Origin of the sequence: Mycolicibacterium chubuense (assembly GCF_001044255.1) — a bacterium.
Classification (GTDB): domain Bacteria; phylum Actinomycetota; class Actinomycetes; order Mycobacteriales; family Mycobacteriaceae; genus Mycobacterium; species Mycobacterium chubuense.
In genome coordinates this window covers 115343-173013 of sequence record NZ_JYNX01000025.1, presented here as the reverse complement: position 1 = coordinate 173013, position 57671 = coordinate 115343, and the positions used below count along the sequence as shown (strand labels likewise).

Genomic DNA, 57671 nt, shown 5'->3' with positions numbered 1-57671 from the left:
ACGGGCGGCGGTCCCGTCGGCGCTGTTTGGGCAGGTCAGCCGGGGGAGTCACGGACGCGTTCGCCGAGCAGGAATCGGCCGGCGGCACTAGGCTCCCCGGCGGTGAGCAGCTGCAACCGCTGTAACAGTGGTCACAGCTCGCCCGATGAATCACAGACACCGGCTTCGACCGAAGGAGATGCCGTGGGCGCAGTGCTGGGGTTGTCGTTGACCGGGACCGAGATCGTCTGGGCGCTGGTGGACGAGGCAGCGCGCACCGTCGCCGATCACGACGCGGTCGAGTGGGACACCGACCCCGCCACCGCCGCGGCCGCCGCACGTGGCGCGCATGCCCTGGCCCGGGCCTGCGGTCTCGACGTCGAGCGGGTGCGTCTGGTCTGGACCCCCGACGCCCAGGCACACGGCCGGCAACTGCTTTCACATCTGGGCTCGCTCGGCATCGACGCCGAGGCGGTCCCGCTGACGTGTGCGACCCGCGTGCTCGTCGACCCCGGGCAGTGCGACATGCCCCCGCTGGTGGCCCTCGCCTACGGCGCCGCGCTGGCCGAGGTGGATCCGGCCGAGGCGATCACCGTCGCGCTGCCGCGGCAGACCCCTGCCCGGCGCCCGCGCCGACCCGCCCGCGTGCTGGCGGCCGCACTCGGGGTGGCCGCGGCCGCCGCGGTGGGTGCGGTGTTCCTGACCGCGGGTTCGGTACCGCAGGTCGAGCCGGCTGCGAGTGCGGTCGTCCCGCCCGCCGGCGCCGACCCCGGCTGGGTGAGTGTCACCGCGCCGGCGGACGGCACGACGAAGCAGCAGCGCAAGGTCGTCACCGAATCCAGCGAGCCTGCGACCGGATACGTGCAGTACGCCGCGCCGGTCAAGGCCGCCCCGGTCTCCGCCCCGATTCCCGAGGCGATCCCGGCGGCCGCCCCGGCGCCGGTGGCGGTGCCGGCACCCGAGGCCGTGCCCGTTCCCGTTCCCGAGGCCGTTCCCGTTCCTGAGACTGTTCCCGTTCCTGAGACTGTTCCCGTTCCCGTTCCCGAAGCCGCCGCCGAGGCGCATCTGCCGGCCACCGACCAGCAGCACCTCCCGGGCGCGGAGCCGGTGGTCGCGCCGCTGCCCGGCCCGGACGCCGAGACGCCCCCACTGCTGCCTGACACCCAGATGACAGTTCCGGTGAATCTGTTCACTGCGCTGTCCTGACCCGCTACCGTCGAGGCCGTGACAGCGGTCCCGCAGTTGGCTCGTGATCAGGTGGTCGGACTGGCCCGCGACATGCGCGATGTGGTGCGCGCGAGCGCCGCCGAGTCCGAGGCTCTTCGCACCCTGGCCCCCGGCATCGTCGACGCGATGTGGTCGACAGGCCTGATGTCGTCCTTCAACCCCGCTCCTGCGGGCGGCGCGGAACCGTCCTTCGCCGAGATGATCGACACCTGGATCGAAATGGCTTGGCAGGACGGCTCTTTCGGCTGGATCGGGATCGCCAATATGCCGTCCTCGTTCGCGGCCGCCACCTACCTGCCAGACGACGGCTTCGACGAGGTCTTCACCGCGCACGACAACCACGTCACGATGGGCGGACAGTTCTTCCCCAACGGGCAGGGTGTCGCCGTCGAAGGCGGCTACCGGCTCACCGGATCGTGGAGCTTCGGGTCGGGCACGGGGCACGCCGAGTACGTCGCGGCGGGATTCCTGCCGATGGTCGACGGGGAGATGCAGTGGGTCAGCGAGGGCGTGCCCGACATGCAGGTCGCGATCGTGCCCCGCGCCGACGTCGAGTTCCTCGACGGCTGGCACGTGCAGGGCCTCAGGGGCACCGGCTCCTACGACTATGCGATCCATGACGTGTTCGTCCCGCACCGGCGCACGTTCGCGCTGTTCACCCGCGAGCCGCGGCGGGGGAGCTCGCCCGCGACCCGGATGGGCATGATGCCGGTGACCGCGGCGGGTCATGCCGCGTGGGCGCTCGGGGTGGCCAAGAGCATGCTCGACGACGTCGCCGAGCTCGCCGCGACCAAGTTCCGGATGAGCGACATGGCCGCGCTGGCCTCCCGGCCCACCTTCCAGAAGGGCCTCGCTCACCATGTCGCGGCATGGCGGGCGGCACGGCTGCTGGTGCTCGACGCCTTCGGCTCGGCGGAGGCCGCCGTCGCCGCCGGCGATGACCTGACCCCGACGATGCGGGCCGACATGCGGGTCGCGGCGGTCTTCGCCACCGATACCGCCCGCACGTGCGCCGAATGGGCGCATCTGGCGGCGGGCACCACGTCGATCCGCGAGGGCAGCCGGCTCGAGCGCGCTTTCCGCGACATCTACACCGGCACCCAGCACGCCTTCATCAGCGAGAAGGTGGCGATCGACGCTGCCCAGGTCTGGCTGGGCATCGTCGACGACCAATTCGGGCTCTAGCCTTCGCCTTTCACCCTCACCGGGTGGGCGGTGGCTCGAACGGCTGATACCACCACCACTGAGCGCGTTCCCCGGTCGGGCCGGAGCACGGAGGGACATCGGGTGGGGGTTGCGTGGGTGGGCGGGCCAGGGATGCCGACGTCATGGGTCGGCCGGCGAGGTCGGTGACGACGAGGTGGTCGGCGGGCCCACTGATCGTGATGAGCCCGCGGTGGTGCGCCCGATGGTGATACGGGCAGACCAGCGCGAGGTTGGCGAGTTCGGTCAGCCCGCCGTCCTCCCAGTGCTGCAGATGATGGGCGTGCAGCCCGCGGGTCGCCCCACAGCCGGGCACCACGCAGGTCCGGTCTCGATGCTCCAGCGCCCGGCGCAGCCGCCGATTGACCGTGCGGGTGGACCGGCCCGCTCCGATGGTGCGGCCCTCGCGCTCGAACCACACCTCGCACGTCGCGTCACAGGTCAGGTAGCGCCGGTCCGCGTCGGTGAGCAGCGGGCCCAGGTGCAGCGAAGTGATCCGATCCTTGACGTCGACGTGCACGACCACGGTGGTGCGTTGCCCGTGCGGGCGCGCCGCGGCGTCGGCGTCCCATCCGGCGTTGATCAGCCGCAGGAACGCGTCTCCGGTGGTCGGCATCGGTGGGCGGGCCGTCGTAGGGTCGAGCGTTTTCCACTCGGAGATCAAGGCGTCTTTGTGCGACTGCAGCGCCGCCTCGAACGCCGCGGCCTCGACGTGGGGGAGCCGGATATGCCAGAAGGTGTACTGCTCGTCGCAGGTGTGGCTGATCGTGCACACCGGCTCCGGCTCGGGCACCACCTCAGCCTCGGACTCGGTTTCGGGTTCGGGTTCGGGTTTTGGTTTCGGTGCCAGCTTGAGCGCGGTGCGCAGCTGGGCGACCGTCGCACTGGCCGCCATCTGGGCGTAATGCTCGTCCGAGCCGTCGGCCGCCCGCTCGGCGATGACACCGACCTGATCCAGCGACAGCCGTCCCTCCCGCAACCCGGCCACACACTGCGGGAACTGCTCGAGCCGATTCGCTACCGCGGCAATGGTTTCCGCGCGAGACGGGGATACCCCGGTCTTCCATGCCACCAGATGCGCCAGAGACCTCGCGCCGGTGGCGGGCCACAGTTCGTCGCGGTCGATCTCGGCGACGATCGCCACGATCTGCCCGTCGATGGCGTTGCGCTGCCCGGTCAGTTCCGCCAACTGCGCGAACAACACCGACAGCCGCTCATCCTGCGCCAGAGAACTCGTCGGAGCCATGACTCCACCTTCACCGAGCGGTCCGACAGAACAGGCACACGTCGCGCGCGCCTGGGGATGGATCCGGCTTTGGGGATGAATCAGGCTGTGGGGGTGGGTTTCACGCCGATCGTGATGAGGTCGGACAGCACCTGCGTCCACAGCGGACGCCGCACCCGGTGCTGATCTTCGACGGTGAAGCCGGCGTCGGTGAACATCGCGCGCATCGTTGCCGGGGACGGGGCGTCGTAGGCCGGCAACCGCACTGCCGCCAGCATCTGCTCGGGCACGTACCGGCGCGGGCTCAGCGTCGCCACCGCGGCGATGCCCCCGGGCGCCAGCACGCGGTGGAACTCGCGCAGCGCCGCGGGCTGGTTGAACCAGTGGAACGCCGACGTGCTGACCACCGCGTCGAGGCTGCCGTCGTCGAACGGCAGCGCCTCGGCTGGCGCGGTCAACCACGTCACCGTCGCCGACCGCTGCGCGGCCTGCGCCAGCATCCCCTCGGACAGGTCGACCCCGTACACCGCGTCGGGGTGCACCTCGCGGGCGATCCGGTCAGCGAGAATGCCTGTGCCGCAACCGATGTCGGCGACGCGCCGAGATCCGTGCGCGGTGAGTGCGGCGATCACCTCGTCCTGGGCCGGGCGGTACACCCAGCGCTGGACGACAGCGGTGTCGTAGACCGGAGCCGCGAGGCTCCAGAATCCGGTGACCGCCTCGTTGAACCGCCTTCGGGTGGCGGACGGCACGGTCAGCCGGCCGGGCGGTCGGCCGCCGCGTCGAGGATCGGCAGCTTCTCGGGGCAGTAGGTGCGCAGACCGGCGGCGACGAACTGGTACGCCTGGTCGGTCGTGGTGTCCTTCTCCAGCTGGTTGTGCACGAACCGCGCGGTCGCGAACACGTCTGGGTCCACCCCGGTGTACACGCGCTTGCACATGATCTTGCCGATCCAGGCGTTGTAGTCCTTCTGCCCGTAGATCCCGTAGGTGTGCAGCTCGTTGGCGAAGTCGGTGTCCGGGTCGGCCACCGCGGGCGCGGCGGTGCCCAGCGCCCCCACCGTCAAGGCCGCCGCGGCGATCCCCATCAGAATCCGCTTCATGCTCTCACTCCCTCTGCCGGATCGGACTGTAGACCACCGGGCCGCGGCCACGGCTCCGGAATGGGCCGCCTGCGCACCCGTTGCGGCCACCAGAACCACGGACCCATCAGCGCGGCGATCGACGGTGTCATGAACGCACGGATCACGAGCGTGTCGAACAGCAGACCCAGACCGATCGTCGTACCGACCTGCCCGATCACGGTCAGCTCGCTGACCGCCATCGACATCATCGTAAGCGCGAACACCAGACCTGCGGCCGTGACGACCGAACCGCTGCCGCCCATGGCCCGGATGATGCCGGTGCCGATGCCGGCGTGGATCTCCTCCTTGAGGCGCGACACCAGCAGCAGGTTGTAGTCCGCGCCGACCGCCAGCAGGATGATCACCGCCATCGCGAGCACCATCCAGTGCAGCGGCTGGCCCAGGATGTGCTGCCAGAACAGCACCGACAGTCCGAACGAGGCGCCCAGCGACATCACCACCGTGCCGACGATGACGGCCGACGCCACCACGGCCCGGGTGAGGATCAGCATGATGATGAAGATCAGCGCGAGCGCGGCGATGCCGGCGATCAGCAGGTCGTAGTTGTTGCCGTCCTTCATGTCCTTGAACGTCGCCGCGGTGCCGCCGAGGTAGACCTTCGAGCCCTCCAAGGGGGTGCCCTTGATCGCCTCCTTGGCCGCGTTCTTGATCTTGTCGATCCGGGCGATGCCGTCGGCGGTCAGCGGGTCGCCCTCGTGGGCGATGATGAACCGCACGGACTTGCCGTCGGGGGAGAGGAACTGCTCGAGCCCGCGCTGAAAGTCCTTGTTGTCGAAGATCTCCGGCGGCAGATAGAACGAGTCGTCGTTCATCGAGTTGTCGAACGCGTCCCCCATGGCGTCCGAGTCCTCTTGCATGGCCGCCATCTGATCCTGCTGACCCTTCTGGGTCTGATACATCGTCAGCATCATGGTCTTCATGACCTTCATCGTGGAGATCATCTCGGGCATGAGTGCCACCATCTGCGGCATCAGGCTGTCCAGCCGCTTCATCTCCGGGATGATCTCTTTGAAGTCGTCGGTCATCACGTTGATGCCGTCGAGGGTGTCGAACACCGACCGGATCGCCCAGCAGACCGGGATGTCGTAGCAGTGCGGTTCCCAGTAGAAGTAGTTGCGGATGGGCCGGAAGAAGTCGTCGAAGTTGGCGATGCTGTCGCGCAGCGCCTCGATGTCGACGACCATGGCGTCCATCTTCGTGACCATCGCGTGGGTGATCTCCGACATCTGCTTGGTCAGGCCGGCCATCTTCTCCATCGTGGCGATGGTCTTGTCCATCTCACCGGCCTGCACCAGCATGTCGGCCATCCGGTCCTGCATGTACTTCTCGTTGAGCCGCTGGGTGGTGCCCTGCATGCTCATCTGGAACGGGATCGACGTGTGCTTGATCGGCTTGCCGTCCGGACGGGTGATGGCCTGTACGCGCGCGATGCCCTCGACCCGGAACAAGGCCTTGGCGATCTTGTCGATCACCAGGAAGTCCGCCGAGTTGCGCATGTCATGGTCGCTCTCGACCATCAGCAGTTCCGGGTTCATCCGGGCCTGCGAGAAGTGCCGGTCGGCGACGGCGTAACCCTCGTTGGCCGGCAGGTCGGCCGGCAGGTAGTTCCGGTCGTTGTAGTTGGTCTGGTAACCGGGCAGCGTCAGCAGGCCGACCAGCGACAGCGCGATGGTGCCCACCAGGATCGGCCCGGGCCAGCGGACGATCGCGGCGCCGATCTTGCGCCACCCGCGAATCCGCATCGCGCGCTTGGGTTCCAACAGTCCGAAGCGGGTGGCCAGCGAGATGATCGCCACCATCAGCACGACGCCGGCCAGCACCACCACGACCATGCCGATGGCCAGCGGCACACCGAGGGTCTGGAAGTACGGCAGCCGGGTGAAGCTCAGGCAGAACGTCGCACCCGCGATCGTCAGACCCGAACCCAGCACGACGTGCGCGGTGCCGTGGAACATCGTGTAGAACGCGGCCTCTTTGTCCTCGCCGAGACTGCGCGCCTCTTGATAGCGGCCGATCAGGAAGATCGCGTAGTCGGTCGCCGCGGCGATGGCCAACGTCACCAGCAGGTTCGTGGCGAACGTCGAGAGCCCGATGATCTCGTGGTAGCCCAGGAACGCGACGAGCCCGCGCGCGGTGGCCAGCGACAGCACCACCATGACGAGCGTGATCAACACCGTGACGATCGAGCGGTAGACCAGCAGCAGCATGATGATGATGACCGTGAACGTCGCCGCCTCGATGAGCGTCATGCTGCGGTCGCTGGCGATGTGCTGGTCGGCGGCCAGCGCGGCCGGACCGGTGACGTAGGCCTTCACGCCCGGCGGCGGCGGCACCTCGGCGACGAGCTTCTGGACGGCCTCCACCGACTCGTTGGCCAGGGTTTCGCCCTGGTTTCCGGCGAGCTTCACCTGGACGTAGGCGGCCTTGCCGTCGTTGCTGGTGGAGCCGGCCGCGGTGAGCGGGTCGCTCCAGAAGTCCTGCACCGACTGCACGTGCTTGTCATCGGTCTCGAGCTTTGTGACCAGCTGGTCGTACCAGGCGTGCGCGTCGTCGCCGAGGGGTTTGTCACCCTCGAAGACGATCATCACCGAGCTGTCGGAGTCACCCTCCCGGAAGGCCTCACCGACCTTCTTCATCGAGATCAGCGACGGCGCGTCATCCGGGCTCATCGACACCGCGCGCATCTGGCCCACGGTCTCCAACTGCGGGACCACCGTGTTGAGGATGACGATCACCGCGATCCAGCCCAGCACGATCGGCAGCGCCAGCGTGCGGATCAGCCGGGGGATCATCGGCCGGGGCGGGCGAGGGGGCGGGGAAGCGTCAGGGGCAGCGTCTCGGACCGGCGTGCTCATGCCGACTTCACGAAGCAGAAGGTCTGGGCATTGAGCCCGTCGGTCGTGCGCTCGTCCTTGAGCTCGTCGTCGACGAGGATCCGGCAGGTGATCGAGCTGCCGTCACCCTGGGCGACGATGTTCGGGGCCGCGGACGGCTCGGTGGTGCTCAGCGTCAGGGACCACGGAAGCGCGGCGTTGTCGACGCGCTGCGGCTTGGCGTCCAGGTCGAGATAGTTGATGTTGGCGTAGCTGCCGGTGCCGGTGATCTCGTAGCGGACCACCTTCGGATCGAACGGCTCGGGCAGATCGGCGAAGTTGCGCGGCGTCTCGATGATGCCCTCGGAACCGAAGAAGGTCCGGATCCGCGAAACGGTCAGCCCGGCGACCACCACGACGAACACGATGAGCAGCGGCAGCCACACCTTCCTGGCGACTTTGATCACGACGCGTGTCTCCCCACGTGCCCTCGACGTTTGCCGCGCAATCTGACCCCTGGCCTCGTGTCCGTTGTTTGGGTGATCTTAACTTAGCCCGTATAAGTTCTCACTCGGCGACAGATTAGCTCAAGTGAATGTGGTGCTGCTCACCGCTTTCCCGGCGGTGCGGGCCACGTCACGTCAATGGCCGGGGTGACGATGGGCGCCGGAGCGTCTACTCGTTGGTCGTGCCCTGGCCCGATTCGGTGCTGGTTTGGCCGGCGTCGAGCACGCTGACCGCGATGCCGTAGGGCAGGAACCGGACGCGGCGTGTGGGGTCCGTGTTGTTCTTGTTCGCGCGCAGCGCGTCCAGCTCGGTGGGGAACACCTGCTCGATGTGCGCGCCGCCGGACTCGTCGACGGTGTAGATCGTCCACACCCCGTCGCCGGTCTCCCCGGTGGTCTCCGGGCGGCGCGGCCGGCCACCGCGGGCCAGGTCGTCGAAGAGCACCGACCACCCGGCGCGCTCGCCCGAGGTCGTCATGAACTTGCCGAGGGCGTCGCGCAATCCCTCCCCGGCTTCACGCACCACACGGTCGAAATCCTCGGGATCGAAGCCAAAAGGCCCGTTACCGCTCATGGCGTTCCTCCTTGCGAAGCCGTGCCCGCAGCACAGCGGATGACACCAGTGTGCCCGCGGCGGCGGGTGCAGTCGACTCCCCGCCGCCCGAGGTGGTAGGCAACCGTATGCCCTTCACGCGCGCCGACGTGCTCTCGGCCGCCCGGCGCTCCCTCGCCGCGGCATCCGCACACGACCGCGACGGGTGGGTCGGGCTGTTCACCGTCGACGGGCGGGTGGAGGATCCGGTCGGTTCCGCACCCCACCGGGGGCACGTGGCCATCGGTCATTTCTTCGACACCTTCATCGGGCCCCGGGAGATCGGCCACCGTTCCGAGGCGGACATCGTCGTCGGCGCCACCGTGATTCGGGACCTCACCCTTGAGATCCGGATGGCCGCGGCGCTGACGATGGAGGTGCCCACCTTCATCCGCTACGACGTGAAGGACACTGCGGAGGGCCTCCGGATCGCGGCGCTGTCGGCGTACTGGGAACTGCCGGCGATGATCCGTCGCTTCCTGCGCGGCGGCGTCGCCGCGGCGCCCGCCGGGCTGGCGCTGGGCCGCGCGATGGTCACCCATCAGGGCGTCGCCGGCAGCCTGGGCTTCCTGCGCGGGTTCGCCGGCACCGGCACCGGCGCCGCCGGGGTGTTCGCCCGGCTTCTCGACGACGTGTGCGGGGGCGACGAGGTCGGTGTCCGGCGGCTCACCGGCGACGTGCCGATCACCGCCGGCGACGACGAGCCCCGCAGCGCCTCGGATCTGCTGCGGCTGCTCGGGGGTGGGCAGTGGGACAAGCTGATCCGCTCCGGACGGTCGGTCGCCGCGAGGGTCCAGCGCGACGAGGGGCGCTGTGTCGTGATCGGCGAGGTCGGCCGGCGTGGTGAGACCCGCGCCGCGCTGACGCGGCTGCGGGTCTTCGGGGAGATCGCTTAGCTGCCGGGACGGCCGGGTTGTCGCGCCCGGCACCGGGAACGTGAGAACGTAGCAGGACCATGAACACCACTGGCCGCGCTCCGGACGCATACATGAGCTACGAAGAGTTCGGCCGGCGGTTCTTCGAGGTCGCGGTGACCGAGGAGCGGGTGGGCGATGCGATCGGTCAGATCGCCGGCGATGCGTTCGAGATCGGTCCGATCGCCCAGGGGCCAGGCAAGCTGGCCAAGGTGACGGCCAAGGTCCAGATCATGCCGCCGCGGGTGAACCGGCGGGTGGCCGACGAGATCACGTTCGGGATCCGGATCCCGCTGGAGATCGACATGGTCGTCGACCTGAGGATCGACAAACCGAAGTTCATGGTGTTCGGCGAGATCTCGTTGCGCGCGGTGGCCCGGGCCGCCGAACCGCTGCTACTGATCATCGACGTCGAGAAGCCGCGGGCCGCCGACATCGCGATCCACGTGACGTCGAAGTCGCTTCGCGCCGAGGTCGTGCGCATCATCGGCGGCGTGGACGCCGAGATCAAGCGGTTCATCGCCGCGCATGTCGCCGGGGAGATCGACAGCCCGGCGTCGCAGAAGGCCAAGGTCATCGACGTCGCGACGGAACTCGACGCGACGTGGACGGGCATCTGAGCGGATCAGCCCGCCAGGTCGGTGAGCACCGGCCGGCGCGGCGCCCGCGCGTCACCCACCGACCGCCCGCGCAGGTGATCCCACAGCCACGGCATCAGCATGTTCTGCGTCCACAGCAGCTGCGAGTAGGTCCGCGAGCGCAGCGACGGCGGCCGCGCCTGCGGGTCCGCAGTGGCCCAGGCGTGGCTGCTGCCCGGCAGGCCGAGCGCTTCGGCCGCGGCCTCGGCGAACAACGCGTGCCCCCGCGGCGAACCGTGCACCCGGTCCGGGCTCCAGGTGTCCGGCTGCGTCATCGACGGCGCCGTGTAGAGGTCCACCAGCGCAAAGCCGTTCCGCCGGGCGGCGGACCGGATCTCCTCGTTGATCGCGAGCACCCGCCGGCCCAGCACCCGCCCGATCGGCAGGATCCGGGCCAGGTCGGGGAACGTCGTGGTCACCACCGTGGCCCCGGAATCCGCCAGCCGGGAATGCAGCTCGTCGAGCTGGCCGAGCGCCTGCTCGAAACCGCGGCCGGGCCGGGTCATGTCGTTCATGCCGATGCACACGGTGATCAGGTCCGCACCCATCGCGAGCGCGTGAGGCAGCTGCGCGTCGAGGACATCGCGGATCTGGTTCCCGCGCACGGCCAGGTTGGCGTACTGCAGCCCGGGGGACAGCGCGTCCAGCCTCTCGGCGAGACGGTCGGCGAAACCCCGCAGACCGGAGGTGTCGTCGCCGTCCCACAGGCCCTCGGTCTGGCTGTCGCCGAGCGCGACGTAGCGGGCGTAGGAAGCCACGCAGGGGACTCTAACGCGAACGGCCCAGCCTGGTCAGGTTGAGCGCCACGCCGACGCTGAGCTGGGTGATGATGTCCTCCAAGCGTTTCCGGTCCAGCTCGGTGCGCCACTGCGGCAGCGTGCCGGACACCCGCACCACCCCCGGCGCGAACTCCACCCGGGTCAGGGTCAGGCCGTGCGCCAACTCGGGCAGCCGCACCGGGTAGGCCGGGGTGCGGGTCGGCAGCCGCCAGCGGGTGGTCCCGACGGCCACCGTGTGGGCCTGCAGCCACAGCGTCGACCCGTCGACGCGGGCGTCGATCTCGAGGTGCCCCAGCCGCGGGCGCCGGGCGAACCGGATGCGCGCCACCCCGTCGGCCCCGACGTCGCCGGCCAGCCGCGGCGCGGCGCGGCCGAACAGCTCGTCGAGCACCGGCGTCGGCACCTCCAGCGTGAGCTCCACCGGAGCGGCCACCAGCACCGGGGGCGCTCCGGGCCGGACGTGGACGTTGTGCAGCACCACCGTGGCGGTATCGAAAACACTTGTTCGCCAACGAATGTCACCGGCCACCAGGCGGACGTCGTTGAGCTGGCCGACCGACAGGCCCCGCACGTCGAGACGGGAATCGAACCGGGCCACCGTCAACGTCAGATCGCCGTCGTCCAGGCGCACGGTCAGGCGCCTGCCGATCACCAGGCGGCGCACGGTCACGAACAGCGCCCGGTAGGCAGCCGCGGCACTGCTGTTGACCGGCACCATCGCGGTGGCCGACCACAGCGAGGTGAGCATGTCGAGCGGCCGGAACGGGTCGAACCGGCGCACGGACCGCGCGGGACGGGTCATCGCCGTCCATCCTCGCACGGGTTATCGTCGCGCATGCCCACGCTCAGCGCCGGCCTGCTGCTCTACCGCGGCGACGGCCCCGGTCTGGAAGTCCTGATCGGACATCCCGGCGGTCCGTTCTGGGCGCGCAAAGACGAAGGCGCCTGGTCGATTCCGAAAGGCGAGTACGCCGAGGGGGAGGACCCGTGGGAGGCGGCGCGGCGGGAGTTCACCGAGGAGATCGGCACCCCGCCGCCCGAGGGTCCGCGCATCGACCTCGCGCCGCTGCGCCAACCAAGTGGCAAGATCATCACCGCGTTCGCCGTGCGCGGTGACCTCGACGTCTCCGGCGCCGTCAGCAACACGTTCACGATGGAGTGGCCGCCGCGGTCGGGCCGGCTCAGGGAGTTTCCGGAGATCGACCGGGTGGCGTGGTTCGACCTGGAGGCGGCTCGCGCCAAGCTGCTGAAGGGCCAGCGCCCGCTGCTGGACCGCCTGGAGCTCGCAGTCGGCGGATCGGACGGGTCTCGATCGCGTTGACGGTCAGCGCGCGGCCGTTGATGCGCCACCCGGACCGGGTCCTCAGATACTCGTCGTCGTAGCGCAGATGCCACACCACGTCGGTGTCACCCGTCCAGTGGTGGGCGATGCACGTGATCCGGCCGAGCGCGTGGTCGGGATGCCGCCCGGGGGCGTACACCTCGCCGACGATCGCATGCTCGGTCCGGGTGACCGCGGCCAGCGCCGCCAACGCGGTGCGCACACCGTCGTGACCGTGGTGCACATGCACCGGCTCGAGGATGTCCGGCGGTGCCGGCAGGTGGAATTCGGCTGTCGCGGTGAACAATTCGGGCACGCCATCGAACCGGCGGTCATCCACCGCCGATGCGTAGAGATGCACGAGGTCGGTGAGCGCGAGCCGGTCGGCCACTGCGAGGGTCATGGCAGTGATGTCGCACCCGGAGCCAACGGCATGGGCGGATCCTACCGACGTGGCTACAGATCCAGAGTCAGACGTGAGGTGCCGGCGGCCCGGGAGACGCAGGTCAGCATCTGGCCGGCGGCGCGTTCGGGATCGGTGAGCAGCGTGTCGCGGTGCTCGACCGCACCGTCGAGCACCCGGATACGGCACGTCCCGCAGAACCCCTGCCGGCACGAGTACGGCGCCGGCACCCCGGCCCGCCGCAGCGCGGCCAGCAGCGTCTCGTCGGCGGCCACGGCGACCGGCGCGCCGGTCGAGGCCACGGTCACTTCGAACGCCCGGCCGTCGACCACCGGCGGCGCGGCGAAGCGCTCGAAGTGCAGTTCGACGTCGTCGCGCTCGACCAGCGCCGCCCGCACCGCGCTCAGCATCGGCGCCGGACCGCACGCATACACCGCGGTGTCCGACGGGCAGTCGCCGAGAAGAGTTGCCGCACTGGGTAACCCGAACTCGTCATCGGTGCGGATCTGGACGGCGGAGCCGTGCGCGGCCACCTCGTCGAGGTACGGCAGGCTGTCGCGGCTGCGGCCGGAGTAGATCATCGACCAGTCCACACCGAGGCGGCGGGCGGCCCGCAGCATCGGCAGGACCGGGGTGATCCCGATGCCGCCGGCGATGAAGCGGAACCGCCGCGTCGGGGATCCGTGACCGGGCACGGTCAGCGGGAACGCGTTGCGTGGGCCGTGGGTGTGCACGACGGCGCCCTCGGTGAGCGCGTCGTGCACCTCGACCGATCCGCCGCCGCCGGCGGGGATGCGCCGCACCGCGATCCGGTAGACGTCGGCGTCCGAGGGATCACCGCACAGCGAGTACTGCCGGACCAGACCGCTGGGCAGGTGCAGGTCCAGGTGAGCACCCGGATACCAGCGGGGCAGCGATCCGCCGCCGGCCGCGGTCAGCGTCAGCTCCACGACGTCCTGGTCGCGGGCCACGACGCGGCGCCGCAGCACGCTCAGCGCGATGGTGTCGTCGCGGCGCGCGGGCGGGGAGATCCGGCGGCGCGCCGAGGCGGCGAACAGCCCGGAGATGCCGGCGCCGGCCAGCGCCAGCACCGGGTCGTGCCGGGTACGTCCCGACGCGCTCGGCGGGGTCTGCCGGTAGTACGGCAGCAGCCGCATCACAGGTGCGCGGCGCGCGCCGCGGGCGAGGTGGCCAGATAGGCCACCGCCTGGGCGGTGGAGCCGAACTGCTCGGGGGAGTACCGCGGTCGGAAGTAGGTCAGCGTGCCCGACCCGAACAGCTGGCGGTAGCGCGGCAGCAGGCCCAGCTTCGAGTCGCGCATCCGCATCCGGTTGAACTCCCACCAGCCGACGTCGACTGCCGGATCGTTCTTGACCAGGTACCAGGCGGTGCGCTGGAAGAACACGAACAGCATCGTGGCCGACAACGTCATCGCGCGGATCCTCGCGAGGTAGCTGTCGTGGAAGTACGCGGCGACGTCGTGGGCGACGCTGCGGTGCTCGACCTCCTCGCTGCCGTGCCAGCGGAACAGGTCGGTCAGCGTGGGGTCGGCGCCGTGCTCGTCCCACGAGCAGTTCAGCGCGAAGTCGCCCATCACCGCGGTGTAGTGCTCGATCGCGGCGATCAGCCACAGCCGGTCGCACAGGTGGTTCATCCGCCGGGTGGGGTCGGAGGAGTCCAGCGGCGCCAGCACCCGGGAGAAGACGTGCTCCACCTGGGCGAGTATCGGGGCCGGATCGACGCCGCGCTCAACCATGAAGTCGTGCAGGATCGCGTCGTGCACATCGGCGTGGGTGGCCTCCTGGCCGATGAACCCGCGGATGTCGTCGGCCAGCTTCGGATCCTGCACCATCGGCAGCGCCTCGTTGAATGTCTGCACGAACCAGCGTTCGCCGGCGGGCAGCACGAGGTTCAGCACACTGACGACGTGCGAGGCGACCGGGTGGTCGGGAATCCAGTGCAACGGCACATCGGTGACGTCGAAGGCCACCTTGCGGGCCTGGATCTGCACGGGGCCCGGATCGATCTCGTCGGCGAAACGGCGCGGTCGCAGCATGACGGGAGTCTACGACGCCCGACCCGGTTAGTGGGAACGCTGGTCCCGGATAGCTGAGGGTGTCAGCCGGCGGGGAGCGGCTGCCCGGGGATCGCCGGTCCGCCGGCGATCTGCGGCGGCGCGCCGGCGATCGGCGCGCCCGCGCCCGGGGCGCCGGCGATCGGCACGACCGGCGTGGGGGTGACCGTGGTGATCCCGTTGGCGCCGACGGTGGGTCCACCGGTGGGGCCCTGGGCCTTGATCTGGTCGGCGGCGGCCTGCGTGCAGTCCAGCGAGAGCAGCATGCGTCCGCCGCTGGTCATCTTCTGCTGGTCGACCAGGCAGGACGACTGCGACAGCACGCTGCCGCGGGAGCCGCCGAAGTACGCCTTGATGCCCTGGCTCTTCAGGATCGCGAGCGCGCGGCCGTACTGCTCGCCGGTCACGTTGTACGGGCTGGGCGCCCCGGCCGGCTGGGACAGCGCAGCACCGGCCCCGACCAGGGCGATTGTCCCGGCGGCCACCAGGCCACCGCTGAACACGACGAGCTTTCTCACGACAACTCTCTCCTCGGGTCGGCGACGCGGTGCGAACATATCGCAGCGGTGACGAATGTGAAACCGCTGCGCAGCCCCGCGGCGTTACAGGGACGGTTGCGACTCAGCCCGCCGCGGGCCTGACCGCCGCGCGCATCACCTCGCACAGCGCGGCCGCCCGGGGGTCGTCGAACACGTCGTCGAGCAGCACCGGCCGCCCGTCGGGACCGGCCAGCGGAACCCGCCAGTTGGGGTACTCGTCGGTGGTTCCCGGCTGGTTCTGGGTGCGCGTCTCCCCGACGGCGTCGGCCAGCGACATCGCCAGCAGGCGCGACGGCGTGCGGCCCAGATACCGGTGCAGGGCCACCACGACGTCTTCGGGGTCGGGGTCGGAGTCGCTGTCGGGCAGCAGCCCGGCGCGGCGCAACTCGGACATCCAGGCCCGCTGATGGGCACGGTCGGTGGCCAGTTCCTCGGCGGCGGGCCGGGCCAGCAGACCCAGCTCCTCGCGCAGCCGGACGTGTTCCCCGGCCAGATAGCCCGCGGTCGGCGGCAGATCGTGGGTGGTGACCGCTGACAGGGCGGTCTCCCGCCACCGCTCGGCGGGCAGCGGCGCACCGTCGTGGTCAGCTTCGAACCACAGGATCGACGTGCCGAACAGACCGCGCTCGTGCAGATAGTCACGTACCCAGCGCTCGACGGTCCCGAGATCCTCGCCGACGACCAGCGCCCCGGCCCGGTGTGCCTCCAGCGCGACGATGCCGATCATCGCCTCGTGGTCGTAGCGGACGTAGGTGCCCTCGGTCGGCGATGCGCCCCTCGGGATCCACCACAGCCGGAACAACCCGATGATGTGGTCGATGCGCACACCGCCCGCGTGCCGCACCGCCGCCTGCACGAGCGCCCGGAAGGGTTCGTAGGCGGTCTCGGCGAGGCGGTCGGGCCGCCACGGCGGCTGCGACCAGTCCTGACCGAGCTGGTTGAACTCGTCGGGCGGGGCGCCGGCGGTGACCCCGAGCGCCAACGTGTCCTGCAGCGCCCAGGCGTCCGCGCCGTCCGGATCCACCCCGACCGCGAGATCGGCCATGATGCCGAGCTCCATGCCCGCCGACAGGGCGGTGGCCTGCGCCGCGGTCAGCTGCTCGTCGAGCAGCCACTGCAGCCAGCGGTGGAAATCCACCTCGGCGGCGTGGGCGGCGGCGAACTCGGCGACCGCCGGACTGCGCGGGTGCGCCAGCTCGGCCGGCCACCCGTGCCAGTCGGCGCCGTGCTGCTCGGCGAGTGCACACCACGTCGCGAAGTCGTCGAGGCTGCGGCCCTCGCGGCGGCAGTACGCCTGGTAGGCGATCTCACGGCCGGCCGAGAACTCGACCAGGTAAAGGCTCTCCAGCGCTGCGCGTTTGGCCTTCCACACCCCGTCGCGGTCGATGCGCTTCGAGCGCGCGGCCTTCGCCTGCACCTGAGCGCGGGCCTTGCGGATCCGCCCGCGGTGGCGCAGGTAGGCGTACTCGGGCACCGCCTCGACCCGCAGATAGAGCGGGTTGACGAAGCGCCGCGAGGTCGGCAGGTAGGGCGAGGGCTCCATCGGGGCGGTGGGAGCCGCCGCGTGCAGCGGGTTGACCAGCACGAACCCGGCGCCGTGCCGGGCCGCAGACCACACCGCCAGATCGGTCAGATCCGCCAGATCGCCCACGCCCCAGGACTTCTGCGATCGCACGCTGTAGAGCTGCGTGGACAGTCCCCATGCCCGGCTCTGGCCCAGCCGCGCGGGCGGCGCGATCCGCGCCGGGGACACGATCACCGTCGTCGCCGCGTCGAACGAGCCGACCTGCAGGTGCAGCCGGTGATAGCCGACCGGCAGATCGGCGGGCAGCTCGAAGGTCGCCTCGCCGATCAGCCGGCCGTCCAGATCGTAAGGGGGACGGTTGTTCTCGAGCTGACGCAGCCCGGTGCGCACGCTGCCGTCCTCCAGTCGCAGCCACAGGCCCACCGGGTCACCGTGCGTCACGTGGACCCAGAACGGGGTGGCGGCCCCGGTGCGGGCGACGATCGACGCCGGCAGGGAGCGCTCCCAGTGGGCGCGTTCGTGCGCGGTGAGCGCGTCGGCACGCTGCTCCTCCGTCGCCGCGGGCACGCCGAGCGCGGCCAGGACCGCAATCAGCGTGGCGGCAGGCACCGTGACCCGCCGGCCGGTCCAGTCGTCGTACTCGGTGGCCACGCCGTACCGCGCGGCGAGATCGATCAGCGACGCGGTGCGCTCCTGCTCGGACATGGCGCAATCTTGCCCTCACCGCCGGTGCCGCGTCGCGTCGACGGTGCCGGCGGCCCGGTAGGGTCGGTGCACCATGCCGCCACACCCGCTCGACGGCGGCGAGGCGCGCGACCGGCGGGCCCGCGTCGCGATCGGCGCCGTCTTCCTCACCAACGGTGCGCTGTTCGCCAACCTGCTGCCCCGGCTGCCGGAGATCAAGACCGACCTGGGTCTGTCCAACGCGATGCTCGGCGGTGCGGTCGCGTCGTTCTCCGCGGGCGCGCTGATCGCCGGGCCGGCGGCCGCGGCGCTGATCCGGCGGTTCGACTCCGCGCGGGTGTCGCTGGCCACCACCGTGGTGCTCGCCCTGTTCATCGTGATCGCCGCGTCGGCTCCGGCGCCGCTGATCCTCGGTGCCGCGCTGTTCCTCGCCGGCGCCGCGGACGCCATCACCGACGTCGCCCAGAACGTCAACGCCCTACGGCTGCAACGACAGTACGGCCGGTCGATCATCAACTCGCTGCACGCGGTGTGGGCGGTGGGCGCCGTGACGGGCGGTCTGATGGCGGCCGCCGCCATCGCCGCGCACGTGCCGCGAGCGATTCACCTCGGCGGCTCCGCGGTGCTGTTCTGTGGCGTCGCCGCCGCGGCCTACCCGTTCCTGCTGCACGGGCCCGCCACACGTCGAGCACCCGGGGCCAGTTCGCCGGGTCGTCGGGATCGGTGACCGCGAGATGNGGCGTGGACTACCTCGCCGTCGGGGCGCTCACCCACTCGGTGCGGGTCCTCGACCTGGGGCTGTATCTGCGGGACAGCCTCGGCGCGCCCGGGCCGGTCGCCGCGCTGGGCTACGTCGCGCTGGTGGGGTGCATGTGCGTGGGGCGGCTCATCGGGGACCGGCTCGTCGACCGGTTCGGTGAGCGGGCCGTGGCGCGTGCCGGCGGCGTCGTCACCGCGGCCGGAATGGGTGCGGCGCTGGCGTTTCCGTCGGTGCCCGGCAGCATCGCGGGCTTCGCCGCGGCCGGTCTGGGGGTGGCCACCGCGGTGCCCGCCGCGATGCGTGCCGCCGACGAACTGCCGGGCCTGCGTGCCGGTACCGGGCTGACGATCCTGACCTGGCTGATGCGGGTCGGCTTCCTCGGGGCGCCGCTGATCGTGGGGGTGGTGGCCGACGCGGCGAGTCTGCGGGTGGGGCTGCTCAGCGTGGTGATCGCCGGGGTGAGCCTGATCGCGTTGGGCGGGGTGCTGGCCGGCCGGCGCCGGTAGGGGTCAGTACACCAGCCCGAGCCGCGGGGGCCGGGTGCCGTGCAGCGTGTGGTTGCCCAGGTGCACGTATTTCCACCGGGCCGGGTCGTGCAGCGAGTGCACCCGCACGTTGCGCCAGTGCCGGTCCAGGTTGACCGCGCCGTCGGTGGCCGAGGTGCCCGCCAACTCGAAGATGCCCCCGGCGATCTCGACGCCGTCCTGCTGGGCCAGCGCCTTGGCCGCCGCGACGGTCAGAGACGCCTCGGCGGCGGCGTCGCGGGTGACCTCCGGCGCGGCGAGCGCCTCGTCGATCAGGGCGGTGCCCCGCGCCAGCAGCGCCTCCAGCGCGTAGAGCCGCGCGGTGAACTCGCCGAACCGCCGCACGATGTGCGGCTCCTCGTCGGCGCGGTCGATGCCGGCGTCGAGCGCCTCCTTCCACGGCCGTGAGCGGGTGCGGACGAACTCCGCGCCGTCCTCGAGGGCGGCCCGCGCGATGCCGATGTCGATCGCGGCGTGCAGCGCCTGATCGAAGGCGCCCGCCACGCTGGGCGGCGCGTCGACCGGGTGCGGCGGCGGCCCCTCGTCGATCACCAGGTCGGCGGGGACGGTCACGTCGCGCAGCGTCACCCGGCCGCTGCGGGTGCCGCGCTGCCCGAACGCCGACCACTCGTCCAGATTCAGCGTGACGCCGGTCTGGTCGGGCCGCACGAACAGCGTGGCGCTGTCTCCCGAATCCCGGTCGGCGATCCGCGCCGACACCGCGATCCACGCCGCGCCGAGCGCGCCCGTCGCGTAGTACTTGGTGCCGTTGGCCACCCAGCCGCCGTCGCGGCGCGTCACCGTGGTGCGGCGGTCCAGCGCGTGGGCGGTGCCCCGCTCGGCGGTCGCGTTGCCGAGCTGGGCGCCGGCGAGCAGATCGGCGAAGATCCGCGGCGCCGGCTGCCGGTCGCCCAGCCCGGCGATGTTGTGGGCGATGACATAGTGCGCCAGCAGCAGCTGCCCGACGGCTCCGTCGGCGCGCGAGAGCCGGCGCAGCACCTCGACGACCGTGGACGCCGGCAGCCCGGGACCGCCGTGCTCCGCCGGAACGGAGATGCCGAGCAGCCCGGCGTCGGCCACCAGGCGCAGCTGCGGGATCAGCACGGCGTCGGCGCGCTCACGGTCGGCGCTGCCCGGTGCGATCGCGGCGGCGACCCGGTCGGCGGCGGCCAGGGCGTCGCGCGGCGTGGACAGCACCGGCGGTGTGGTGTCGGTCGACCCGCCGGGGGTCGCGGCGAGGATGTCGGCGGTCATGGCGGCACCGTAGGGAGGGGGCGGCGCGGCGCGGGAGAGTTGTGAGCAGCGAGAATCTTTGTCGTGCCGCGCCGTCGGGGCGATCTCGGCGGAGCACGCCGCTGGTACAGTTACGTACCGGCTGTCGATCGAAGGAGACCAGCGATGACCGCTGAGGCGACGACCCGCAGCAATGCGGGTGGACGGCCGATTGTGGACACCACCTACGGACCCGTCCGCGGCGTGGACGACGGGGTGGTCGCCTCGTGGAAGGCGATCCGCTACGCCGCCGCACCTGTCGGTGACCTGCGCTGGCGGGCGCCGCAGCCGCCGTTGCCGTGGACCGAACCGTTCGACGCCACCCGCGTCGGCCCGGTCTGCCCCCAGCCCACCGATCCCCGTATCCCGATCGACCTGGGCGCCCCGCAGGGCGAGGACTTCCTGCGTCTCAACGTCTGGGCGCCGTCGGGCACCGAAGCCGGTGCCGGCAAGCCGGTGATGGTGTGGGTGCACGGCGGCGCCTACATCCTCGGTTCGGCCAGCCAGCCGCTCTACCACGGCCGCCGGCTGGCCGCCGACGGCGACGTCATCGTGGTGACGGTCAACTACCGGCTCGGCGCGCTGGGCTTCCTCGAGCTGGCCACCCTGGGCGCGGACTCCGAACGGTTCGCGACCAACGTCGGCCTGCGTGACGTGCTCGCCGCGCTGGAGTGGGTGCGCGACAACATCGCCGCCTTCGGCGGTGACCCCGGGCAGGTCACGCTCTTCGGTGAATCGGCCGGCGCCGGCGTGGTGACCACGTTGCTCGGCAGTCCCGCGGCGAAGGGCCTTTTCCACGCCGCGATCGCGCAGAGCTCCCCGGTCACCTCGTCCTACGACGCGGAGCCGGCCAGCCGGATCGCCGCGCGCTTCCTCGACGCCGTCGGGGTGGGCCGCGACGAGCTGTCCCGGCTGGCGGACCTGCCCATCGAGGCGATCGTGACCGCGTCCCGCACCGTGTTCGACGAGGTGCCGGTGCAGACCCCGGGCCGGCTGGCCTTCGCGCCGATCGTCGACCGCGACATCATCCCCGACTACCCGGTGCGGTTGGCGCGCGCCGGCCAGACGCATCCGGTGCCGCTGATCATCGGCACCAACCGCAACGAGGCGGCCCTGTTCCGCTACATGAAGTCGCCGCTGATGCCGATCAAACCGGAGTCCATCCGGGCGATGTTCGCCGAGATCGCGGCCGAACAGCCGGAGCTCTCGCTGCCCGCCCAGCGCGAGCTCGAGGGGATCTACCGCGGCCGACGCAAGGGCAAGGGACTGGGCCTGGCAGGCGACCTGGGCTTCCGGATGCCGTCCATCTGGTTCGCCGACGGTCACCGCACCTCCGCGCCGGTCTATCTCTACCGCTTCGACTTCGCCACCCCGATGCTGCGGCTGCTGCGCCTGCACGCCGCGCACGCCACCGAGTTGCCGTTCGTCTGGGGCAATCTGGGCGCGGTGCGCCGGGACCCGATGTTCGCCCTCGGCGGCCGCGCGGCCGGCGAGCAGGTGTCGCGCCGGGTGCGCGCACGCTGGACGAACTTCGCGCGCGACGGCGTGCCGACGGGGCCTGCCGGCGAGCCCCAGTGGCGCCCCTACGGCGCCGACGACCGCGCCACGCTGGTCATCGACCGGCAGGACTCCGTGGTCGACGACCTCGACGGGCCGGTGCGGCGCGCCTGGGGCGACGACATCCTGAGCTTCCGGTAGGAACGGGGGAGCGACGTGGACTTCTTGGACGTGCTGCCCCCGCAGATGCGCGACCCGGTGCTGTTCGCGATCCCGTTCTTCCTGCTGCTGCTCATCCTCGAGTGGACCGCGGCCCGCAAGCTCGAACACGTTGTGGCGCAAGGACAGTCACCGGAACCGGGGCGGCCCGCCGCCGGCGCGTATCTGACGCGTGACTCCTGGGCCAGCATCTCGATGGGGCTGGTGTCGGTCGCGACGATGGGCGCGTGGAAGTTGCTGGCGCTGCTGGGCTACGCGGCGATCTACACCTATCTGGCGCCGTGGCACCTGTCGGCCACCCAGTGGTACACGTGGGTGATCGCGCTCGTCGGGGTGGACCTGCTGTTCTACTGCTACCACCGCATCGCCCACCGCGTCCGGCTGATCTGGGCCACCCACCAGGCCCACCATTCCAGCCAGTACTTCAACTTCGCGACCGCGCTGCGCCAGAAATGGAACAACAGCGGCGAGATCCTGATGTGGATCCCGTTGCCGCTGTTGGGCGTTCCGCCGTGGATGGTGTTCTTCAGCTTCTCGGTCAGCCTCGTCTACCAGTTCTGGATCCACACCGAGCGCATCGGCACGCTGCCGCGGCCCGTCGAGTTCGTGTTCAACACCCCCTCGCATCACCGGGTGCACCACGGCATGGACCAGATCTACCTCGACAAGAACTACGGCGGCATCCTGATCATCTGGGACCGGATGTTCGGCACCTTCCAGCCCGAGGTGTTCCGGCCGCACTACGGGCTGACCAAACCGGTGAACACGTTCAACATCTGGCGCCTGCAGACGCGCGAGTACGTCGCGATCGGCCGCGACGTGCGCGCCGCGCGGCGGTTCCGGGACAAACTCGGCTACATCTTCGGCCCGCCCGGCTGGGAACCCGCGAGTGTGGCCGGGAGCGAGACCACAGCGCATGTCACGCCGTAGTCTGCGCGGTGTGGAGACCGTCTTCGATGCCCCCGTCGACCCCGCGCTGATCGACCGGTCACTGTCCGGCAGCACGCTGGGCTCGGTCTGGCTGGACACGCCCCGGCCGGACTACCCGCCGCCGTCGGGTCCCGTCACCGCCGACCTGCTGGTCATCGGCGGCGGCTACACCGGGCTGTGGAGTGCGCTGCACGCCGCACGCCGCCACCCCGACCGGCGGGTGATCCTGATCGAGGCCGACCGCATCGGCTGGGCCGCGTCCGGGCGCAACGGCGGATTCGTCGACGCCAGCCTGACCCACGGCTACGACAACGGGAAATCCCGCTGGCCCGACGAGATGGACACCCTCGAAGCGCTGGGCATGGAGAACCTCGACGGCATGGCCGCCGAGATCGCCGAGCTCGGCCTCGACGTCGAATGGCAGCGCACCGGCATGCTGACCGTGGCCACCGAGCAGCATCAGGTGACCTGGCTGGCCGAGGCCGCCGCCGACAAGCACGGCGAGTTCTTCGACACCGCGCGGGTGCGCGAGGAGGTGCACTCGCCGACCTATCTGGCCGGGCTGTTCAGCGCCGATGACTGCGCGATCGTCAACCCGGCGAAGCTGGCGCTCGAGCTCGCCCGGGCCTGCCGGGAGGCGGGCGTGGAGATCTTCGAGCACACGACGGCGCGCGGGATCGACTCGGGCGGCGCGTCGATCCGGGTGCACACCGACGGCCCGACGCTGACCTGCCGGCAGATCGTGTTGGCCACCAACGTGTTTCCCAGCCTGCTGCGCCGCAATCGGCTCTACACGGTGCCGGTCTACGACTACGTCCTGGCCACCGAACCGCTGACCGACGCCCAGCTCGACCGCATCGGGTGGCGCAACCGGCAGGGCGTCGGCGACTCCGCCAACCAGTTCCACTACTACCGGCTGTCGATGGACAACCGGATCGTGTGGGGCGGGTACGACGCGGTGTACCACTTCGGCCGACGGGTCAAGTCCTCCTACGAGGACCGCGCCGCGAGCTACCGGCGGCTGGCCGCCCACTTCTTCCTGACCTTCCCCGCCCTCGACGACGTGCGCTTCACCCACCGCTGGGCCGGCCCGATCGACACCAACACCCGGTTCTGCGCGCACTGGGGGCTGGCGCGGGAAGGCCGCGTCGCCTACGTCAACGGGTTCACCGGCCTGGGCGTCGGCGCCACCCGGTTCGCCGCCGACGTCTGCCTGGATCTGCTGGACGGCGTCTCCACCCCGCGCACCCGGCTGGAGATGGTGCGCCGCAAGCCGCTGCCGTTCCCGCCCGAGCCGCTGGCCAGCGCCGGGATCCAGGCCACCCGGTGGTCGCTGGACCGGGCCGACCACAACGCGGGGCGCCGCAACCTGCTGCTGCGCGCCCTCGACGCCGCGGGGCTGGGCTTCGATTCTTGACCCGCCCGTGCCCTGAGCCGGTGTAACGCCCCGTTATCGGCCCGCGATGAGCCGGTTACACCGTCGGAGCACGCGGGTATCACCCCGATGTCCCGGCGGTCGCCGAGAACTCATCCGGGGAGAGTGGAGGGGCTGTGTCGAATCGACCGCCGTCGCGAGGACCGAAGATGCTGCCCGCGCTGCTGGCCTGCCTGGCCGCACTGCTGGTGCCGTCGGCCCCGGCCAACGCCCAACCCGACGTGCTCGTCCACCCGGGCATGGAGATCCACCAGGACTCGGTGCTGTGCACGCTGGGCTACGTCGACCCGCAGACCCGCATCGCGTTCACGGCGGGTCACTGCCGGGCTTCGGGCACCGTCACCGACAAGGGCGGCACCGTGATCGGCACCCAGGTCTCGTTCCGGGACAACACCCCCGACGGCACCACGATCGACACCAACCATCAGATCGCCGACTGGCAGGTGATCCAGCTTCTGCCGACCACCGCGGTCAACAACGTGCTGCCCAGCGGCAAGGTGCTGGTCACCGATCCGGCCGTGCTCCCCGTGGCGGGCATGCCGGTGTGCCACTTCGGCGTGGTGACCGGGGAGAGCTGCGGCACCGTCGACGCGGTCAACAACGGCTGGTTCACGATGGCCAACGGGGTGGTGAGCCGCAAGGGCGACTCCGGCGGACCGGTCTACACCACCACACCCGACGGCCGCACCGTGCTCATCGGCGTCTTCAACAGCACCTGGGGCACGTTCCCGGCGGCGGTGTCGTGGCAGACGGCCAGCCAGGAGGCTCACGCGGACACCATCTCCGCCGCGTCCGCGACGATCACGCCGGTCGCAGCGCAGCCCTAACCCGTCAGCTCGAACACCGGGATCGAGGCGGCGACCCCCCGGATCTGCCCGTCGCTCGACGCCGGTGTCAGCCCGCCGGTGTGGCCCTTGACCTGCCAGTACCACCGGTCCAGGTACCGCCGCAGCAGCGCCGGTTTCGCGTCGTCGGGCACCTCGACGACACCGCGGCGCCGGAGGCGGTCACGCGGCCCGGTCTCGACTTCGCCGGCGGCCCGCACGTTGCGGGCCCACTGGGTATTGCCGCGCGGCGACACGAGGTAGTCGCGGCCGTCGACGGTGAGCAGGTTGACCACCACTGAGCGGACCTCCCCACTGGTGCGACCCCGCACGCGCACCGCGGTGCTGCCCTGGACACTGACTCCCCGCTCGGCCAGTCGCCGGATCAGGCCGTTGAAAAGGCGGGTGGCCCGCCCCGGAACGTCGTAGCGCTCGGACATGGTGGTTTCCTTCCGGTCTGAATTCCGAGAGCACTGCTCTCATTTCCAGCGTGACACGACTTCACCAGGAATTCAAGAGCACTGCTCTCGGACATGTCACACTGGCGGCGTGGGCACCCGACAGGACAGCCGTGACCGGATCGAGCGCCGCATCGTCGAGCTGGGCCGGCGCCACCTGATCACCGACGGTGCGGCCGGACTGTCCCTGCGGGCGATCGCCCGCGACCTCGGCATGGTGTCCTCGGCGGTCTACCGGTACGTGGCCAGCCGCGACGACCTGCTGACCCTGCTGCTCGTCGACGCCTACACCGAGCTGGCCGACGCCGTCGACGACGCGCGGGGGGCCGCCGGCGACGATTGGCGCGCCCAGCTGGCGGCCGTCGCCCGTGCCGCCCGGCGGTGGGCCGTCGACCAGCCGGCGAGCTGGGCGCTGCTCTACGGCAGCCCGGTGCCCGGCTACCACGCCCCTCGCGACCGGACCGTCGGCCCCGGCACCCGCGTCGTCGGCGCCCTGTTCGCGGTCGTCGCCGCCGGGGCAGCCGCCGGCGAGATTCCGGCGGCGAAAAGCCCGGCGCCGCAACCACTCTCCTCGGACTACGAGAGCCTACGGGCCGAGTTCGCGGTCGCCGTCGACGATGCGACGCTCACCAAATGCCTGGTGCTGTGGGCGGCGCTGGTCGGCGCGATCAGCCTGGAGGTGTTCGGGCAGTACGGATCCGACACCCTCACCGACCCCGCGCTCGCGTTCGACACGCAGGTCGCGCTGCTGACCGGGATGCTCGCTCAGTAGGTCCAGCTGCCGGCGGGGGCGAGGACGAATCCGTGCTCGCCGTAATGCCGGTCGGGCGGGTCCGGGGTATCGGCCGGCCAGGAGTCGGGTTTGGCGGCGCGGCAGGCCAGCGTGTCCGCGGTCGGCACGGCGCAGACCACGCCGTTGCCCGCCGCGAACCGTGAACCCGTCGGCAGCAGGGGATAGGACCCCTCGTCGGTTCCCACGTCGTCGTGCCCGATCTCGCCGGCGTGCGTCAGCGACACCGACGCCATCGAGACCCCGGACGAGGAGCCGGGCAGCGGACCCCGACAGTAGATCCCGAGATCCGGGATCAGGCTGTCCTGGCAGCGCAGGCCCGCGGGGGTGCTGAACACCCAGCCCGACGTGCTCGGGTGCGCCCCGAAGATCTGGTAACCCGCCGGATCGACCGCGGGATACGCGTCGAGGTCGGGGAAACCGGGCGGGGTCGCCGCCGCCGGTGCGGCGCCGGCCAGTAGCCCGGTCACCACGATGACGAGTGCACGCATGACCGGACTATCGGGTCCCGCCGACCCCGCGTTAGCGACCAAAAGTAGAACACGTTCTAGCCTGGGCGAGCAGCTGGCGATATTCTCGAACCGATGCTTGACCAGACACCTGTCCAGATCGCGTGGGTGACCCGCGATCTGGCGGCCACCGAGGCGGCGCTGAGCGCACTGCTCGGCGCCAAGACCTGGGTGCGCATGCCCGGCGTGCACTTCGGCCCGCAGACGTGCACCTACCGCGGCCGGCCCGCCGACCACGTCGCCGACATCGCGCTGAGTTACGCCGGGGACACCCAGCTCGAGGTGATCGCCCCGGTGCGCGGGGACAGCGTCTACACCGAGTTCCTGGACCGCAGCGGACCCGGACTGCACCACGTGTGCCGGGCCGCCCCCGATGCCGACGCGTTCGACACCGCGGTGCGCGACGCACAGCGCGACGGCGCCGAGGTCACCATGGCGGGAACGATGCCCGGCGGCATGCGCTTCGCCTACCTCTCGGCCGCCGACGCCGGTGTGCCCTACCTCGAAATCGCCTACATCCCAGCTGAATTCGCTGCATTCTTCGACCACATCAAACAGGAGCAGAAGTGAGCATGCACATCCCCGACACCGTCCGCTCGGCCGACGTCACGTCGTGGTCCGACGAGGTGGACGTCGTCGTCCTCGGATTCGGCATCGCCGGCGGGTGCGCGGCGGTCAGTGCGGCCGCCGCCGGCGCGCGTGTGCTGGTGCTCGAGAAGGCGGCCGCCGCGGGCGGCACCACGTCGATGGCCGGCGGGCACTTCTACCTGGGCGGGGGCACCGCCGTCCAACAGGCCACCGGGCACGACGATTCGCCCGAGGAGATGTACAAGTACCTTGTGTCGCAATCACGCGACCCTGAACACGACAAGATCCGCGCCTACTGCGAGGGCAGCGTCGAACACTTCGACTGGCTCGAGGACCTCGGATTCCAGTTCGAGCGCAGCTACTACCCGGGCAAGGTGGTCGTGCCGCCCGGCACCGAGGGCCTGTCCTACACCGGCAACGAGAAGGTCTGGCCGTTCTGCGAGCAGGCCGTGCCCGCCCCGCGCGGCCATTCCGTGCCGGTGCCCGGGGAACTGGGCGGCGCCTCGATGGTGATCGAGCTGCTGGTGAAGCGGGCCGCCGACCTGGGCGTGCAGTTCCGCTACGAGACCGGAGCGACGGCGCTGGTGGTCGACGACGACGGTGCCGTGGTGGGGGTGCGCTGGAAGCACTTCGGCGAGACCGGCGACGTGTCGGCCGGCGCGGTGGTGATCGCCGCCGGCGGGTTCGCGATGAACGCCGCGATGGTCGCCGAGTACACCCCGGCACTCGGGGCCGAACGCAAGACCAAGCACCACGGCACCGTGGCGCCCTACATCCTCGGCAACCCGAACGACGACGGACTCGGCATCGGGCTGGGCGTCTCGGCCGGCGGCGTCGCGACGAACATGGACGAACTGTTCATCACCGCCGCGGCCTATCCGCCCGAGATCCTGCTCACCGGGGTGATCGTGAACGCGGAAGGCAAGCGGTTCGTCGCCGAGGACTCCTACCACGCGCGGACATCGGCGTTCGTGCTCGAACAACCCGATCAGGTCGCCTACCTGATCGTCGACGAGGCGCACATGCAGATGCCCGCGATGCCGCTGATCAAGTTCATCGACGGCTGGGAGACGGTCGCGGAGATGGAGCAGGCGCTGGGCATCCCGGCCGGGAATCTGGCGGCCACGCTGGAGCGCTACAACGCCAACGCCGCCCAGGGCTCCGACCCCGACTTCCACAAGCAGCCCGAATACGTTGCCGCACAGGACAAGGGCCCGTGGGCGGCGTTCGACCTGTCACTGGGCCGGGCCATGTACTCGGGATTCACAATGGGCGGGCTGAAGGTGTCCATCGACGGCGAGGTGCTGCGCGAGGACGGCAGCCCGATCACCGGGCTGTACGCGGCGGGTGCGTGCGCGTCGAACATCGCCCAGGACGGCAAGGGCTACGCCAGCGGCACCCAGTTGGGCGAAGGCTCGTTCTTCGGCCGGCGGGCGGGCGAGCACGCTGCGCGGCGGGCGGCGGCGCCCGCCACGCAGCAGGCCTAGACCCGGGCGGCGGGCTTAGACACAGGCGCCCCACCCCTGAACGTTCTGCACGAAGTCACTCGAACATCGTGTGCACAACGTGAATCTCTGTTGCTGCTGAGGCCGGCGGTCCCGCGCAGGTGCGCCAGGCCTAGACCCGGGCGGGCTCCCCGCCGATCACGCCGAGTTCCCACGCGCCCTCGCCGAGCAACTTCAGCTCGCGGGTGTGGTGCCGCTGCAGCGAGCTGCGGTGGCTGACGCTGACCAGGATGGTGTCGGGCAGTTCGGTGCGCACCAGGTCGTACATCGTCAGCTCGAGGCCCTCGTCGAGCGCTGAGGTGGACTCGTCGAGGAACACGGCCTTCGGCCGGGTCAGCAGGATCCGCGCGAACGCGATGCGCTGCTGCTCGCCGGGGGAGAGCACCTTGGCCCAGTCCTGGATCTCGTCGAGGCGGTCGACGAGATGCGGTAGCGCGACCTTCTGCAGCGCCGTCCGCAGCCGGTCGTCCTCGATGTCGCCGGTCTTGCTCGGGTAGGACACCACGGCCCGCAGATCGCCGAGCGGAACGTAGGGCATCTGCGACAGGAACAGCGTCTCGTTCTCGTCGATCGGATAGGTCAGCCGTCCCGACGTGAACGGCCACAGCTGCGCGAGGCTGCGCAGCAGCGTGGTCTTGCCGGTGCCGGACTTGCCGGTGATCATCAGGCATTCGCCCGGCTCCAGGCGCAGGTTCACCGGGTCGAGCAGCACCGTGCCGTCCGGGGTGCGGACCTCGACGTTCTCGAGCGTGACGTTCTGGCCGGTGCAGCCCGCCACGTCGAGCGCGGGCAGCGCGCGGCCCTGCTCGTCGGCGGTGACCAGCCCGTCGAGACGGATGATCGCCGCGCGGTAGCCGGCGAACAGGTCGTAGGCGTTACGGAAGAACGACAACCCGGACTGGATCGCGCCGAACGCCGACGCCGACTGGTTGAGCGCGCCGAGCGGGATCTCCCCGGCGGCGAACCGCGGGAACTGCACCAGATAGGGCAGCGGCACGATGACCTGGCCCATCGACCAGTTCCAGCCGTTGAACAGAAGTGACCGTTTCACGTAGCGGCGGTAGTTGGTGACGACCGGCGCGAACAGCCGCCGCAGCCCGGTGCGCTCGGCGATCTCGCCGCGGTAGAAGGCCACCGCCTCCGAGGCATCGCGCAGCCGCACCAGCGCGTAGCGGAACGCGGCGTTGTACTTCTCGTTGAGGAACGACAGGTTGATGATCGGGCGGCCGATCCAGAACGCGACGATCGACGCGAAGATCACGTAGACGATGCCGATGAAGAAGATCGCGTGCGGGAGTGTCACGCCGAACATGGTGAGCGGGCCGGAGAGATCCCACAGGATCTTGCCGAACGAGGCCACCGACACCACCGCCGAGATCGCGCCGAACAGAAGCGAACTCGACGAACCGTAGTACGGCACGTTGGGCAGCGGGCCGTTGGTCGCCGTGAAGATGTCGATGTCGGACTGGATGCGCTGGTCCGGATTGTCGATGGTCTCGTCGATGAACCGGGCGCGGTAGTAGGCCCGCCCGTCGAGCCAGTCCCCGGTCATCCGGTCGGTCAGCCAGGCGCGCCACCGTAGGCAGAACCGCTGGAACAGGTACATGTCCAGCAGCAGCTGGGTGATGGAGAGCACGGCCAGGATCGAGAAGATCCCGATCGTCGACCAGAAGCCGTCGATACCGGACTGCCGGACGGCGTCGTTGTCCGAGGTCAGGCCCGACACCACCACCTGGAAGCTGGTCAGCAGATCGTTGCTCTGATAGGTGAACAGCACGTCGAGCCGGACGTTGATCATCACCGACAACAGCAAGATCGCCAGGAACAGCCACACCTTGACGCTCTCGCGCCCGGTGAAGTACGCGCCGGAGATGCGCCAGAACTGCTTGCCCCACGTGGTGAACCGGCCGATCAGCGCCAGCACGATCAGCGTCGCCACCGCCGTGTAGAGCCAGCCCTTGGCGATCCACCAAAGTGAGATCCACAGCTCGCTGCCCCAGTCCAGCGTCGGGGCGAACATTTCTTGCATGCGGGCAAGGTACCGCGACAACCTGGTCGCGGCGTGGCGGAGGCGTCAACCCGCCCGCGCGAGTCTCTCCAGCCGCCACCGTCCGTCGCCGATCAGGGAGAGCCGGCGGTCGTGCAGCAGGTGCACGCTGGCGCGGTGGCTCACGCTGACGATGATCATGTCGGGCAGCCGCTCACGCAGCAGGCCGTAGAGCATCTGCTCGAGACCCTCGTCCATCGCCGAGGTCGACTCGTCGAGGAACACCGCGCTGGGCGCCCCGAGTAGCACCCGGGCGAACGCGATGCGCTGCTGCTCACCGACCGAGAGCGCCTTCGCCCAGTCCTGGCTGTCGGCGAGCCGGATCATCAAGTGCGGCAACGCCACATCGAGTAGCGCCCGCTGGATGGCGGTGTCGTCGACGTCGCCGGGCGGGTGCGGATAGGTGACCGCGGCGCGCAGATCGCCCAGCGGCAGGTAGGGCAGCTGGGGCACGAACATCACCGCGTCGCGCCCGCGCGGCAGTCGCACCCGGCCCGTCGCGTACGGCCACAGCCCGGCCAGGCTGGCCAGCAGCACCGACTTCCCGATCCCCGACGGGCCCGCGACGACCAGCGATTCACCGCTGCCGATGTCCAGATCCAGCGGATGCAGCAGCGTCGTCCCGTCGGGCTTGCGCACCTCCACCCCGGCCACCTCCAGGTCGCCGCCGGGGGAGTCGACGACCTCGACGGCGGTGAACGTGCCCGCCCGGTCGTTCTGCTCGGCCAACCCGTCGAGCCGGATGATCGCCGCCCGGTAGCTGGCGAACTGGTCGTAGGCGTTGCGGAAGAACGACAGCGAGTCGTGGATGGCGCCGAAGGCGTTGGAGGACTGCCACACCCCGCCGAAGGAGATCCGCTGCGCGAACAGGCCCTGGGCCTGCACCAGCCACGGCAGCGGGTTGATGGCCTGGCTCATCGACACGTTCCACCCGAAGAACAGCATCATCCGGTGCAGCCAGTGCCGGTAGTTGTCCATCACCGCGTCGAGGCGCCCACGCAGCAGCGAGCGTTCGGCCGGTTCACCGCGGTAGAGGCCGATCGCCGCGCTGCCGTCGCGCACCCGCACCAGCGCGTACCGGAAACCCGCGTTACGCAACTCGTTGAGGTAACTGAGCCGGATCAGCGGACGGCCGATCGCGAACGCCACGATGGTCGCCACCGCCACGTACACCAGCACGATCCAGAACAGGGCGCGCTGCAGCGTCACCCCGCCGAGCGTGACCGGTTCGGAGAGCCGCCACAGGATGGCGCCGAACGACAGCACCGACAGCACGGCCTCGACCGCGCCGAACAGCAGCGTGTTGCCGGAGTTGTAGATCGGGTTGTTGGTGTCGCCGCCCACACCGGTGGTGAACACGTCGACGTCCTGCTGGATGCGCTGATCGGGGTTGTCGATCGGCCGGCCCGCGAATTGCGCCCGGTAGTAGGCCAGGTCGCCGAGCCAGCCGTCGATGAAGCGCCGGCTCAGCCAGATCCGCCACCGCATGATGAACCGCTGCGTGAGGTACATGTCGAGCAGCAGGCGCACGATGTAGCAGCCGGCGAGCACCGCGAACACCACCATCGTGGCCCAGAACCCCGCGATGCCGCTCGACCGGCCCGCCCCCTGCGAGAACGCGATCTGCAGCGCGGTGAACAGGTCGTTGACGTAGTAGGTCAGCAGCACGTTGATGCGCACCGAGACGATCACCGACAGCAGCAACAGCCCGACCAGCGCCCAGACCTTCAGGCTGGCCCGGCCGGTGAAGTAGCCGCCGGTGACCCGCCAGAACTGGCGGCCCCATTCGGTGAACCGCCCGATCAGCACCAACACGACGCCCAGACAGAGCGCACTCACCGCGAACGCGGTGAGCACCCAGATCGTCGAGCTGACCCACTCACGGCCCCAGTCGAGGGTCGGCTGGAACGACTCGGTGTCCACGACGCGCACCCCCCCTTCCGCGGTCCGGCCTGCGGCGAAGTTACCGCAGGACCGCCGCGCCGACGGGGAACGCGCCGCGATTGCCCAGGCCGTGGGAGGCACGCACCCGGGGAACGCGCCCGCGTACCGTGATCATGTGGCACGCACCTCATCGAAGACGACGAAATCCTCGACCGGGCGCCTGTCCGGCCGGTTCTGGAAACTCCTCGGCGCCAGCACGGACAAGGACCAGAGCCGCTCGATGGAGCAGGTCCGCGCGGCAACCGATTTCGACGCCAAGGCCGCCGACCTCGACGACGAGCAGCTGCGCAAGGCCGCCACTCTGCTCGAGCTCGGCGACCTGGCGGACTCGGCCGACATCCCGCAGTTCCTGGCGATCGCGCGGGAGGCCTCCGACCGCGCCACCGGCCTGCGCGCGTTCGATGTGCAGCTGCTCGGTGCGCAGCGGATGCTCGCCGGCGATGTCGTCGAGATGGCCACCGGCGAGGGCAAGACCCTCTCCGGCGCGATCGCGGCCGCCGGTTACGCGCTGGCGGGGCGCAACGTGCACGTCATCACGATCAACGACTACCTGGCCCGCCGCGACGCCGAGTGGATGGGTCCGCTGATCGAGGCCATGGGGTTGACGGTCGGCTGGATCACCGCCGACTCCACCCCCGCCGAGCGCCGCGCCGCCTACGAGTGCGACATCACCTACGCCTCGGTCAACGAGATCGGCTTCGACGTGCTGCGCGACCAGCTGGTCACCGATGTCGCCGACCTGGTGTCGCCGAACCCCGACGTCGCACTCATCGACGAGGCCGACTCGGTGCTCGTCGACGAGGCGCTGGTGCCGCTGGTGCTGGCGGGCACCAGCCACCGCGAGTCGCCGCGGGTGGACCTGATCCGGTTCGTCGGCGAGCTCGTCGAGGGCACCGATTACGCCACCGACGCCGAGGGCCGCAACGTCCACCTCACCGAATCCGGCGCCCAGAAGATCGAGGCCCGGCTCGGCGGTATCGACCTGTACTCCGAGGAGCACGTCGCGACCACGCTGACCGAGGTCAACGTCGCGCTGCACGCGCACGTACTGCTGCAGCGCGACGTGCACTACATCGTCCGCGACGACGCGGTGCACCTGATCAACGCCTCCCGCGGCCGGATCGCCACGCTGCAGCGCTGGCCGGACGGGCTTCAGGCCGCGGTGGAGGCCAAGGAGGGCATCGAGACCACCGAGACGGGCGAGGTGCTCGACACCATCACGGTGCAGGCGCTGATCAACCGCTACCCGACGGTGTGCGGGATGACCGGTACCGCGCTGGCCGCCGGTGAGCAGCTGCGCCAGTTCTACAAGCTGGGGGTCTCGCCGATCCCGCCCAACGCGCCCAACATCCGCGAGGACGAACCCGACCGCGTCTACGTCACCGCGGCCGCCCGCAACGACGCTGTCGTCGACCACATCGCCGAGGTGCACAAGACGCGTCAACCGATCCTCGTCGGCACCCGCGACGTCGCCGAGTCCGAGGACCTGCACCGCCGGCTGGTCAAGGCCGGTGTGCCCGCGGTGGTGCTGAACGCCAAGAACGACGCCGAGGAGGCAGCGGTCATCGCCGAAGCCGGCAAGCTCGGCGCGGTCACCGTGTCGACCCAGATGGCCGGCCGCGGCACCGACATCCGGCTGGGCGGCTCCGACGAAGCCGACCACGACGCCGTCGCCGACCTGGGCGGTCTGCACGTGATCGGAACCGGTAGGCACCACACCGAACGGCTCGACAACCAGCTGCGCGGCCGCGCCGGCCGGCAGGGCGACCCCGGCTCCACGGTGTTCTTCTCCAGCTGGGAGGACGACGTCGTGGTGTCGCACCTGGACGCCGGCAAGCTGCCGCTGGACTGCGACGAGGACGGCAAGGTGCTCAGCCCCAAGGCGGCCAGCCTGCTCGAGCACGCCCAGCGCATCGCCGAGGGTCGGCTGCTCGACGTGCACGCCAACACCTGGCGCTACAACCAGCTGATCGCCCAGCAGCGCGCCATCCTGGTGGAACGCCGCGACACCCTGCTGCGCACCGCGACCGCCAGGGACGAACTGGCCAACCTGTCCCCGGAGCGGTACGCCGACCTCAGTGAGCAGGTGGGTGAGGAGAAGCTGGAGAAGATCTGCCGGCTGATCATGCTGTACCACCTGGACCGCGGCTGGGCCGATCACCTCGCCTACCTGGCCGACATCCGGGAGAGCATCCACCTGCGCGCGCTGGGCAGGCAGAACCCGCTCGACGAGTTCCACCGCCTCGCCGTCGACGCGTTCGGATCCCTGGCCGCCGACGCGATCGAGGCCGCCCAGCAGACCTTCGACACCGCGCCGTCGATCGAGGACGAGCCGGGGGTCGACCTGTCGAAGCTGGCGCGGCCGACCTCGACGTGGACGTACATGGTCCACGACAACCCGCTCAACGACGACACCCTCTCGGCGCTGAGCCTGCCCGGGGTGTTCCGCTAGGTTCTACCCATGGCCCGCGGGTTGGAACACGGGGAAACCCCGGCGCCGCGCGACCGGATCTGGACGGTGCCCAACGCGCTGTCGGTGATCCGGCTCGTGCTGGTCCCGGTGTTCCTGGTGCTGCTGCTCGTTCTGCACGCCAACGCCTGGGCCGTCGCCGTGCTGATGTTCAGCGGAGTGTCCGACTGGGCCGACGGCAAGATCGCGCGGCTGTTCGCCAACCAGTCCTCCCGGCTGGGCGCGCTGCTCGATCCGGCGGTCGACCGCATCTACATGATCGTGACCCCGGTCGCCATGGCGCTCGCCGGCGCGGTGCCGTGGTGGATCGTCGCGACGCTGCTGGGCCGCGACCTGGTGCTGGCGACCACGCTGCCGCTGCTGCGCAGCCGCGGCCTGACGGCGCTGCCGGTCACCTACATCGGCAAGGCCGCCACGTTCGCGCTGATGTCCGGCCTCCCGCTGGTCCTGCTCGGGCAAGGTTCCGGGCAGGACACTGCGCAGTGGACCCGGGTGGTGCTGGCCATCGGCTGGGGCTTCCTGATCTGGGGCATGGCGATGTACCTGTGGTCCGGGGTGCTGTACCTGCTGCAGGTGGGCATGGTCGCGCGACGCATGCCCCGGGTGTCGTCCCGAACGTCGGTCCCGTGACCGAGCTGGGGGGCTGGGATCCCACGTCCGGGCGCAGCGCGCACCGGGCGGGCGCCCCGACGCTGATCCCGGTGCCGTCCCTGCTGCGGTCCCTGCTGTCCGACCACCTCGACCCCGGCTATGCCGCCGCCGCACGCTCACCGCATCCGCGCCGTGCCGTCGACCGGGTGTGGCAGGTGGCCGCCGCGGCGCTGGTGGCCGCGGTGTTCGCGCTGGCCTGGTCGCAGGCCAAGGCCACCGCGCCGGGGGTCCGGGAGTCCCAGCAGGTGCTCGCCGCCAGCGTGCGCTCGGCCGAGGCGTCCACCGACGAGCTGACCGTCCGGCGCAACGGGCTGGCCGCCGATGTGGACTCCGAGCGCCGCAGCCGGCTGGCCGGCGACGCGACCGGCCGGCAACTGCTCGGCGACCTCGACCAGGCGAACTTCGCGGCGGCCGCCACCCCGGTGATCGGGCCCGGACTGACCGTCACCGTCACCGATCCCGGTGTCACGCGCGACCTCACCGACGTGTCCAAGCAGCGGGTCGAGGGCAGCCGGCAGGTGATCCTCGACCGGGACCTGCAGCTGGTGGTCAACTCGCTGTGGCTCAGTGGCGCCGAGGCGATCTCGGTCGGGGGAGTGCGCATCGGCCCCAACGTGACCATCCGGCAGGCGGGCGGCGGCATCCTGGTCGACAATCAACCGATCGCCAGTCCCTACGCCATCCTCGCGGTGGGCCCGCCGCACGCGATGGCCGACACCTTCAACCGCAGCTCGGGCCTGCAGCGGCTGCGGCTGCTCGAGTCGTCCTACGGAGTCGGGGTGAGTGTGGCGAACGGGGACGGGCTGACCCTGCCCGCCGGCTCGATCCGCGATCTGAACTTCGCCACCGAGTCGGGGCCGAAGTGAGAGGCACATCCGCGTGATCGGCATCATCGCGCTCGTCGTCGGCATCGTCATCGGGGTGGTGTTCCACCCCAGCGTTCCCGAGGTGATCCAGCCGTATCTGCCCATCGCCGTCGTCGCCGCGCTGGACGCGGTGTTCGGCGGCCTGCGCGCCTACCTGGAGAAGATCTTCGACGCCAAGGTGTTCGTGGTGTCGTTCGTCTTCAACGTCCTGGTGGCGGCCCTGATCGTCTACGTCGGCGACCAGCTCGGAGTGGGCACGCAACTGTCCACCGCGATCATCGTCGTCCTCGGCATCCGGATCTTCGGCAACGCCGCGGCGCTGCGGCGGAGGCTGTTCGGGGCGTGAGATGAGCAACGAGCAGCACGGCCGCCACGAGCTGCCCCCCGAGGCCGGGACCGCCCCGCGCGGCGGGCGCCGGGTGTTCGGGGTGCTGGCGGTGCTGCTGTGCCTGGTGCTCGGCATCGCGATCGCCACGCAGGTGCGGCAGACCGATTCGGGCGACTCCCTGGAAACCGCCCGCCCCGCCGACCTGCTGGTGCTGCTCGACTCGCTGCAGCAGCGCGAGGCGGCCCTCAACTCCGAGGTCGCGGACCTGCAGCGGACACTGGCCGAACTGCAGGCCTCGGGCAGCAGCGACCAGGCCGCGATCGAGAACGCCAGGGCCCGGCTGGCGGCGCTTTCGATTCTGATCGGCACCGTGGCCGCGACCGGGCCGGGGGTGACGCTGACGATCACCGACCCTGCGCCGGGCGTGGCGGCCGAGACGATGCTCGACGTGATCAACGAGCTGCGCGCCGCGGGCGCCGAGGCGATGGAGATCCGCGGCGGGCAGAACTCCGTGCGCATCGGCGTGGACACCTGGGTGGTCGGGCCCCCGGGTGCGCTGATCGTCGATTCGGCCACGCTCAATCCCGCGTATTCCGTTGTGGCCATTGGGGATCCGCCGACACTGGCGGCCGCGATGAACATCCCCGGCGGAGCGATGGACAGCATCGAACGCGTCGGCGGGACGATGGTGGTACAACAGTCCGACCGGGTCGACGTGACCGCCTTGCGGCAACCGAAACCGCGCCAATACGCTCAGCCCGTCAAGTGACGTGACCGTCAGGTCGCACGAGAACCAAGGAGCGCCGTGACCGAGATTCCCGCCGACCTGTCCTACACCGCCGAACACGAGTGGGTGGCGCGCAGCGGCGACGACACGGTCCGCGTCGGCATCACCGACTTCGCGCAGTCCGCGCTGGGCGACGTGGTGTTCGTCCAGCTGCCCGACGTCGGGGCGGAGATCAGCGCGGGGGAGTCCTTCGGCGAGGTGGAGTCGACGAAGTCGGTGTCGGATCTCTACGCCCCCGTCACCGCGAAAGTCGTTGCGGTCAATGGTGATCTGGAGTCGAATCCGCAGCTGGTCAACTCCGACCCGTACGGCGAGGGCTGGCTGGTCGAACTGCAGGCCGACGGCGAGTCGCTGCGCGCCGCGCTGGACGCGCTGCTCGACGCGGAGGGCTACCGCGCCCACGTGACCGAGTAGGTGTTGTTAGGGTCGGTGCGACCAGGATGCGGATCCGGCCGTGGTGGACACAACGCGGTCCACTGCACGGTACGGTCGACACCAGCGGCGCGATGGCTGGATGTCCCGGCCGGATACCGCCACAGCAGCCAGTGAGGAGCAGCGGGTGACGGAAAAAGACTTCAACTCGGGGGCCGACTCTGACGAAGTCACCGTGGAAACGACATCGGTCTTCCGCGCCGACTTCCTCAACGAGCTCGACGCACCGCCCGCGGCGGGCGGCGAGAGCGCGGTGTCCGGCGTCGAAGGGCTGCCGGTGGGGTCGGCGCTGCTGGTGGTGAAGCGGGGGCCCAACGCGGGCTCGCGGTTCCTGTTGGACCAGCCCACCACGTCGGCGGGCCGGCATCCCGACAGCGACATCTTCCTCGACGACGTCACCGTGAGCCGCCGGCATGCGGAGTTCCGCCTCGAGGGCGGCGAGTTCCAGGTCGTCGACGTCGGCAGCCTCAACGGCACCTACGTCAACCGGGAGCCCGTCGACTCCGCGGTACTGGCCAACGGCGACGAGGTGCAGATCGGCAAGTTCCGCCTGGTGTTCCTGACCGGACCCAAGGGCGACGACGGCAACCCAGCCTGACGCAGCCGAGTAACCGACCTACCGACCGCGGCGGCGACCTGCGATGACCCAACCCGAGACCCCGGCGCTCGCCGGGATGTCCATCGGGGTCGTGCTGGACACGCTGCGCTCCGAGTTCCCCGACGTCACGATCTCCAAGATCCGGTTCCTCGAGGCCGAAGGGCTCGTCACACCGCAGCGCACCGCGTCGGGCTACCGGCGCTTCACCGCCTACGACTGTGCCCGACTGCGCTTCATCCTCACCGCGCAGCGTGATCACTATCTGCCGCTGAAGGTGATCAAGGCCCAGCTCGACGCGCTGCCCGACGGTGAACTGCCGCAGAGCGGTTCGGCCTACGCCGCTCCCCGCCTGGTGCCGGTGGGCGGCTCAGACGGCGCGGAGGCGGTGCTCCCAAGTGCGCCGGCCCAGAGCCGCCTCAGCCGCGAGGCGCTGCTGGAACGCTCGGGCGTCGACGAGGAGTTGCTGAACTCTCTGGTCAAAGCCGGCATCATCACGCCGATCTTCAAGGGCGCCGGCACCGTGTTCTTCGACGAGCACGCAGTGGTCATCGCCCAGTGCGCCCGGGCGCTGGCGGACTACGGCGTCGAACCGCGGCACCTGCGGGCGTTCCGGTCCGCGGCCGACCGGCAGTCGGACCTGATCGCCCAGATCGCGGGCCCGGTCGTCAAGGCGGGCAAGGCCGGCGCGCGCGACCGCGCCGACGACCTGGCACGCGAGGTGGCGGCCCTGGCGATCACGTTGCACACGTCGTTGATCAAGTCGGCCGTACGCGACGTTCTCGATCGCTGAGGACTAGACTCGATTCGACGGCTTCACCGTCGCGTCCGGGCCGTCGACAGGGCCGGACGGAACAGGGCAACACCGGTGCGGAGGGCAGGCACACATGGGTGAGGTTCGCGTCGTCGGAATCCGCGTGGAACAGCCGCAGAACCAGCCCGTTCTGTTGCTGCGGGAGTCCAACGGCGACCGCTATCTGCCGATCTGGATCGGGCAGTCCGAGGCCGCGGCCATCGCCCTGGAGCAGCAGGGGGTGGAGCCCGCCCGGCCGCTCACCCACGACCTGTTCCGCGATGTCATTGCCGCCCTTGGTCATTCACTCAAAGAAGTGCGCATCGTCGATCTGCAGGAAGGCACGTTCTACGCCGACCTGATCTTCGACCGCGACATCAAGGTCTCGGCGCGGCCGTCGGATTCGGTGGCCATCGCGCTGCGGGTCGGGGTGCCGATCTACGTCGAGGAGGCGGTGCTCGCCGAAGCCGGGCTGCTGATCCCCGACGAGAACGACGACGAGGCGACCGGCGCCGTCCGCGAGGATGAGGTGGAGAAGTTCAAGGAGTTCCTGGATTCGGTGTCCCCGGACGACTTCAAAGCGACCTAGGACTGCCGCCTAGCGCCTCTTGGTCACGGATGCGTCTCGTCGCGCTCGACACGCGGGGCGAGTTTCCGGCACCTCCCCGACGGGCAGCCATACTTGGTCCCGACGGGCAGTCAAGACAGTCGTCCGAGCGTATGCTCGAACGAGGTTCGGGCTGGGATAACGTGCGCCCACGCAGGTCAGGCGACGCGAGTTCGATCGGCGAGAGGATTCGACAAGTGGGAGACACGCCCCGCCAGGAGCAACTGGATCTCAACACCGGCTCTCCTTCGGCGGACCCTCTTCCCCGGGCGGCCGAGCCGGTGCAGGCCGGTCTGTTCCCCGATGACTCGGTGCCCGACGAACTCGTCGGCTACCGCGGGCCCAGCGCCTGCCAGATCGCCGGCATCACCTACCGGCAGCTCGACTACTGGGCCAGGACCTCACTGGTGGTGCCCTCGATCCGCGGCGCCGCGGGATCGGGCAGCCAGCGGCTGTACTCCTTCAAGGACATCCTCGTCCTCAAGATCGTCAAACGCCTCCTCGACACCGGCATCTCGCTGCACAACATCCGTGTCGCGGTCGACCATCTGCGCCAGCGCGGCGTCTCCGATCTGGCCAACATCACGCTGTTCTCCGACGGCACCACGGTCTACGAGTGCACCTCGGCCGAGGAAGTGGTGGATCTGCTGCAGGGCGGTCAGGGCGTGTTCGGCATCGCGGTCTCGGGCGCGATGCGGGAACTCACGGGCGCCATCGCCGACTTCCCGGGTGAGCGTGCCGACGGCGGCGAGTCGATCTCCGCGCCCGAGGACGAACTCGCCTCCCGGCGCAAGCACCGCGACCGCAAGATCGGCTGATCGGGCGATCGCGAATCCGGGCCGGTAGACTCGGGTCCGCATCGCCCTCTCGCGGGAGAGTTCCGTGGCCGCCAGTCACGGACGCCGAAGGAGCAACACCTCTCCGTCAACCTCTCAGGCACCCCGGACCGCGACCGGCCCCGATGCCTCTGGAAAGCGGTGCCTCGCACCCGCCCATGGGGAAAGGCCAACTCGACCCGCGTCGAGAGTGCCGAATCTCTCAGGCCGCCCGGGACCGGGCCGACGACAGAGGGGGAGGAGCCGCTCCGCGTGCGCTCCTCGCGCCCGAACGTCGGGAGACGTCCCTCGTGTCTGATCAGCCCACCCCCACCGAGCTCACCTTCGTCGACCGCCACATCGGCCCGGACGCCGACGCCGTCGCCACGCTGCTCACCACCATCGGCGTCGACTCCCTCGACGAACTCGCCGCCAAGGCGCTGCCCGCCGGCATCCTCGACGCACTGACCGACGAGGGTGTGGCGCCCGGTCTCGACCACCTGCCGCCGGCGGCGTCGGAGGCGGAAGCGCTCGCCGAGTTGCGGGCGCTCGCCCAGTCGAACACCGTCGCGGTGTCGATGATCGGGCAGGGCTACTTCGACACCCTGACCCCGCCGGTGCTCAAGCGCAACATCCTCGAGAACCCGGCGTGGTACACCGCCTACACGCCCTACCAGCCCGAGATCAGCCAGGGCCGGCTGGAGGCCCTGCTGAACTTCCAGACCATGGTGACCGATCTGACCGGGCTGGAGGTGGCCAACGCCTCGATGCTGGACGAGGCCACCGCCGCTGCCGAGGCGATGACGCTGATGCAGCGCGCGGTGCGCGGCTCGGGTCGCCGGCTGGCGGTCGACACCGACGTCTATCCGCAGACCGCGGCTGTGCTCGCCACCCGCGCCGAGCCGCTCGGCATCGAGATCGTCACCGCCGACCTTCGTCAGGGTCTGCCCGAGGGCGACTTCTTCGGCGTGATCGCCCAGCTGCCCGGTGCCGGCGGCGCTGTCCACGACTGGAGCGACCTCGTCGCCCAGGCTCATGAGCGCGGCGCCTTGGTGGCGATCGGCGCCGACCTGCTCGCGCTGACGCTGATCGCGCCGCCGGGCGAGATCGGCGCGGACGTCGCGTTCGGCACCACCCAGCGGTTCGGGGTGCCGATGGGCTTCGGCGGTCCGCACGCCGGTTACCTGGCGGTGCACGCCAAGCACGCGCGGCAGCTGCCGGGCCGGCTGGTCGGGGTGTCGGTGGACGCGGACGGGGCGCCGGCCTACCGACTGGCGCTGCAGACCCGTGAACAGCACATTCGCCGCGACAAGGCGACCAGCAACATCTGCACCGCGCAGGTGCTGCTCGCCGTGATGGCCGCGATGTACGCGAGCTACCACGGGGCCGACGGCCTGCGCGCGATCGCCGGCCGCGTGCACGATCGCGCCCGGGCCCTGGCGGGCGGGCTGACCGAGGCCGGCATCGAGGTGGTGCACTCCGCGTTCTTCGACACCGTGCTGGCGCACGTGCCGGGCCGGGCCCGCGAGGTCGTCGACGCCGCCAAGCGCCGCGGCATCAACCTGTGGCTGGTCGATACCGACCACGTGTCGGTGGCCTGCGACGAGGCCACCACCGAGGCGCACGTCGCCGACGTGCTCAGCGCGTTCAGCGGCGGGGCCACCGCAGTGCCGACCGCGCGCGCCGGCGCGGACATCGCGACGAGGACCACCGAGTTCCTGACCCACCCGGCGTTCACGTCGTACCGCACCGAGACCTCGATGATGCGGTACCTGCGCTCGCTGGCCGACAAGGACATCGCGCTCGACCGCAGCATGATCCCGCTGGGCTCCTGCACGATGAAACTCAACGCGGCCGCCGAGATGGAGCCGATCACCTGGCCCGAGTTCGGCCGCCAGCACCCGTTCGCGCCGGCCTCGGACACCCCGGGCCTGCGCCGGCTGATCGCCGACCTGCAGGCGTGGCTGACCGGGATCACCGGATACGACGAGATCTCGCTGCAGCCCAACGCCGGATCGCAGGGCGAGTACGCGGGCCTGCTGGCGATCCAGGCCTACCACATCGCGAACGGCCAGGCCGAGCGCAACGTGTGCCTGATCCCGTCCAGCGCGCACGGCACCAACGCCGCATCGGCCGCGCTGGCCGGCATGAAGGTGGTCGTGGTGGCCTGCCGGGAGAACGGGGACGTCGACCTCGACGACCTGCGCGCCAAGGTGGCCGAGCACGCCGAGCGGCTCTCGGCGCTGATGATCACCTACCCGTCCACCCACGGCGTCTACGAGCACGACGTCGCCGACATCTGCGCGGCCGTGCACGACGCCGGGGGTCAGGTCTACGTCGACGGCGCCAACCTCAACGCGCTGGTCGGGCTGGCCCGGCCGGGCCGGTTCGGCGGCGACGTCAGCCACCTCAACCTGCACAAGACGTTCTGCATCCCGCACGGCGGCGGCGGGCCCGGTGTGGGTCCGGTGGCGGTGCGTGCGCACCTGGCGCCGTACCTGCCCGGGCACCCGCTGGCCGAGGAACTGTCGGACGACCTGACCGTGTCGGCGGCGCCGTACGGGTCGGCGTCGATCCTGCCGATCACGTGGGCCTACATCCGGATGATGGGCGCGGCCGGGTTGCGGTCGGCGACGCTGGTCGCGATCGCGTCGGCCAACTACATCGCCCGCCGCCTCGACGAGTACTACCCGGTGCTCTACACCGGCGAGAACGGCATGGTCGCCCACGAATGCATCCTCGATCTGCGCGGGATCACCAAGGCCACCGGTGTGACGGTCGACGACGTGGCCAAGCGCCTTGCCGACTACGGCTTCCACGCCCCGACGATGAGTTTCCCGGTGGCCGGCACGCTGATGGTGGAGCCCACCGAGAGCGAGTCGCTGGCCGAGGTCGATGCGTTCTGCGAGGCGATGATCGCGATCCGCGCCGAGATCGACAAGGTCGGCTCCGGGGTGTGGCCCGCCGACGACAATCCGCTGCGCGGCGCCCCGCACACCGCGGAATGCCTGACGGCCGACGACTGGCAGCATCCCTACACCCGGCAGGAGGCGGCGTACCCGCTGGGCCACGGGTTCCGGCCGAAGGTGTGGCCGCCGGTGCGTCGCATCGACGGCGCCTACGGCGACCGCAACCTGGTGTGCTCGTGCCCGCCCGTGGAGGCGTTCGCCTGAAAGGGACGGACGATAGGGTGTCCGGGTGACACAGCCCAGGTTGTTCATCTTCCCGCACGCCGGCGGGTCGGCGCAGTACTACGTGCCGTTCGCCAAGACGTTCACGATCGACGTCAAGCGGACGGCGGTGCAGTACCCCGGGCAGCGCGGTAAGCAGGACTTCGCGTCGTTCACCAGCCTGCCCGCGCTGGCCGACGAGGTGGTGACGATGGTGTCGCCGGACAAAGACCATGGCGGGCCCGTCTTCTTCTTCGGGCACAGCATGGGTGGCCTGCTGGCCTTCGAGGTGGCGCGCCGGTTCGAGGCGGCGGGCCGGCCGATCGGCGCGTTGTTCGTCTCGGCGGTCGCCGCACCGGGCCACGTCGGGTACGAGGACATCCCGGACGACGACGACGGCCTGCTGGCGGCGGTCAGCACGATGACGGGCGCCAATCCCGAGTTCATGAAGAACCCGGAGTTTGCCGCGGCGATCCTGCCGACGCTGCGCGGGCTCAAGGCGATCGCGAACTACTCCTGCCCGCCCGAGGTGACGCTGTCCTGCCCGATCCACGCCTACTACGGCGACGACGACGAAATCGCGACGGCCGAGAAGGTCAAGCCCTGGGCCGACCGCACCACCGCCGAGTTCACCGCCACCGAACTGCCGGGGCACCACTTTTACCTCAATGAGCACCTCGGCGAGGTGGTGCCCGACATCGAGGGCAAGATCGCGGCGCGCGCGGCCCGATAGCCTACGACACCGCTGTGGTCTTCGCCACACCATTGGCGGACCTTTCGGGAACCGTCATCTCCGACAGAGCACACCCGCGCGGTCGGGAGGGGCGCCGTCGACAGGCCGGTCCGAACCTCCCCGGACCTGCTTCTTACCGGTGAGTCAGGAACAAACACGACGCGGCCGTGCAGATTTCGCAAATTGCTTACGCGCGCGTCAAGACGAAAGGAGCATTGCGTTCAGCTGCCCTGCTCAGGTGCCCGCGTACCGGGCAGTTTCCCACCCGAGCAACCAGGATCCCCCGAGTGAGGTGGGGCGTTTGCGGTCCTGGCAAAACTCCAGGCCCGCCGGTGGGAATAAATTGCACACCCGCGTTTGCTCTCTGCGGGCGAAATTTTAGCTGGTGGCGCCGCTTTCCTCTGGCAAGCAATTCGTGGTCTAATCCTTGGTCGGATTGCACGACATTGGGTACGGGTCGGTGTTAGCCTTCGGGCGAGCGGGGGATGCGCGGCCACGAGCTGCGATTCGGTTTGCCACGCGGCAATGGGGCCGGGACGCAGAACTATTGATGAAAGGACGTCGCCATGCCTTTGCTTGAGTCGACCATTCCCGGCATCCTCGCCGAGCGGGCTCGTCAGCAGCCCGATGATGTGGCGTACACCTTCATCGACTTCGACATCGACCCGGCCGGATACGCCGAGTCGCTGACCTGGTCCCAGGTCCACCACCGCGTCCAGGTGGTCGCCGAGGAACTGCTGCGGCACGGCTCCAAGGGCGATCGCGCCGCGATCCTGGCGCCGCAGGGTCTCGAATACATCATCGCGTTCTACGGCGCCATGGCGGCGGGCTTCATCGCCGTGCCGCTGCCCGTGCCCGCCATGGGCCAGCTCGACGAGCGGGTCAACGGCGCGCTGCGCGATTGCCAGCCCGTGGCGGTGCTCACCACCTCGGCCGTCGTGCACGACATCATGACCTACGTCGGCACCCTGCCCGGCGGCAATCCGCCCGCCGTGATCGAAGTCGACGCGCTGGACTTCGACTCCCCGCGCACCATGGAGCTGAACGTCGGTCCGCTGCCCAAGACCGCGTACCTGCAGTACACCTCGGGATCCACGCGCGCGCCGGCCGGCGTGATCATGACGCACCGCAACGTGATCGCCAACGTCAAGCAGGTCTTCGACGACTACATGGAGCACCGCAACGGCATCCCGCCGCAGGACATCACGTTGGTGTCGTGGCTGCCCTTCTACCACGACATGGGTCTGATCCAGGGTGTCTTCGCGTCGCTGCTCACGCCGTCGGAGAACGGCGGTCTGCACGGCCGCCCGGCGATGCTGATGAGCCCCGTCGCGTTCCTGCAGAAGCCGGCCCGCTGGATCCAGCAGCTCGCGACCCACACGCACGCCTGGTCGGCCGCGCCGAACTTCGCGTTCGAGTTGTCGGTCCGCCGCACCAGCGACGCCGATCTGGAAGGCATGGACCTCGGCGACGTCCTGGGCATCATCAGTGGCAGCGAGCGCATCCACTCGGCCACGATCCGGCGCTTCAACGAGCGGTTCGCGAAGTTCAACATGCCCGCCACCACGGTGCGTCCGTCCTACGGGCTGGCCGAGGCCACGCTGTACGTGATCTCCGCCCCGATGGGCCACACGCCGTCCACCGTCCGGTTCGACTACGAGAAGCTCGCGGCCGGTCACGCCGAGCGCTGCGGCACCGAGGCGGGTACCGAGCTGGTCACCTACGGCGCCCCGCGGTCGTCGACCGTGCGCATCGTCGATCCGGAGACCCGCACCGAGAACCCCGACGGCAAGGTCGGCGAGATCTGGGTGCACGGCGACCAGGTCGCGATGGGCTACTGGCGCAACCCGCAGCAGACCGAGCGCACGTTCGGCGGCGAGATGGTCAATCCCTCGGAGGGCACCCCGGTCGGTCCGTGGCTGCGCACCGGCGACCTCGGCGTGATGAGCGAGGGCGAGATGTTCATCATCGGCCGCATCAAGGACATGCTGATCGTGGACGGGCGCAACCACTACCCGGACGACATCGAGGCCACCATCCAGGAGATCACCGGCGGCCGTGTGGCCGCGATCTCGGTGCTCGACGACACCAGCGAGCAGCTGGTCGCGGTCGTCGAGATGAAGAAGAAGGGCAGCTCCGAGGCCGAGGCCATGGACAAGCTGCGCGCGGTCAAACGTGAGGTGGCCTCGGCCATCAAGAAGACCCACAGCGTGCGGGTCGCCGATCTGGTGCTGGTCGCGCCCGGGTCGATCCCGATCACCACCAGCGGCAAGATTCGGCGCTCGGCCTGCGTGGATCGTTATCGCCAGGACGAGTTCAGCCGGTTGGACATCACTACATGACCTCTGCTTTCGACGAGGACGCCCTGCGGAACTGGTTGGTCGACTATCTGGTCACCAACATCGGGTGCAGCCCCGACGAGATCGATTTCGACGCACCGCTCAACGACCTCGCCGTCGGTTCGAGCGATGCCGTCGTGCTCACCGGTGAGCTCTCCGAGCTGCTCGGCCGCACCGTCTCGCCGGTGGAGTTCTGGCAGTACCCCACGATCAACGCGCTCGCCAAGTTCCTGACCGGCGGGGAGGTCGAACCGGTCGTCGAGGCCGCCGCCGCGACCGTTGGCGCCGAGTACGTGGCCGGCAACGAGCCGATCGCGGTGATCGGCCTGGGCTGCCGCTTCCCCGGTGGCACCGACCTCGACGGCAACATCGAGGGGCCGGACGCCTACTGGCAGTTCCTCACCGAGGGCCGTTCCGCGGTCCGCGAGGTTCCGGCCGACCGGTGGGAGACCTTCGCGGTGGACTCGCCCGAGGCCGCCGCGGCGCTCGCCGGAACCACCCGGTGGGGGTCGTTCCTGCGCGACGTCGACTCCTTCGACGCGGAGTTCTTCGAGATCTCGCCCAGCGAGGCCGACAAGATGGACCCGCAGCAGCGACTGCTGCTGGAGGTCACCCAGGAGGCGCTCGAGCACGCCGGCATCCAGGCGCACAGCCTGCGGCACTCCCAGACCGGGGTGTTCGCCGCAGCGTGCCTGGGGGAGTACGGCTACCTGTCGACCGTCGACCTCGGCGATGTGGACTCCTGGTCGGGCACCGGCGGTGCGCTGTCGATCATCGCCAACCGGGTGTCGTACTACTTCGACCTGCGCGGGCCCTCGATGACCATCGACACCGCGTGTTCGTCCTCGCTGGTGACGATCCACCTGGCCTGCCAGAGCCTGCGCGCGGGCGATTCGAACCTCGCGCTGGCCGCCGGGGTGAACCTGCTGCTGTCGCCGGCGGTGACCCGCAGCTTCGACCAGCTCGAGGCGATGTCCAAGACGGGGCAGTGCCACTCGTTCGACGCCGCCGCCGACGGGTTCGTCCGCGGCGAGGGCTGCGGCGTCGCAGTCCTCAAGCGGCTCTCCGACGCCCAACGCGACGGTGACCGGATCCTCGCGGTGATCCGCGGTTCGGCGGTCAACCAGGACGGCCGCTCCAACGGACTGATGGCCCCGAACCCGGCCGCCCAGATGGCGGTGCTGCGCTCGGCGTACACCGCCGCGGGCGTCGAGCCCCGCGAGGTGGACTACGTCGAGGCGCACGGCACCGGCACGCTGCTGGGCGATCCGATCGAGGCCCGCGCCCTGGGCACCGTACTGGGCAAGGGCCGGCCCGCGGAGCGCCCGCTGCTGCTGGGTGCGGTGAAGTCGAACCTCGGGCACCTCGAGGCGGCCGCCGGTATCGCCGGGTTCGCCAAGGCCGTGCTCGCCCTGCAGCACCACACGATCCCGGCCAACCTCGGCTACAAGAAGCCGAACCCGCACATCCCGTTCGACAACCTGCGCCTCAAAGTCGTGGACGCACCGACCGAGTGGGCGCAGGCCGGGCGGCCGCGCCGCGCCGGCATCTCGTCGTTCGGCTTCGGCGGCACCAACGCCCACGTCGTCATCGAGGAAGCGCCCGTCGCCGCGCCGCAGCCCGCCGAGGCCGTCGAGCCCGCCGTGACGACGCTGGTGGTGTCGGGCCGCGCGCCCGAGCGCATCGCGTCGCAGGCCGCGATGCTCGCCGAGTGGATGGCCGGCCCCGGCGCCGAGGCCACGCTCAGCGAGATCGCGCACACGCTCAACCACCACCGCTCCCAGCACGCCAAGTTCGCCACGGTGGCGGCTCGCGACCGCGAGCAGGCCATCGCCGGGCTGCGGGCACTCGCGGCCCAGCAGACCGCACCCGGGGTGGTCGGCCCACACGTCGGCGCCTGCAAGCGCGGCACGGTGTTCGTGTTCTCGGGGCAGGGTTCGCAGTGGGCGGGCATGGGCCGGCAGCTGTTGGCCGACGAGCCCGCGTTCGCCGCGGCGGTGGCCGAGATCGAGCCGGTGTTCGTCGANTTCGCAGTGGGCGGGCATGGGCCGGCAGCTGTTGGCCGACGAGCCCGCGTTCGCCGCGGCGGTGGCCGAGATCGAGCCGGTGTTCGTCGACCAGGTCGGCTTCTCGCTGCACGACATCCTCGCCGAGGGCCGCCCGGTCAGCGGCGACGCCGAGGTGCAGCCCGTGCTGATGGGCCTGCAGCTGGCCCTGACCGAGCTGTGGCGCTCCTACGGCGTGCACCCCGACGCGGTGATCGGCCACTCGATGGGCGAGGTCACCGCCGCCGTGGTGGCCGGTGCGCTGAGCCTGGCCGACGGCCTGAAGGTCATCGCCCACCGCTCGCGCATCATGTCCCGGCTGGCCGGGCAGGGCGCCGTCGGGCTCGTGGAGCTGGCGCCCGACGCGGCCGAGGCGTTCGTCGCCGACTATCCCAGCGTCGAAGTCGCGGGCTACGTGTCGCCGCGCCAGACCGTGGTCGCCGGCCTGCCCGACGAGGTGGACGCCGTCATCGCCGCGGTCGGCGCCCAGGACCGCTTCGCGCGCCGGGTCAACATGGAGGTCGCCTCCCACACCGCGCTGATGGACCCGGTGCTCGACGACCTGCGCGCGGCGTTCGCCGGGATCACCCCGCGCACGCCGACGATCCCGTTCCTGTCCACGGTCGTCGACGCCGAGGAGCCGGTGCTCGACGCCGACTACTGGGTGGCCAACGTGCGGCAGCCGGTCAGGTTCAGCCAGGCCGTCGCCGCGGCGGCGCAGGAGATCGGCACGTTCATCGAGGTCAGCGCCAACCCGATCCTGACCTACGCGGTCGCGGACACGCTGGGCACCGGCCACCACCACAGCCTCGGCACGCTGGTCAAGGACGGCGACGACACGCTGTCGTTCCACACCACGCTCAACGCGACGCACACCACCCACGCCCCGGAGACCGTCCACCCGGAGCATCAGGGCGGGCCGCTGCTCGACCTGCCCGCCACGCCGTGGCACCGCACCCACCACTGGGCGATCCGCAAACCGGTGTCCTCCGGCGCGTCCGCCCCGCGGCCGGGCACCGTGCTGGGCGCGCACACCCCGGTGGCGGGTCCGCAGCCCGGCCATCTGTGGCAGGCCCGGCTCAGCCCGCAGGCCAAGCCGTACCCGCACGCCCACCGCTTCGCCGGGGTGGAGATCGTTCCGCTGTCGGTGCTGCTGCAGACGCTCGCTCTGGCCGCGGCGCACGCCGGGGCCACGGCGGTCGCCGACGTGCGCTTCGCGTTCCCGATCGCCGTCGACGCCCCCCGCGTCGTGCAGGTGTACGCCGACGCCGACACCGTGACCATCTCGTCGGCCACCGGCGAGGAGACCGAGGACCGGCACTGGGTGCGGCACGTCACCGCGCGCATCAGCCGCGACGCGGTCGGCCCCGCCGCACCGGCGGCGACCGACGCATCGGGGTACGACCCCGCCGCGCTGGCAGAACTGCACACCGCGTGGGGCATCGACGGGCTGGCCTATCCCTGGACCGTGGAGGCGCACACCGGCGGTCGCGGGGAGTCGCGCACCGACGTGACGTTCGCCGACGCTCCCGACGCACCGCTGGCCGCGGCGCTCGACGCGGCGGTCAACCTGGGCCGTCTGGTCGACGCGTCGAGCCCCGGGCTGATGGTGCCCTCCTCGGCCGACGTCGTGGTGTTCGCAGCGACGCAGCCCAGGGCGCGCGGCACGATCGTGACCCGCAGCCGGGGCCGCGACGACGACGCGCTCGTCGTCGATATCTCGGTCACCGCCGAGGACGGCAGCCCGATCGCCGAGCTGCGCGGACTGCGGTACACGCCGGTCGAGGCGGCCGACGCTGCCGAGCCCGATGCCCCACCCCGGCGCATCGCGCACCGGCTGGACTGGCAGCCCCGGACCGCCGAGGCCGCGCACTCCGCGCTCGGCACGGTCGCTGTCGTCGGCACCGGTGAGGTCGCCACCGGGCTGCGCGCGCTGGTCGACGCCGCCGAGGTGGCCGACGCCCGGCACGTGATCTACGTGGCCGAGCCGGACGCCTCGGCGCAGTCCGACCAGGAGACCGCGGTCCGCCTCACCACCGAGGTGTCCGAGCTCGTCGGCACGCTCTCAGACCGCGGGCCGCGCGAACCGGCGACGCTGTGGATCCTCACCCGCGGGGTGTACGAGGCGGCGTCGGATGCGGCGCTGAGTCAGAGCTGCCTGTGGGGCGTGGCCGGTGTGGTCGGTGCCGAGCAGCCGCAGCTGTGGGGCGGTCTGGTGGACCTGCCCGAGAACGCCGACCTGGAGCTGTCCGCACTGGTCGACGTGCTGGCGACGCCGGTCAAGTCGGTGGCCGTCTGGCGCGACGGACAGCTGCGCACCTCGACGCTGGCCGAGATCAGCGAGGAGCCGGTGCGCGAGACGCTGCGCTGCCGGCCCGACGCGGCCTACCTGATCACCGGCGGGCTGGGCGTGCTCGGCCTGCTGATGGCCGACTGGCTCGCCGACCGGGGCGCGCGGCGCCTCGTGCTGGCCGGCCGCACCGCGCTGCCGCCGCGGCGCGACTGGGACGCCGCCTCGGACCCGGACGTCCGGGCCCGGGTCGCCGCGATCCGCGCGCTGGAACTGCGCGGCGTCAGCGTCGACACGGTGGCGGTGGACATNACCCGGACGTCCGGGCCCGGGTCGCCGCGATCCGCGCGCTGGAACTGCGCGGCGTCAGCGTCGACACGGTGGCGGTGGACATCGCCGACCGCGACGCGGTCGCCGCCGTCCTGGAGCGGCGCGACGCCGACGGCGCACCCCCGATCCGCGGCGTCATCCACGCCGCGGGCATGACCGAGGCGCAGCTGCTCACCGAGATCGAGGCCGACCGCGTGCATCGCACGGTGTGGCCGAAGATCGCCGGCGCGCGGGTGCTCGACGCGCTGTTCCCGCCCGGCAGCCTGGACTTCCTGTATCTCGCCGCGTCGGCCGGCGCCGTGTTCGGCATCCCCGGTCAGGGCGCCTACGCGGCGGGCAACGCCTACCTCGACGCGCTCGCGCGGTCCCGGCACGCCCGCGGCGACAACACCGTCAGCCTGGACTGGGTGGCCTGGCGCGGTCTGGGCTTCGGCGGCGAAGCCCAGGTCGTCGAGGCCGAACTCGAGCGGGTCGGGTCACGGCCGGTCGGGGCGAGCGAGGCGTTCGCCGCGTGGGACCACGTCACCCGATTCGACGTCGACCAGGTCGTGATGGCGCCGATGCAGTCCGCCGAGGACGCCGCGGCCGTCGCCTCCGACGCGCACCGGCCCGCGGCGCCGACGCGCAACTGGTCGGCGATGAGCGCCGAGGAGCTGCTCGCCGAACTGCGCACCGGGCTGCGCGGCATCCTCGCGACCGAGTTGCGGCTGCCCGAGGACGACGTGGCCACCGATCGGCCGTTCGCCGAGATGGGTCTGAACTCGGTGATGGCGATGTCGATCCGGCGCGAGATCGAACGCCTGGTCGGGCTGGAGTTGTCGGCGACGATGCTGTTCAACCACCCGACGGTCGACTCGTTCGCGACCTACCTCGCTCAGCAGCTGGTGCCCGACATGGACGTCGGCGGCGACGACGAGGGGGCCGACGACGAGGGGGACAGCCTGCTCGACTCGCTGTTCGACAGCGTCGAATCGAACTGAACCGGCCGGGGGATCGATGCGACGAACCACCCAGGATTTCTCGGATCGACCTGACGCGTTAGACGATGTCAGGAGTTATGTCGGGAGTTCTAGAAAGGAACACTGATGCCAGCACTGACGGCGCCCACCGTGACGACCATTCCCGCGCTCCTGGCTGACCGTGCCCGGCAGCAGCCCGAGGACACCGCGTACACGTTCGTCGACTACGAGTCGGATCCGGCCGGCATCACCGACAGCCTGACGTGGTCCGAGCTGCACCACCGGGTCCGCGTCGTCGCCGCGAAGCTCGCCACGCTGGGATCGCCCGGCGACCGCGCGGTGATCCTGGCCCCGCAGAGCCTCGAGTACATCATCGGGTTCCTCGGCGCGATCGAGGCCGGCTTCATCGCCGTGCCGTTGACCATGCCGCAGCTGCGTCAGCACGACGAGCGCGTCACCGGGGCGATGAAGGACTCCCAGCCGGTCGCGGTGCTGACCACCTCGGCGGTCGTCGACGACATCCGCCGCTACGGCCAGCTCGACTCCCGCCAGCGCCCGCCGAAGTTCATCGAGGTCGACACCCTGGACTTCGACTCGCCGCTGCGGCCCGCCGCGCCGGTGTCCCTGCCGAAGACCGCCTACCTGCAGTACACGTCGGGTTCGACCCGGCTGCCCGCCGGGGTCGTGGTCAGCCACCGCAACGTGCTACTCAACGTCGTGGAGCTGCTCACCGACTACTACGAGACGTTCCCCGACGGCGCCGCGCCCGAGGACACCACCGTGGTGTCGTGGCTGCCCTTCTACCACGACATGGGCCTGATCGTCGGGGTGTTCATCCCGATCATGCTGGGCCGGCCGGGCGCGCTGATGAGCCCGATCGCGTTCATGCAGAAGCCCGCCCGCTGGATGCAGCTGCTGGGCTCGCATCCGGGCGCGTTCACCGCGGCGCCGAACTTCGCGTTCGAGCTGGCCGTCAAGCGCACCAGCGACGAGGACATGGCCGGCAAGGATCTGAGCGGTGTGGCCGTGATGATCAACGGCGCCGAGCGCGTGCACGGCACGACGGTGCGCCGCTTCAACGAGCGCTTCGCCGCGTTCGGGCTGCCCGATTCGGCGATGCGTCCCTCCTACGGGCTGGCCGAGGCGACGGTGTACGTGGTCGCCTCCGCGGGCGGGCGGCCGCCGACGTCGGTGCGCTTCGACTACGAGAAGCTGGCGGCCGGGCACGCGGAGCGCTGCGACGACGACAACAGCGGCACCGAGCAGATCGGGCTGGGCCGGCCGCGCACCACGACCGTGCGGGTGGTGGATCCGGAGACCCTCACCGAGAACCCGGCCGGCAAGATCGGCGAGGTGTGGCTGCACGGCGAGCACGTCGCCGGCGGCTACTACCAGAACCCCGAGCTGACGCAGAAGCACTTCGCCGGCCAGCTGGCCGAGCCGACCGCCGGCACGCCCAAGGGCCCATGGCTGCGCACCGGTGACCTCGGGGTGCTGTTCGACGACGAGCTCTACCTCGTCGGCCGGATCAAGGACCTGCTGATCGTCGACGGGCGCAACCACTACCCGGACGACATCGAGGGCACCGTGGCCGAGTTCACCGGCGGCCGGGTGGCCGCGATCTCGGTCGACGACGACGCCAGCGAGCGGCTGGTGGTGATCGCCGAGCTGAAGAAGCAGGTCGATCCGGCGGAGCTGGAGGCGGTCACCCAGCAGGTCACCTCAGCGGTGTCGATGACGCACAGCGTGCGGCTGTCGGACTTCGCGCTGGTACCGCCGGGCTCGCTGCCGCTGACCACGAGCGGCAAGGTGCGCCGCGCGATGAGCAAGGACCTGTACCTCGAGGGTGCCTTCACCCGGTTGGACGCCACTAGATGACCTCAGCTTTCGACGAGGCTGCTGTTCGTCGCTGGCTCACCGACTATCTGGTCACGAACAACGGTTGCAGTCCTGAGCAGATCGCTCGAGGGGCGTCGATGCACGACCTCGGCGTGGGCTCGCGCGACGCCGTGGTGCTGACCGGGGTGCTGTCGGAGTACCTGGGCCGCCCGGTGTCGCCGGTCGACTTCTGGCAGTACCCGACGGTCGACGCGCTGGCCCGGTTCCTGACCGGCGGTGAGGTCGAGCCTGTCGACACTCCGGTCGGGGCGGCCGCGGGCCGGTCGGGGTCGGCCGACGAGCCGGTCGCGGTCGTCGGGCTGGGGTTGCGGCTGCCCGGCGGCGCGGATCTCGACGGCAACATCGAGGGCCCGGACGCGTTCTGGGACTTCCTGACCGAGGGCCGCTCGTCGGTGGTCGAGGTGCCCGCCGACCGGTGGGCCCCGTTCGACGACGGCACCGCCGAGGGTGCGGCGGCGCTGGCGGGCACCACCCGCTGGGGCTCCTACCTGCGCGACGTCGACGCGTTCGACGCCGAGTACTTCGAGGTGATCCCGCGCGAGGCGATGCGGATGGATCCGCAGCAGCGGCTGCTGCTCGAGGTGGTGCACGAGGCGCTGGAGAACGCCGGCATCCCCGCCGACGCGCTCGCCGAGACACGCACCGGCGTGTTCGCCGGCGCCAGCGCGGGGGATTACGCCCAGCTCGGCGCGTCGGATCTCAGCCAGGTGGACGCCTGGTACGGCACCGGCGGCTCGATCAGCATCATCGCCAACCGGGTGTCCTACTTCTTCGACTTCCGCGGGCCGTCGGTGACCATCGACACCGCGTGCTCGTCGTCTCTGGTGGCGATCCATCTGGCCTGCCAGAGCCTGCGCACCGGCGACTCCGATGTGGCGCTGGCCGCGGGGGTGAACCTGCTGCTGTCCCCGGCCGGCACGCGCAGCCTGGACCAAGCCGACGCGATGTCGAAGACCGGCCAGTGCCATGCCTTCGACGCCGCCGCCGACGGGTTCGTCCGCGGCGAGGGCTGCGGCGTGGCGGTGCTCAAGCGGCTGTCCGACGCCCAACGCGACGGCGACCGCATCCTCGCGGTGATCCGCGGTTCGGCGGTCAACCAGGACGGCCGCTCCAACGGCCTGATGGCGCCCAACCCGTCAGCGCAGATGGCGGTGCTGCGGGCCGCCTACGCGGCGGCCGGAGTGGACCCCCGCGAGGTGGACTACGTCGAGGCGCACGGCACCGGCACGCTGCTGGGCGATCCGATCGAGGCCCGCGCTCTGGGCACCGTACTGGGCAAGGGCCGGCCCGCGGAGCGCCCGCTGCTGCTGGGTGCGGTGAAATCGAACCTCGGGCACCTCGAGGCGGCCGCCGGTATCGCCGGGTTCGCCAAGGCCGTGCTGGCGTTGCAGCACAACACGATTCCCGCCAACCGCGGGTACGAGAACCCCAACCCGCACATCCCGTTCGACAAGCTGCGGTTGCGCGTGGTCGACGAGCACACCGAGTGGGCGCCGGCCGGGCGGCCGCGCCGCGCCGGCATCTCGTCGTTCGGCTTCGGCGGCACCAACGCCCACGTCGTCATCGAGCAGCCGCCGGTGGCCGTCCCGGCCGACACGCCGGCCGAGCCCGCCGTGACGACGCTGGTGGTGTCGGGCCGCACGCCGGAGCGCATCGCGTCGCAGGCCGCGATGCTCGCCGAGTGGATGACCGGCCCCGGCGCCGAGGCCACGCTCAGCGACGTCGCGCACACGCTCAACCACCACCGCTCTCAGCACGCCACGTTCGGCACGGTCGTCGCCCGCGACCGGGCTCACGCCGTCGAGGGTCTGCAGGCGCTGGCCGCCGGCCGGTCGGCGCCCGGGGTCGTGCCCGCGGGCGCGGTCGCGCCGAAGCCGGGAACCGTCTTCGTGTTCTCGGGGCAGGGTTCGCAGTGGGCGGGCATGGGCCGGCAGCTGTTGGCCGACGAGCCCGCGTTCGCCGCGGCGGTGGCCGAGATCGAGCCGGTGTTCGTCGACCAGGTCGGCNCGGGAACCGTCTTCGTGTTCTCGGGGCAGGGTTCGCAGTGGGCGGGCATGGGCCGGCAGCTGTTGGCCGACGAGCCCGCGTTCGCCGCGGCGGTGGCCGAGATCGAGCCGGTGTTCGTCGAACAGGTCGGCTTCTCGCTGCACGACATCCTTGCCGAGGGCCGGCCGGTCAGCGGCGACGCCGAGGTGCAGCCCGTGCTGATGGGCCTGCAGCTGGCCCTGACCGAGCTGTGGCGTTCCTACGGCGTGCACCCCGACGCGGTGATCGGCCACTCGATGGGCGAGGTCACCGCGGCCGTGGTGGCCGGCGCGCTGAGCCTGGCCGACGGCCTGAAGGTCATCGCCCACCGCTCACGCATCATGTCCCGGCTGGCCGGGCAGGGCGCCGTCGCCCTGCTGGCGCTCGACGAGCACGCCGCCGCCGCCCAGATCGCCGGCCACCCGAGCGTCGAGATCGCCGGGTACCTGTCGCCGCGCCAGACAGTGGTCGCCGGCCTGCCCGACGAGGTGGACGCCGTCATCGCCGCCGTCACCGCGCAGAACGCGTTCGCCCGCCGGGTCAACATGGAGGTCGCCTCCCACACCGCACTGATGGACCCGGTGCTGCCCGACATCCGCGCGGCGCTGGCCGACATCGACGCGGGCGCTCCGACCGTGCGGTTCCTGTCCACGGTCACCGACCCCGCCG

The 57671-nt window shown here is 70.8% G+C and carries 46 protein-coding genes, 5 pseudogenes and 1 riboswitch (1 of these 52 cut by a window edge); of the genes and pseudogenes, 33 read left to right on the top strand and 18 right to left on the bottom strand.

The window, feature by feature from the left end; all coding sequences use genetic code 11:
- The first annotated feature begins 183 nt into the window (after positions 1 to 183).
- Positions 184 to 1185 (top strand): hypothetical protein, encoded by a 1002-nt coding sequence (locus tag MCHUDSM44219_RS28405; RefSeq protein ID WP_053081206.1) that lies wholly within the window; start codon positions 184 to 186, stop codon positions 1183 to 1185.
- A 72-nt stretch (positions 1186 to 1257) separates the two neighbouring features.
- Positions 1258 to 2391, top strand: coding sequence for an acyl-CoA dehydrogenase family protein (locus MCHUDSM44219_RS07010; RefSeq protein WP_048417534.1), 1134 nt, complete (start codon positions 1258 to 1260; stop codon positions 2389 to 2391).
- A gap of 16 nt (positions 2392 to 2407) precedes the next feature.
- Here the strand turns inward: MCHUDSM44219_RS07010 and MCHUDSM44219_RS07005 are convergent, their stop codons facing one another.
- The 6 genes from MCHUDSM44219_RS07005 to MCHUDSM44219_RS06980 form a co-directional block, all read right to left on the bottom strand.
- Positions 2408 to 3655: an HNH endonuclease signature motif containing protein gene (locus tag MCHUDSM44219_RS07005; protein WP_048417509.1), complete on the bottom strand. Its 1248-nt coding sequence runs from the start codon at positions 3653 to 3655 to the stop codon at positions 2408 to 2410.
- Positions 3656 to 3735: 80 nt separating this feature from the next.
- The gene (locus tag MCHUDSM44219_RS07000) at positions 3736 to 4386 is read right to left on the bottom strand and encodes a class I SAM-dependent methyltransferase (RefSeq protein ID WP_082162084.1); all 651 of its coding nucleotides are present in this window, start codon (positions 4384 to 4386) and stop codon (positions 3736 to 3738) included.
- 2 nt (positions 4387 to 4388) lie between these two features.
- A complete protein-coding gene (locus tag MCHUDSM44219_RS06995; RefSeq protein WP_048417508.1) occupies positions 4389 to 4736 on the bottom strand; it encodes a DUF732 domain-containing protein in 348 nt (115 codons plus the stop codon).
- Positions 4733 to 7633 (bottom strand): MMPL/RND family transporter, encoded by a 2901-nt coding sequence (locus MCHUDSM44219_RS06990; RefSeq protein WP_048417507.1) that lies wholly within the window; start codon positions 7631 to 7633, stop codon positions 4733 to 4735. The genes MCHUDSM44219_RS06995 and MCHUDSM44219_RS06990 overlap by 4 nt, the downstream gene beginning before the upstream one ends.
- A complete protein-coding gene (locus tag MCHUDSM44219_RS06985; protein WP_048417506.1) occupies positions 7630 to 8058 on the bottom strand; it encodes an MmpS family transport accessory protein in 429 nt (142 codons plus the stop codon). Before MCHUDSM44219_RS06985 ends, MCHUDSM44219_RS06990 begins: the two co-directional genes overlap by 4 nt.
- A 208-nt stretch (positions 8059 to 8266) precedes the next feature.
- Positions 8267 to 8671: an Rv0313 family protein gene (locus MCHUDSM44219_RS06980; RefSeq protein WP_048417505.1), complete on the bottom strand. Its 405-nt coding sequence runs from the start codon at positions 8669 to 8671 to the stop codon at positions 8267 to 8269.
- A 107-nt stretch (positions 8672 to 8778) separates the two neighbouring features.
- Here MCHUDSM44219_RS06980 and MCHUDSM44219_RS06975 point away from each other — a divergent pair, with 107 nt between their 5' ends.
- A complete protein-coding gene (locus MCHUDSM44219_RS06975; RefSeq protein ID WP_048417504.1) occupies positions 8779 to 9585 on the top strand; it encodes a nuclear transport factor 2 family protein in 807 nt (268 codons plus the stop codon).
- 59 nt (positions 9586 to 9644) lie between these two features.
- Positions 9645 to 10223: a hypothetical protein gene (locus MCHUDSM44219_RS06970; protein WP_048417503.1), complete on the top strand. Its 579-nt coding sequence runs from the start codon at positions 9645 to 9647 to the stop codon at positions 10221 to 10223.
- Positions 10224 to 10228: 5 nt separating this feature from the next.
- On the opposite strand, the gene MCHUDSM44219_RS06965 is transcribed toward MCHUDSM44219_RS06970, so the two are convergent.
- Both MCHUDSM44219_RS06965 and MCHUDSM44219_RS06960 read right to left on the bottom strand, forming a co-directional pair.
- The gene (locus MCHUDSM44219_RS06965) at positions 10229 to 10999 is read right to left on the bottom strand and encodes an SGNH/GDSL hydrolase family protein (protein WP_048417502.1); all 771 of its coding nucleotides are present in this window, start codon (positions 10997 to 10999) and stop codon (positions 10229 to 10231) included.
- A gap of 10 nt (positions 11000 to 11009) precedes the next feature.
- Positions 11010 to 11822, bottom strand: a complete 813-nt coding sequence (locus MCHUDSM44219_RS06960; protein ID WP_048417501.1) for a hypothetical protein — start codon at positions 11820 to 11822, stop codon at positions 11010 to 11012.
- A 33-nt stretch (positions 11823 to 11855) separates the two neighbouring features.
- Here MCHUDSM44219_RS06960 and MCHUDSM44219_RS06955 point away from each other — a divergent pair, with 33 nt between their 5' ends.
- On the top strand, positions 11856 to 12341 hold the full coding sequence (locus tag MCHUDSM44219_RS06955; protein WP_048417500.1) for an NUDIX hydrolase: 486 nt from the start codon (positions 11856 to 11858) through the stop codon (positions 12339 to 12341).
- Between the two features lie 22 nt (positions 12342 to 12363).
- On the opposite strand, the pseudogene MCHUDSM44219_RS30775 reads toward MCHUDSM44219_RS06955, so the two are convergent.
- From MCHUDSM44219_RS30775 to malQ, 5 genes and pseudogenes are all read right to left on the bottom strand, one after another.
- Positions 12364 to 12744, bottom strand: a pseudogene (locus MCHUDSM44219_RS30775) (nuclear transport factor 2 family protein); the annotation flags it as partial.
- A 53-nt stretch (positions 12745 to 12797) separates the two neighbouring features.
- Positions 12798 to 13901: a PDR/VanB family oxidoreductase gene (locus MCHUDSM44219_RS06950; protein ID WP_048417499.1), complete on the bottom strand. Its 1104-nt coding sequence runs from the start codon at positions 13899 to 13901 to the stop codon at positions 12798 to 12800.
- Positions 13901 to 14800 (bottom strand): metal-dependent hydrolase, encoded by a 900-nt coding sequence (locus MCHUDSM44219_RS06945; RefSeq protein WP_048417498.1) that lies wholly within the window; start codon positions 14798 to 14800, stop codon positions 13901 to 13903. Before MCHUDSM44219_RS06945 ends, MCHUDSM44219_RS06950 begins: the two co-directional genes overlap by 1 nt.
- A gap of 62 nt (positions 14801 to 14862) precedes the next feature.
- Positions 14863 to 15336 (bottom strand): hypothetical protein, encoded by a 474-nt coding sequence (locus tag MCHUDSM44219_RS06940; protein ID WP_048417497.1) that lies wholly within the window; start codon positions 15334 to 15336, stop codon positions 14863 to 14865.
- 103 nt (positions 15337 to 15439) lie between these two features.
- Positions 15440 to 17587 carry a 4-alpha-glucanotransferase gene (malQ, locus tag MCHUDSM44219_RS06935; RefSeq protein WP_048417496.1) on the bottom strand — a complete coding sequence of 716 codons (2148 nt, stop codon included), beginning with the start codon at positions 17585 to 17587 and terminating at the stop codon, positions 15440 to 15442.
- Between the two features lie 73 nt (positions 17588 to 17660).
- Here malQ and MCHUDSM44219_RS30770 point away from each other — a divergent pair.
- Both MCHUDSM44219_RS30770 and MCHUDSM44219_RS30765 read left to right on the top strand, forming a co-directional pair.
- Positions 17661 to 18176 (top strand): annotated as a pseudogene (locus MCHUDSM44219_RS30770) (MFS transporter); the annotation flags it as partial.
- 128 nt (positions 18177 to 18304) lie between these two features.
- Positions 18305 to 18832, top strand: a 528-nt coding sequence (locus tag MCHUDSM44219_RS30765) for an MFS transporter (protein WP_236695380.1), incomplete at its 5' end; no start/stop codon positions are given.
- Between the two features lie 3 nt (positions 18833 to 18835).
- On the opposite strand, the gene MCHUDSM44219_RS06925 is transcribed toward MCHUDSM44219_RS30765, so the two are convergent.
- The gene (locus MCHUDSM44219_RS06925) at positions 18836 to 20104 is read right to left on the bottom strand and encodes an acyl-CoA dehydrogenase family protein (protein WP_048417495.1); all 1269 of its coding nucleotides are present in this window, start codon (positions 20102 to 20104) and stop codon (positions 18836 to 18838) included.
- 144 nt (positions 20105 to 20248) lie between these two features.
- Between MCHUDSM44219_RS06925 and MCHUDSM44219_RS06920 the strand changes: the two genes are divergently transcribed.
- From MCHUDSM44219_RS06920 to MCHUDSM44219_RS06905, 4 genes are all read left to right on the top strand, one after another.
- Positions 20249 to 21820, top strand: coding sequence for a carboxylesterase/lipase family protein (locus tag MCHUDSM44219_RS06920; protein WP_048417494.1), 1572 nt, complete (start codon positions 20249 to 20251; stop codon positions 21818 to 21820).
- A 45-nt stretch (positions 21821 to 21865) separates the two neighbouring features.
- The gene (locus MCHUDSM44219_RS06915) at positions 21866 to 22768 is read left to right on the top strand and encodes a sterol desaturase family protein (protein ID WP_082162086.1); all 903 of its coding nucleotides are present in this window, start codon (positions 21866 to 21868) and stop codon (positions 22766 to 22768) included.
- A gap of 10 nt (positions 22769 to 22778) precedes the next feature.
- Complete coding sequence (locus tag MCHUDSM44219_RS06910; RefSeq protein ID WP_048417492.1) at positions 22779 to 24185, top strand: NAD(P)/FAD-dependent oxidoreductase; 1407 nt, start codon at positions 22779 to 22781, stop codon at positions 24183 to 24185.
- Between the two features lie 167 nt (positions 24186 to 24352).
- Positions 24353 to 25030 (top strand): Rv1815 family serine proteinase, encoded by a 678-nt coding sequence (locus tag MCHUDSM44219_RS06905; RefSeq protein ID WP_048417491.1) that lies wholly within the window; start codon positions 24353 to 24355, stop codon positions 25028 to 25030.
- Here the strand turns inward: MCHUDSM44219_RS06905 and MCHUDSM44219_RS06900 are convergent.
- A complete protein-coding gene (locus tag MCHUDSM44219_RS06900) occupies positions 25027 to 25467 on the bottom strand; it encodes a PNPOx family protein (protein ID WP_048417490.1) in 441 nt (146 codons plus the stop codon). The genes MCHUDSM44219_RS06905 and MCHUDSM44219_RS06900 overlap by 4 nt on opposite strands.
- A 109-nt stretch (positions 25468 to 25576) precedes the next feature.
- Between MCHUDSM44219_RS06900 and MCHUDSM44219_RS06895 the strand changes: the two genes are divergently transcribed.
- Positions 25577 to 26257, top strand: coding sequence for a TetR/AcrR family transcriptional regulator (locus MCHUDSM44219_RS06895; protein ID WP_048417489.1), 681 nt, complete (start codon positions 25577 to 25579; stop codon positions 26255 to 26257).
- On the opposite strand, the gene MCHUDSM44219_RS30145 is transcribed toward MCHUDSM44219_RS06895, so the two are convergent.
- Positions 26251 to 26766, bottom strand: a complete 516-nt coding sequence (locus MCHUDSM44219_RS30145; protein ID WP_048417488.1) for a hypothetical protein — start codon at positions 26764 to 26766, stop codon at positions 26251 to 26253. The two genes, MCHUDSM44219_RS06895 and MCHUDSM44219_RS30145, sit on opposite strands and share 7 nt — an antisense overlap.
- Positions 26767 to 26859: 93 nt before the next feature.
- Between MCHUDSM44219_RS30145 and MCHUDSM44219_RS06885 the strand changes: the two genes are divergently transcribed.
- Entirely contained in the window at positions 26860 to 27354 is a 495-nt protein-coding gene (locus tag MCHUDSM44219_RS06885) for a VOC family protein (protein WP_048417487.1), read from the top strand.
- Entirely contained in the window at positions 27351 to 28859 is a 1509-nt protein-coding gene (locus tag MCHUDSM44219_RS06880; RefSeq protein ID WP_048417486.1) for an FAD-binding protein, read from the top strand. The genes MCHUDSM44219_RS06885 and MCHUDSM44219_RS06880 overlap by 4 nt, the downstream gene beginning before the upstream one ends.
- Positions 28860 to 28989: 130 nt before the next feature.
- On the opposite strand, the gene MCHUDSM44219_RS06875 is transcribed toward MCHUDSM44219_RS06880, so the two are convergent.
- On the bottom strand, positions 28990 to 30897 hold the full coding sequence (locus MCHUDSM44219_RS06875; protein WP_048417485.1) for an ABC transporter ATP-binding protein/permease: 1908 nt from the start codon (positions 30895 to 30897) through the stop codon (positions 28990 to 28992).
- Between the two features lie 54 nt (positions 30898 to 30951).
- Positions 30952 to 32847 carry an ABC transporter ATP-binding protein/permease gene (locus tag MCHUDSM44219_RS06870; protein ID WP_048417532.1) on the bottom strand — a complete coding sequence of 632 codons (1896 nt, stop codon included), beginning with the start codon at positions 32845 to 32847 and terminating at the stop codon, positions 30952 to 30954.
- Between the two features lie 136 nt (positions 32848 to 32983).
- On the opposite strand from MCHUDSM44219_RS06870, the gene secA2 reads away from it, so the two are divergent.
- The 19 genes and pseudogenes from secA2 to MCHUDSM44219_RS30740 form a co-directional block, all read left to right on the top strand.
- Complete coding sequence (secA2, locus tag MCHUDSM44219_RS06865) at positions 32984 to 35320, top strand: accessory Sec system translocase SecA2 (RefSeq protein WP_048417484.1); 2337 nt, start codon at positions 32984 to 32986, stop codon at positions 35318 to 35320.
- Between the two features lie 9 nt (positions 35321 to 35329).
- Entirely contained in the window at positions 35330 to 35968 is a 639-nt protein-coding gene (locus MCHUDSM44219_RS06860; protein ID WP_109777607.1) for a CDP-alcohol phosphatidyltransferase family protein, read from the top strand.
- Entirely contained in the window at positions 35965 to 36855 is an 891-nt protein-coding gene (locus tag MCHUDSM44219_RS06855; protein ID WP_048417483.1) for a DUF881 domain-containing protein, read from the top strand. The genes MCHUDSM44219_RS06860 and MCHUDSM44219_RS06855 overlap by 4 nt, the downstream gene beginning before the upstream one ends.
- Before the next feature lie 13 nt (positions 36856 to 36868).
- A complete protein-coding gene (locus tag MCHUDSM44219_RS06850; RefSeq protein WP_048417482.1) occupies positions 36869 to 37201 on the top strand; it encodes a small basic family protein in 333 nt (110 codons plus the stop codon).
- Between the two features lies 1 nt (position 37202).
- On the top strand, positions 37203 to 37952 hold the full coding sequence (locus MCHUDSM44219_RS06845) for a DUF881 domain-containing protein (protein WP_048417481.1): 750 nt from the start codon (positions 37203 to 37205) through the stop codon (positions 37950 to 37952).
- Between the two features lie 36 nt (positions 37953 to 37988).
- Positions 37989 to 38384: a glycine cleavage system protein GcvH gene (gcvH, locus tag MCHUDSM44219_RS06840; RefSeq protein WP_048417480.1), complete on the top strand. Its 396-nt coding sequence runs from the start codon at positions 37989 to 37991 to the stop codon at positions 38382 to 38384.
- A gap of 145 nt (positions 38385 to 38529) precedes the next feature.
- Positions 38530 to 39000, top strand: coding sequence for a glycogen accumulation regulator GarA (gene garA / locus MCHUDSM44219_RS06835; RefSeq protein WP_048417530.1), 471 nt, complete (start codon positions 38530 to 38532; stop codon positions 38998 to 39000).
- A 43-nt stretch (positions 39001 to 39043) separates the two neighbouring features.
- On the top strand, positions 39044 to 39790 hold the full coding sequence (ftsR, locus tag MCHUDSM44219_RS06830; protein WP_048417479.1) for a transcriptional regulator FtsR: 747 nt from the start codon (positions 39044 to 39046) through the stop codon (positions 39788 to 39790).
- 94 nt (positions 39791 to 39884) lie between these two features.
- Positions 39885 to 40379 (top strand): bifunctional nuclease family protein, encoded by a 495-nt coding sequence (locus tag MCHUDSM44219_RS06825; protein WP_043409225.1) that lies wholly within the window; start codon positions 39885 to 39887, stop codon positions 40377 to 40379.
- A 215-nt stretch (positions 40380 to 40594) separates the two neighbouring features.
- Positions 40595 to 41215 (top strand): MerR family transcriptional regulator, encoded by a 621-nt coding sequence (locus MCHUDSM44219_RS06820; RefSeq protein ID WP_048417478.1) that lies wholly within the window; start codon positions 40595 to 40597, stop codon positions 41213 to 41215.
- A gap of 42 nt (positions 41216 to 41257) precedes the next feature.
- Positions 41258 to 41356, top strand: a riboswitch (glycine riboswitch).
- Between the two features lie 167 nt (positions 41357 to 41523).
- Positions 41524 to 44385 carry an aminomethyl-transferring glycine dehydrogenase gene (gene gcvP / locus MCHUDSM44219_RS06815; protein ID WP_048417477.1) on the top strand — a complete coding sequence of 954 codons (2862 nt, stop codon included), beginning with the start codon at positions 41524 to 41526 and terminating at the stop codon, positions 44383 to 44385.
- A gap of 25 nt (positions 44386 to 44410) precedes the next feature.
- A complete protein-coding gene (locus MCHUDSM44219_RS06810) occupies positions 44411 to 45115 on the top strand; it encodes a thioesterase II family protein (protein WP_048417476.1) in 705 nt (234 codons plus the stop codon).
- A gap of 566 nt (positions 45116 to 45681) precedes the next feature.
- The gene (locus MCHUDSM44219_RS06805; RefSeq protein WP_048417475.1) at positions 45682 to 47457 is read left to right on the top strand and encodes an AMP-binding protein; all 1776 of its coding nucleotides are present in this window, start codon (positions 45682 to 45684) and stop codon (positions 47455 to 47457) included.
- Positions 47454 to 49480: pseudogene (locus tag MCHUDSM44219_RS30760) on the top strand (type I polyketide synthase); the annotation flags it as partial. The gene MCHUDSM44219_RS06805 and the pseudogene MCHUDSM44219_RS30760, both read left to right, overlap by 4 nt.
- A 1-nt stretch (position 49481) precedes the next feature.
- Positions 49482 to 52100: pseudogene (locus MCHUDSM44219_RS30755) on the top strand (acyltransferase domain-containing protein); the annotation flags it as partial.
- 1 nt (position 52101) lies between these two features.
- On the top strand, positions 52102 to 53099 hold a 998-nt coding region (locus MCHUDSM44219_RS30750), incomplete at its 5' end, for a beta-ketoacyl reductase (RefSeq protein WP_236695378.1).
- A gap of 105 nt (positions 53100 to 53204) precedes the next feature.
- Positions 53205 to 54956, top strand: coding sequence for an AMP-binding protein (locus MCHUDSM44219_RS06795; protein WP_048417474.1), 1752 nt, complete (start codon positions 53205 to 53207; stop codon positions 54954 to 54956).
- A pseudogene (locus tag MCHUDSM44219_RS30745) lies at positions 54953 to 56983 on the top strand (type I polyketide synthase); the annotation flags it as partial. The gene MCHUDSM44219_RS06795 and the pseudogene MCHUDSM44219_RS30745, both read left to right, overlap by 4 nt.
- Before the next feature lies 1 nt (position 56984).
- The coding region annotated (locus tag MCHUDSM44219_RS30740) for a type I polyketide synthase (protein ID WP_236695377.1) crosses the window boundary (this coding region is incomplete at its 5' end): on the top strand, positions 56985 to 57671 show 687 of its 2885 nt. 2198 nt of the annotated region lie beyond the right edge of the window.

Excerpts from the sequence above, each read along its gene's own strand:
- MCHUDSM44219_RS06920 (WP_048417494.1), top strand. The coding sequence starts at position 20,249 with ATGACCGCTGAGGCGACGACCCGCAGCAATGCGGGTGGACGGCCGATT.
- ftsR (WP_048417479.1), top strand. The coding sequence starts at position 39,044 with ATGACCCAACCCGAGACCCCGGCGCTCGCCGGGATGTCCATCGGGGTC.
- MCHUDSM44219_RS06845 (WP_048417481.1), top strand. The coding sequence starts at position 37,203 with ATGAGCAACGAGCAGCACGGCCGCCACGAGCTGCCCCCCGAGGCCGGG.
- MCHUDSM44219_RS06945 (WP_048417498.1), bottom strand. The coding sequence starts at position 14,800 with ATGCTGCGACCGCGCCGTTTCGCCGACGAGATCGATCCGGGCCCCGTG.
- MCHUDSM44219_RS06805 (WP_048417475.1), top strand. The coding sequence starts at position 45,682 with ATGCCTTTGCTTGAGTCGACCATTCCCGGCATCCTCGCCGAGCGGGCT.
- MCHUDSM44219_RS06905 (WP_048417491.1), top strand. The coding sequence starts at position 24,353 with ATGCTGCCCGCGCTGCTGGCCTGCCTGGCCGCACTGCTGGTGCCGTCG.
- MCHUDSM44219_RS06795 (WP_048417474.1), top strand. The coding sequence starts at position 53,205 with ATGCCAGCACTGACGGCGCCCACCGTGACGACCATTCCCGCGCTCCTG.
- MCHUDSM44219_RS06970 (WP_048417503.1), top strand. The coding sequence starts at position 9,645 with ATGAACACCACTGGCCGCGCTCCGGACGCATACATGAGCTACGAAGAG.
- MCHUDSM44219_RS07005 (WP_048417509.1), bottom strand. The coding sequence starts at position 3,655 with ATGGCTCCGACGAGTTCTCTGGCGCAGGATGAGCGGCTGTCGGTGTTG.
- MCHUDSM44219_RS06955 (WP_048417500.1), top strand. The coding sequence starts at position 11,856 with ATGCCCACGCTCAGCGCCGGCCTGCTGCTCTACCGCGGCGACGGCCCC.
- MCHUDSM44219_RS06825 (WP_043409225.1), top strand. The coding sequence starts at position 39,885 with ATGGGTGAGGTTCGCGTCGTCGGAATCCGCGTGGAACAGCCGCAGAAC.
- MCHUDSM44219_RS06975 (WP_048417504.1), top strand. The coding sequence starts at position 8,779 with ATGCCCTTCACGCGCGCCGACGTGCTCTCGGCCGCCCGGCGCTCCCTC.
- MCHUDSM44219_RS30145 (WP_048417488.1), bottom strand. The coding sequence starts at position 26,766 with ATGCGTGCACTCGTCATCGTGGTGACCGGGCTACTGGCCGGCGCCGCA.
- MCHUDSM44219_RS06860 (WP_109777607.1), top strand. The coding sequence starts at position 35,330 with ATGGCCCGCGGGTTGGAACACGGGGAAACCCCGGCGCCGCGCGACCGG.
- MCHUDSM44219_RS06925 (WP_048417495.1), bottom strand. The coding sequence starts at position 20,104 with ATGACCGCCGACATCCTCGCCGCGACCCCCGGCGGGTCGACCGACACC.
- MCHUDSM44219_RS06885 (WP_048417487.1), top strand. The coding sequence starts at position 26,860 with ATGCTTGACCAGACACCTGTCCAGATCGCGTGGGTGACCCGCGATCTG.
- malQ (WP_048417496.1), bottom strand. The coding sequence starts at position 17,587 with ATGTCCGAGCAGGAGCGCACCGCGTCGCTGATCGATCTCGCCGCGCGG.
- MCHUDSM44219_RS06900 (WP_048417490.1), bottom strand. The coding sequence starts at position 25,467 with ATGTCCGAGCGCTACGACGTTCCGGGGCGGGCCACCCGCCTTTTCAAC.
- MCHUDSM44219_RS07010 (WP_048417534.1), top strand. The coding sequence starts at position 1,258 with ATGCGCGATGTGGTGCGCGCGAGCGCCGCCGAGTCCGAGGCTCTTCGC.
- MCHUDSM44219_RS06915 (WP_082162086.1), top strand. The coding sequence starts at position 21,866 with ATGCGCGACCCGGTGCTGTTCGCGATCCCGTTCTTCCTGCTGCTGCTC.
- MCHUDSM44219_RS06990 (WP_048417507.1), bottom strand. The coding sequence starts at position 7,633 with ATGAGCACGCCGGTCCGAGACGCTGCCCCTGACGCTTCCCCGCCCCCT.
- MCHUDSM44219_RS06875 (WP_048417485.1), bottom strand. The coding sequence starts at position 30,897 with ATGTTCGCCCCGACGCTGGACTGGGGCAGCGAGCTGTGGATCTCACTT.
- MCHUDSM44219_RS06950 (WP_048417499.1), bottom strand. The coding sequence starts at position 13,901 with ATGCGGCTGCTGCCGTACTACCGGCAGACCCCGCCGAGCGCGTCGGGA.
- MCHUDSM44219_RS06995 (WP_048417508.1), bottom strand. The coding sequence starts at position 4,736 with ATGAAGCGGATTCTGATGGGGATCGCCGCGGCGGCCTTGACGGTGGGG.
- MCHUDSM44219_RS06960 (WP_048417501.1), bottom strand. The coding sequence starts at position 11,822 with ATGACCCGTCCCGCGCGGTCCGTGCGCCGGTTCGACCCGTTCCGGCCG.
- MCHUDSM44219_RS06980 (WP_048417505.1), bottom strand. The coding sequence starts at position 8,671 with ATGAGCGGTAACGGGCCTTTTGGCTTCGATCCCGAGGATTTCGACCGT.